At 65.7% G+C, this 56,321-nt stretch carries 55 protein-coding genes and 2 tRNA genes (1 of these 57 running past the window's edge); 13 read left to right on the top strand and 44 right to left on the bottom strand.

The window, feature by feature from the left end; genetic code table 11:
- Window positions 1–1,266, top strand: partial view of an ATP-binding protein gene (locus AC3A35_RS19550; protein ID WP_487437952.1) — the final stretch only. 1,929 nt of this gene lie to the left of the window's left edge; 1,266 of the gene's 3,195 nt are visible here — the last part of the coding sequence; the start codon falls outside the window, past its left edge; it ends in the stop codon at window positions 1,264–1,266.
- Between the two features lie 48 nt (window positions 1,267–1,314).
- On the opposite strand, the gene AC3A35_RS19545 is transcribed toward AC3A35_RS19550, so the two are convergent.
- The 13 genes from AC3A35_RS19545 to AC3A35_RS19485 form a co-directional block, all read right to left on the bottom strand.
- Window positions 1,315–1,854: a MarR family winged helix-turn-helix transcriptional regulator gene (locus AC3A35_RS19545; RefSeq protein ID WP_487437951.1), complete on the bottom strand. Its 540-nt coding sequence runs from the start codon at window positions 1,852–1,854 to the stop codon at window positions 1,315–1,317.
- Between the two features lie 108 nt (window positions 1,855–1,962).
- Window positions 1,963–2,826 (bottom strand): amidohydrolase family protein, encoded by an 864-nt coding sequence (locus AC3A35_RS19540; RefSeq protein WP_487437949.1) that lies wholly within the window; start codon window positions 2,824–2,826, stop codon window positions 1,963–1,965.
- 95 nt (window positions 2,827–2,921) lie between these two features.
- Entirely contained in the window at window positions 2,922–3,689 is a 768-nt protein-coding gene (locus AC3A35_RS19535; protein ID WP_487437948.1) for a 3-hydroxyacyl-CoA dehydrogenase, read from the bottom strand.
- Window positions 3,690–3,705: 16 nt separating this feature from the next.
- Entirely contained in the window at window positions 3,706–4,476 is a 771-nt protein-coding gene (locus AC3A35_RS19530) for a crotonase/enoyl-CoA hydratase family protein (RefSeq protein WP_487437947.1), read from the bottom strand.
- On the bottom strand, window positions 4,473–6,359 hold the full coding sequence (locus AC3A35_RS19525; protein WP_487437946.1) for a feruloyl-CoA synthase: 1,887 nt from the start codon (window positions 6,357–6,359) through the stop codon (window positions 4,473–4,475). Before AC3A35_RS19525 ends, AC3A35_RS19530 begins: the two co-directional genes overlap by 4 nt.
- 650 nt (window positions 6,360–7,009) lie before the next feature.
- Entirely contained in the window at window positions 7,010–8,113 is a 1,104-nt protein-coding gene (locus AC3A35_RS19520; RefSeq protein WP_487437945.1) for an NAD(P)-dependent alcohol dehydrogenase, read from the bottom strand.
- 75 nt (window positions 8,114–8,188) lie between these two features.
- Entirely contained in the window at window positions 8,189–9,190 is a 1,002-nt protein-coding gene (locus AC3A35_RS19515; RefSeq protein ID WP_487437944.1) for a zinc-dependent alcohol dehydrogenase family protein, read from the bottom strand.
- Window positions 9,187–10,146: an alpha/beta hydrolase gene (locus AC3A35_RS19510; RefSeq protein WP_487437943.1), complete on the bottom strand. Its 960-nt coding sequence runs from the start codon at window positions 10,144–10,146 to the stop codon at window positions 9,187–9,189. Before AC3A35_RS19510 ends, AC3A35_RS19515 begins: the two co-directional genes overlap by 4 nt.
- Complete coding sequence (locus AC3A35_RS19505; protein ID WP_487437942.1) at window positions 10,115–12,640, bottom strand: efflux RND transporter permease subunit; 2,526 nt, start codon at window positions 12,638–12,640, stop codon at window positions 10,115–10,117. Before AC3A35_RS19505 ends, AC3A35_RS19510 begins: the two co-directional genes overlap by 32 nt.
- 57 nt (window positions 12,641–12,697) lie before the next feature.
- Window positions 12,698–13,690, bottom strand: a complete 993-nt coding sequence (locus AC3A35_RS19500) for a WD40/YVTN/BNR-like repeat-containing protein (RefSeq protein ID WP_487437940.1) — start codon at window positions 13,688–13,690, stop codon at window positions 12,698–12,700.
- A gap of 445 nt (window positions 13,691–14,135) precedes the next feature.
- A complete protein-coding gene (locus AC3A35_RS19495; protein ID WP_487437938.1) occupies window positions 14,136–15,494 on the bottom strand; it encodes a DUF1329 domain-containing protein in 1,359 nt (452 codons plus the stop codon).
- Between the two features lie 15 nt (window positions 15,495–15,509).
- A complete protein-coding gene (locus AC3A35_RS19490) occupies window positions 15,510–17,135 on the bottom strand; it encodes a DUF1302 domain-containing protein (RefSeq protein ID WP_487437937.1) in 1,626 nt (541 codons plus the stop codon).
- 91 nt (window positions 17,136–17,226) lie between these two features.
- Window positions 17,227–18,702, bottom strand: coding sequence for a benzaldehyde dehydrogenase (locus AC3A35_RS19485; protein ID WP_487437935.1), 1,476 nt, complete (start codon window positions 18,700–18,702; stop codon window positions 17,227–17,229).
- Between the two features lie 295 nt (window positions 18,703–18,997).
- Between AC3A35_RS19485 and AC3A35_RS19480 the strand changes: the two genes are divergently transcribed.
- Window positions 18,998–20,800, top strand: a complete 1,803-nt coding sequence (locus AC3A35_RS19480) for a sigma 54-interacting transcriptional regulator (RefSeq protein WP_487437933.1) — start codon at window positions 18,998–19,000, stop codon at window positions 20,798–20,800.
- Between the two features lie 231 nt (window positions 20,801–21,031).
- Here AC3A35_RS19480 and AC3A35_RS19475 read toward each other — a convergent pair whose 3' ends face one another.
- Together AC3A35_RS19475 and AC3A35_RS19470 are read right to left on the bottom strand one after the other, a co-directional pair.
- Window positions 21,032–21,493 (bottom strand): DUF4124 domain-containing protein, encoded by a 462-nt coding sequence (locus AC3A35_RS19475; RefSeq protein WP_487437931.1) that lies wholly within the window; start codon window positions 21,491–21,493, stop codon window positions 21,032–21,034.
- Between the two features lie 62 nt (window positions 21,494–21,555).
- Window positions 21,556–21,960, bottom strand: coding sequence for a hypothetical protein (locus tag AC3A35_RS19470; protein WP_487437929.1), 405 nt, complete (start codon window positions 21,958–21,960; stop codon window positions 21,556–21,558).
- Between the two features lie 266 nt (window positions 21,961–22,226).
- Between AC3A35_RS19470 and AC3A35_RS19465 the strand changes: the two genes are divergently transcribed.
- Window positions 22,227–22,793, top strand: a complete 567-nt coding sequence (locus AC3A35_RS19465; RefSeq protein WP_487437927.1) for a GIY-YIG nuclease family protein — start codon at window positions 22,227–22,229, stop codon at window positions 22,791–22,793.
- A gap of 380 nt (window positions 22,794–23,173) precedes the next feature.
- Here the strand turns inward: AC3A35_RS19465 and AC3A35_RS19460 are convergent.
- Window positions 23,174–23,250: transfer RNA gene (locus tag AC3A35_RS19460), tRNA-Arg, on the bottom strand.
- 290 nt (window positions 23,251–23,540) lie between these two features.
- On the opposite strand from AC3A35_RS19460, the gene AC3A35_RS19455 reads away from it, so the two are divergent.
- Window positions 23,541–24,080: a gamma carbonic anhydrase family protein gene (locus AC3A35_RS19455; protein ID WP_487437925.1), complete on the top strand. Its 540-nt coding sequence runs from the start codon at window positions 23,541–23,543 to the stop codon at window positions 24,078–24,080.
- On the opposite strand, the gene AC3A35_RS19450 is transcribed toward AC3A35_RS19455, so the two are convergent.
- Window positions 24,035–24,970, bottom strand: coding sequence for a DMT family transporter (locus AC3A35_RS19450; protein ID WP_487437923.1), 936 nt, complete (start codon window positions 24,968–24,970; stop codon window positions 24,035–24,037). The two genes, AC3A35_RS19455 and AC3A35_RS19450, sit on opposite strands and share 46 nt — an antisense overlap.
- Before the next feature lie 182 nt (window positions 24,971–25,152).
- On the opposite strand from AC3A35_RS19450, the gene AC3A35_RS19445 reads away from it, so the two are divergent.
- From AC3A35_RS19445 to AC3A35_RS19435, 3 genes are all read left to right on the top strand, one after another.
- Window positions 25,153–25,848 carry an SIMPL domain-containing protein gene (locus tag AC3A35_RS19445; protein ID WP_487437921.1) on the top strand — a complete coding sequence of 232 codons (696 nt, stop codon included), beginning with the start codon at window positions 25,153–25,155 and terminating at the stop codon, window positions 25,846–25,848.
- 119 nt (window positions 25,849–25,967) lie between these two features.
- Window positions 25,968–26,582, top strand: coding sequence for a C40 family peptidase (locus AC3A35_RS19440; protein WP_487437919.1), 615 nt, complete (start codon window positions 25,968–25,970; stop codon window positions 26,580–26,582).
- Between the two features lie 95 nt (window positions 26,583–26,677).
- Entirely contained in the window at window positions 26,678–27,109 is a 432-nt protein-coding gene (locus AC3A35_RS19435) for a CBS domain-containing protein (RefSeq protein ID WP_487437917.1), read from the top strand.
- Window positions 27,110–27,144: 35 nt separating this feature from the next.
- Here the strand turns inward: AC3A35_RS19435 and ftsB are convergent, their stop codons facing one another.
- From ftsB to pyrG, 4 genes are all read right to left on the bottom strand, one after another.
- Window positions 27,145–27,420: a cell division protein FtsB gene (gene ftsB / locus AC3A35_RS19430; RefSeq protein WP_487437915.1), complete on the bottom strand. Its 276-nt coding sequence runs from the start codon at window positions 27,418–27,420 to the stop codon at window positions 27,145–27,147.
- Between the two features lie 117 nt (window positions 27,421–27,537).
- Window positions 27,538–28,821, bottom strand: a complete 1,284-nt coding sequence (gene eno / locus AC3A35_RS19425; RefSeq protein WP_487437913.1) for a phosphopyruvate hydratase — start codon at window positions 28,819–28,821, stop codon at window positions 27,538–27,540.
- A 52-nt stretch (window positions 28,822–28,873) separates the two neighbouring features.
- Entirely contained in the window at window positions 28,874–29,713 is an 840-nt protein-coding gene (gene kdsA / locus AC3A35_RS19420) for a 3-deoxy-8-phosphooctulonate synthase (protein WP_487437912.1), read from the bottom strand.
- Between the two features lie 11 nt (window positions 29,714–29,724).
- A complete protein-coding gene (pyrG, locus tag AC3A35_RS19415; RefSeq protein ID WP_487437911.1) occupies window positions 29,725–31,362 on the bottom strand; it encodes a CTP synthase in 1,638 nt (545 codons plus the stop codon).
- A gap of 172 nt (window positions 31,363–31,534) precedes the next feature.
- On the opposite strand from pyrG, the gene AC3A35_RS19410 reads away from it, so the two are divergent.
- Window positions 31,535–32,188, top strand: coding sequence for a DsbA family oxidoreductase (locus AC3A35_RS19410; RefSeq protein WP_487437909.1), 654 nt, complete (start codon window positions 31,535–31,537; stop codon window positions 32,186–32,188).
- A gap of 1 nt (window position 32,189) precedes the next feature.
- Here the strand turns inward: AC3A35_RS19410 and AC3A35_RS19405 are convergent, their stop codons facing one another.
- Window positions 32,190–32,576, bottom strand: a complete 387-nt coding sequence (locus AC3A35_RS19405) for a DUF2237 family protein (protein WP_487437907.1) — start codon at window positions 32,574–32,576, stop codon at window positions 32,190–32,192.
- A gap of 467 nt (window positions 32,577–33,043) precedes the next feature.
- Between AC3A35_RS19405 and AC3A35_RS19400 the strand changes: the two genes are divergently transcribed.
- Window positions 33,044–33,700, top strand: coding sequence for an excisionase family DNA-binding protein (locus AC3A35_RS19400; RefSeq protein WP_487437906.1), 657 nt, complete (start codon window positions 33,044–33,046; stop codon window positions 33,698–33,700).
- 120 nt (window positions 33,701–33,820) lie between these two features.
- The gene (locus AC3A35_RS19395) at window positions 33,821–34,129 is read left to right on the top strand and encodes an Hpt domain-containing protein (protein ID WP_487437904.1); all 309 of its coding nucleotides are present in this window, start codon (window positions 33,821–33,823) and stop codon (window positions 34,127–34,129) included.
- Here the strand turns inward: AC3A35_RS19395 and AC3A35_RS19390 are convergent, their stop codons facing one another.
- On the bottom strand, window positions 34,130–35,392 hold the full coding sequence (locus AC3A35_RS19390; protein WP_487437902.1) for an HD-GYP domain-containing protein: 1,263 nt from the start codon (window positions 35,390–35,392) through the stop codon (window positions 34,130–34,132).
- 207 nt (window positions 35,393–35,599) lie between these two features.
- Between AC3A35_RS19390 and AC3A35_RS19385 the strand changes: the two genes are divergently transcribed.
- A tRNA-Ser gene (locus AC3A35_RS19385) sits at window positions 35,600–35,690 on the top strand.
- A 168-nt stretch (window positions 35,691–35,858) separates the two neighbouring features.
- Here the strand turns inward: AC3A35_RS19385 and AC3A35_RS19380 are convergent.
- The gene (locus AC3A35_RS19380; protein ID WP_487437900.1) at window positions 35,859–36,161 is read right to left on the bottom strand and encodes a hypothetical protein; all 303 of its coding nucleotides are present in this window, start codon (window positions 36,159–36,161) and stop codon (window positions 35,859–35,861) included.
- Window positions 36,162–36,368: 207 nt separating this feature from the next.
- Between AC3A35_RS19380 and AC3A35_RS19375 the strand changes: the two genes are divergently transcribed.
- A complete protein-coding gene (locus AC3A35_RS19375) occupies window positions 36,369–37,391 on the top strand; it encodes an amidohydrolase family protein (protein WP_487437898.1) in 1,023 nt (340 codons plus the stop codon).
- A 214-nt stretch (window positions 37,392–37,605) separates the two neighbouring features.
- Here the strand turns inward: AC3A35_RS19375 and AC3A35_RS19370 are convergent, their stop codons facing one another.
- Window positions 37,606–38,559, bottom strand: coding sequence for a PDR/VanB family oxidoreductase (locus tag AC3A35_RS19370; protein WP_487437896.1), 954 nt, complete (start codon window positions 38,557–38,559; stop codon window positions 37,606–37,608).
- Complete coding sequence (locus tag AC3A35_RS19365; RefSeq protein WP_487437894.1) at window positions 38,556–39,581, bottom strand: aromatic ring-hydroxylating dioxygenase subunit alpha; 1,026 nt, start codon at window positions 39,579–39,581, stop codon at window positions 38,556–38,558. The genes AC3A35_RS19370 and AC3A35_RS19365 overlap by 4 nt, the downstream gene beginning before the upstream one ends.
- A gap of 330 nt (window positions 39,582–39,911) precedes the next feature.
- Between AC3A35_RS19365 and AC3A35_RS19360 the strand changes: the two genes are divergently transcribed.
- Complete coding sequence (locus tag AC3A35_RS19360; RefSeq protein ID WP_487437893.1) at window positions 39,912–41,024, top strand: alcohol dehydrogenase catalytic domain-containing protein; 1,113 nt, start codon at window positions 39,912–39,914, stop codon at window positions 41,022–41,024.
- A 98-nt stretch (window positions 41,025–41,122) separates the two neighbouring features.
- Here AC3A35_RS19360 and AC3A35_RS19355 read toward each other — a convergent pair whose 3' ends face one another.
- From AC3A35_RS19355 to AC3A35_RS19270, 18 genes are all read right to left on the bottom strand, one after another.
- Complete coding sequence (locus AC3A35_RS19355) at window positions 41,123–41,683, bottom strand: cupin domain-containing protein (RefSeq protein WP_487437892.1); 561 nt, start codon at window positions 41,681–41,683, stop codon at window positions 41,123–41,125.
- Window positions 41,676–42,347 (bottom strand): 4-carboxy-4-hydroxy-2-oxoadipate aldolase/oxaloacetate decarboxylase, encoded by a 672-nt coding sequence (locus AC3A35_RS19350; RefSeq protein WP_487437891.1) that lies wholly within the window; start codon window positions 42,345–42,347, stop codon window positions 41,676–41,678. The genes AC3A35_RS19355 and AC3A35_RS19350 overlap by 8 nt, the downstream gene beginning before the upstream one ends.
- 204 nt (window positions 42,348–42,551) lie before the next feature.
- Window positions 42,552–43,094 carry a YceI family protein gene (locus AC3A35_RS19345; RefSeq protein ID WP_487437890.1) on the bottom strand — a complete coding sequence of 181 codons (543 nt, stop codon included), beginning with the start codon at window positions 43,092–43,094 and terminating at the stop codon, window positions 42,552–42,554.
- Between the two features lie 151 nt (window positions 43,095–43,245).
- Window positions 43,246–43,827, bottom strand: coding sequence for a YceI family protein (locus AC3A35_RS19340; RefSeq protein ID WP_487437888.1), 582 nt, complete (start codon window positions 43,825–43,827; stop codon window positions 43,246–43,248).
- 45 nt (window positions 43,828–43,872) lie between these two features.
- Complete coding sequence (locus AC3A35_RS19335) at window positions 43,873–44,694, bottom strand: hypothetical protein (protein ID WP_487437887.1); 822 nt, start codon at window positions 44,692–44,694, stop codon at window positions 43,873–43,875.
- 335 nt (window positions 44,695–45,029) lie between these two features.
- On the bottom strand, window positions 45,030–45,344 hold the full coding sequence (locus AC3A35_RS19330; RefSeq protein ID WP_487437886.1) for a DUF3861 domain-containing protein: 315 nt from the start codon (window positions 45,342–45,344) through the stop codon (window positions 45,030–45,032).
- Between the two features lie 116 nt (window positions 45,345–45,460).
- Entirely contained in the window at window positions 45,461–46,672 is a 1,212-nt protein-coding gene (locus AC3A35_RS19325) for an ABC transporter substrate-binding protein (protein WP_487437975.1), read from the bottom strand.
- Between the two features lie 32 nt (window positions 46,673–46,704).
- A complete protein-coding gene (locus AC3A35_RS19320; protein WP_487437885.1) occupies window positions 46,705–47,727 on the bottom strand; it encodes a branched-chain amino acid ABC transporter permease in 1,023 nt (340 codons plus the stop codon).
- The gene (locus AC3A35_RS19315) at window positions 47,724–48,605 is read right to left on the bottom strand and encodes a branched-chain amino acid ABC transporter permease (RefSeq protein WP_487437884.1); all 882 of its coding nucleotides are present in this window, start codon (window positions 48,603–48,605) and stop codon (window positions 47,724–47,726) included. Before AC3A35_RS19315 ends, AC3A35_RS19320 begins: the two co-directional genes overlap by 4 nt.
- Before the next feature lies 1 nt (window position 48,606).
- A complete protein-coding gene (locus AC3A35_RS19310; RefSeq protein WP_487437883.1) occupies window positions 48,607–49,317 on the bottom strand; it encodes an ABC transporter ATP-binding protein in 711 nt (236 codons plus the stop codon).
- The gene (locus tag AC3A35_RS19305) at window positions 49,314–50,117 is read right to left on the bottom strand and encodes an ABC transporter ATP-binding protein (RefSeq protein WP_487437882.1); all 804 of its coding nucleotides are present in this window, start codon (window positions 50,115–50,117) and stop codon (window positions 49,314–49,316) included. Before AC3A35_RS19305 ends, AC3A35_RS19310 begins: the two co-directional genes overlap by 4 nt.
- Before the next feature lie 686 nt (window positions 50,118–50,803).
- On the bottom strand, window positions 50,804–51,460 hold the full coding sequence (locus tag AC3A35_RS19300) for a TetR/AcrR family transcriptional regulator (RefSeq protein ID WP_487437881.1): 657 nt from the start codon (window positions 51,458–51,460) through the stop codon (window positions 50,804–50,806).
- Window positions 51,461–51,691: 231 nt separating this feature from the next.
- Complete coding sequence (locus AC3A35_RS19295; RefSeq protein ID WP_487437880.1) at window positions 51,692–52,051, bottom strand: DoxX family protein; 360 nt, start codon at window positions 52,049–52,051, stop codon at window positions 51,692–51,694.
- Between the two features lie 12 nt (window positions 52,052–52,063).
- Complete coding sequence (locus tag AC3A35_RS19290; protein ID WP_487437879.1) at window positions 52,064–53,008, bottom strand: ABC transporter substrate-binding protein; 945 nt, start codon at window positions 53,006–53,008, stop codon at window positions 52,064–52,066.
- A 548-nt stretch (window positions 53,009–53,556) separates the two neighbouring features.
- Entirely contained in the window at window positions 53,557–54,099 is a 543-nt protein-coding gene (locus tag AC3A35_RS19285; RefSeq protein WP_487437878.1) for a VOC family protein, read from the bottom strand.
- Between the two features lie 44 nt (window positions 54,100–54,143).
- Window positions 54,144–54,686, bottom strand: coding sequence for a cupin domain-containing protein (locus AC3A35_RS19280; RefSeq protein WP_487437876.1), 543 nt, complete (start codon window positions 54,684–54,686; stop codon window positions 54,144–54,146).
- 55 nt (window positions 54,687–54,741) lie between these two features.
- Complete coding sequence (locus AC3A35_RS19275) at window positions 54,742–55,323, bottom strand: amino acid synthesis family protein (RefSeq protein WP_487437875.1); 582 nt, start codon at window positions 55,321–55,323, stop codon at window positions 54,742–54,744.
- A gap of 389 nt (window positions 55,324–55,712) precedes the next feature.
- On the bottom strand, window positions 55,713–56,321 hold a 609-nt coding region (locus AC3A35_RS19270; protein WP_487437873.1), incomplete at its 5' end, for an MMPL family transporter.

Raw genomic sequence — 56,321 nt, 5'->3', positions numbered from 1 at the left:
CAGATCGAGGGCGTGAAGGTGATCCAGCAGTGCGGCGAACACCTGCTCGCGCTGATCAACGACATCCTCGACCTCGCCAGGCTCGAGGCCGGCAGGCTCGACCTCTACCCCGGCGATCTCGCGCTGAGACCCTTCCTTCTCGTTATCGGCGACATCGTCCGGGTCAAGGCGGAAGAAAAGGAACTCGCCTTCCACTGCACCCTGGCGCCCGACCTGCCCGAGCGGGTGATGGCCGACGAGAAGCGCCTGCGCCAGGTGTTGCTCAACCTGTTGTCGAACGCGATCAAATTCACCGACCACGGCGAGGTGTGCCTCGCCGTGTCCCTCGTCGCCCCCTCCCGTCTGCGCTTCGAGGTCCGGGACACCGGGATCGGCGTTGCCGAGGAGCAGTGGGAGACGATCTTCCAGCCGTTCGAACAGGCCGGCGACACCCGGCAACGCATCGGCGGTGCCGGCCTGGGGCTGGCGATCAGCCGCCAGTTCGTCCGGCGGATGGGCGGCGAGATCCGCATCAATAGCCGCGTCGGCGAAGGCAGCACGTTCTGGTTCGAGCTCGAGTTGCCGATCGCGCAGGCGGATGCGCTGGCCGCACCTGCGGACGCGGTCGTCAGCGGCTACACCGGACCGCGCAAGACGGTGCTGGTGGTCGACGACCTGACGGAGAACCGCCGCATGATGCACGACATGCTGGCCCCGCTCGGCTTCATCGTGCTCGAGGCCGCCGACGGCCGCGAAGCACTCGAGAAAGCCGCCTCGGCGCACCCGGACCTCATCGTCATGGACACGGTGATGCCCGGAATGGACGGGCTCGAGGCCACCCGCCGCCTGCGCGGCGCGGGCGGGGCGATGCACCTGCCGGTCATCGCAGTATCGGCCAGCGCCTCGGGCAGCGACGCACAGGGCAGTCTGGCGGCCGGGGCCGATGCCTTCCTGCCCAAACCCATACACCTGGAGCGCTTGCTGAGCCATGTCGGAGCCCTCCTGAAGCTGCAGTGGATCTACAACACGCCGCCCACACCTTCGGCACCGGAGGCACCGCCCCCGGGCCCGCTGGTTCCGCCGCCGTTGGCGGAACTGACGGCCCTGCACGAACTCGCGCTGCAGGGCAACATGCGCGCGATCCGGCTGGAGGCCGAACGCATCGCGGGGCTCGACCCGCGCTACCACGCCTTTGCCGAGCGTCTTCGCCGGCTTGCCGAGCGCTATCAGTCCAAGGCGCTGCTGAGGCTGGTGGAGCAGTACCTCGAGGCACGGCCCGCGCCGTGATCGCATAGCCTTGTCCGCCCACCGCGGCCGATGCCGCAAGGCGCCGAATCAGCCGCCGCCGGACCGTCCGACCCGATGCAGCAGCTCGAGCAGGATGGCGCGCTCGGCTGCGCTCAGTGCGCACAGCGCCTCGTCCTCCATCGTCAGCGACAGCTCGCGGGCACGCGTGGCGAGTTCGCGCCCGGCCGCGGTGAGGCACACCAGCTGCGCACGGCGGTCCTGCTCGCTGCGCACGCGCGCGACCAGACCGCGTTCGACCAAGCGATCCACCAGCGTCGTCAGGTTGGGCGCCGACATCGCCAGCGCCTGGGTGAGCCGGGTCTGGGTCACATCCTCGTTGCTCAGCAACAGCACCAGCAGCGAGAACTCGACCGGGCGCAACTGCAGCGGCTCGCCGATGCAGGCCTGGAACGCGGGCCGCACTTGGACGTCGGCGCGTGCCATCGCATAGCCGAGCAGATGGCCGAGGGCGGCATGGTCGATCGCGTCGGCCACCGGGCGGGGGCCACGCGCGGGGCCCGTCCTGGCGTCCGGGTGCGGACGCGCGGAGGCTTTCGGGGCCGGTGCTTTCAGCTTTGGAGAGTTCATGGCGTGCGGGAGTATGCCAGCAATGAAGGCGCCCGGCCCCGCCGGCGCGAAGCCGTCGGGGCCGGGCGCCGCGGACCGGTCACGATCGGGACGATGGGTGTCGGCCGCTCAGGCGAGCCCGAGCAGGCGCTTGGCGTTTTCCTTCAGGATCAGCGGATGGACCTCGGGCTTGAAGCCGGCCTTCTCGAAATCCTTGAGCCAGCGATCGGGCGAGATCAGCGGGAAGTCCGAGCCGAACAGCATCCGGTCCTTCAACAGGGTGTTGGCGTACTGCACCAGTTGCGGCGGGAAATAGCGCGGCGACCAGCCCGACAGGTCGATCCACATATTGGGCTTGTGCAGGCACAGCGACAGTGCCTCGTCCTGCCACGGCCAGCTCGGATGGGCCATGACGATCTGCATGTCGGAGAAGTCGATCGCGACGTCCTCGAGCAGCATCGGATTGGAGCGCCCCACCTTCAGTCCGCCGCCGCGCGGCATGCCGCTGCCGATGCCCGAATGCCCGGTGTGGAAGATCGCAGGTAGCTTGTACTCGGCGATCACCTCGTAGATCGGCCACGCAAAGCGGTCGTAGGGATCGAAGCCCTGCACCGTGGGATGGAACTTGAAGCCGCGTACGCCGAACTCCTCGATCAGGCGGCGGGCCTCGCGCGCGCCCATCTTGCCCTTGTGCGGGTCGATGCTGCCGAACGCGATCATCATGTCGCTGTTCTCGCGTGCGGCCTCGGCGATTTCCTCGTTGGGAATGCGGCGGCGGCCGATCTGGGTCTCGGAGTCCACCGTGAACATCACCAGGCCGATCTTGCGCTCGCGGTAGTAGGCCACGGTCTCGGCGATGGTCGGACGGTGATTGGAGCCGAAGTACTTGTCGGCCGCACGGTCGAACTCCTCGCCGAAGTGGTCGTGGGACTGGCAGCAGGAGACTTCGGCGTGGGTGTGGATGTCGATTGCGATCAGCTCATCTGTCTTCATGGTGGTCCTCAGGCTCTCAGTCCTTGTCGTCGTGGAGGTGGCCGCAGCACAGTGCGCATTCGGCGCATTCGGTGCCGGGCCGTGGATGTTCCGGTTCAGCGCGGCGCAAGCCGGATCGCGCCATCGAGGCGGATAGTCTCGCCGTTGAGCATGATGCTGTCGACGATGGAGCACACCAGTTTGGCGAACTCCGCCGGCTGGCCGAGGCGCTGCGGGAAAGGCACCGATTCGGCCAGCGACTGCTGCACCTCGGGCGGGAGCGTATGCATCATCGGGGTCAGGAACAGGCCCGGCGCGATGGTCATGACCCGGATGCCCGAGCGCGCCAGTTCGCGTGCGATCGGCAGGGTCATGGCCACGATGCCGCCCTTCGAAGCCGAGTACGCGGCCTGGCCGATCTGACCGTCGTAGGCCGCGACCGAGGCGGTGTTGACGATCACGCCGCGCTCGCCGTCGGCCTGGGGCTCGCCTTTCGCCATCGCCTCGGACGCGAGCCGGATCATGTTGAAGGTGCCGACGAGGTTCACCTGGATGGTGCGAGCAAAACTATCGAGGGCCATCGGCCCTTCCTTGCCCAGCACTTTGCCGACGGTGCCGATGCCGGCGCAATTGACCAGCCCGTGCAGGCCGGCGAAGCGCGCCAGCGCCAGGTCGACCACCGCCTTCGCGTCGGCTTCGTCGGCGACGTTGGTGCGGTTGAACGCGGCGCGTGTGCCGAGTTCGGCGGCGAGCGCGGCGCCGAGCTCCACATTGAGGTCGGCGATCACCACGTTGGCGCCCGCGGCGTGCAGCGCGCGCACCGTGGCCTCGCCGAGGCCCGAAGCGCCACCGGTGACGATGAAGGTGTTGTGGTCGAATTTCATGCTTGCTCCCGATGCGTCATGTCTGCGGCCCCTTGCCCTTGCGCTCGAGAAAGCTCCCGATGCGCTCGGCGACCTCGGGGCTGGTCTGGGTCAGTGCGGCAGTCAGCGACTCGACGAAGAAGCCGTCGTCGGTGGCCATGTTGTCGATGCGCGAGATCGCCGACACCATCGCCCAGTTGGAGATCGGTGCGTTCTCGGCGATGCGGCGTGCCAGTTGCTGGGCCTTGGCCAGCGCTTCGCCGGGGCCGACCAGGTAGTGGGCGAGGCCCAGGCGCAGGCCCTCATCGGCATCGAGAATGCGCCCGGTCAGCATCATTTCGCACATGCGGCCGGGGCCGATGATCCTGGCCACTCGCACCGAGGCGCCGCCGCCGACGAAGATGCCGTGACGGCCTTCGGGCAGCTGGTAGATCGTGTTCGGTTCGGACACCCGCACATGGGTCGCGGTGGCCAGTTCGAGCCCACCACCGATCACCGCGCCCTGCAGCGCGGCGATCACCGGGATGCCGCCGTTCTGGATGCGGTCGAAGATGCGGTGCCAGCCGCGCGAGTGCTGCATCACCCCGAAGGGTTCGCGGTGCTGGTGCTCGGCGAGGTCGAGCCCGGCGCAGAAGTGCTCGCCCTCGCCCGCCAGCACGATCGCCCGCGTGCCTTCCGGAGTGGCGATCAGCGCCGCTTCGAGCGCTGCCAGCAGGCGGTCGCTGACCGCGTTGCGCTTTTCCGGGCGCGCCAGGGTGATGGTGTAGATGCCGTCGTCGATCGAGGTCTTGACCAGTTGTTCGCTCATGCTGCGTTTCCTTGTTGGGCCGTCTCGCGGCGCGGCAGCAGCAGATACGGATCCTGCGCGCGGCCTTCGTACATCGCCTCGACCAGCGCCGCGCGATGCATCAGCACCGCGCGCTGGTTGATCGAGCCCTTGTCGGTGATCTCGCCCTTGTCGATCGACGGCGGCTCGACCAGCACGTGGCCGCGTGCGACGCGGTTGGCGCTGCCGGTGCCCTCGCGCCACAGCCGGTCGACCAGTTCCTGGAAGAACGCGCGCACCGGTGCGGCATGCAACACCTCGGTCAGCGCGGCGTCGGCAGCCAGTCCGGCGAGCCTGCGACACTCATCGACGCGCGGTAGCAGCATCACGCCGATGTCGTCGCGGTTCATGCCCGCCACCACGACGTCCTGCACGTAAGGCGCGCCGGCGGCGATGATCCGAGCCCGCATCGGCCCGACGCTGACGAAGGTGCCGGTGGACAGCTTGAAGTCCTCGGCGATACGCCCGTCGAACATCAGCCCGCGATTGGGTTCGGCCGGGTCGATGAACTTCACCGCGTCGCCGGTGCAATAGAAGCCTTCTTCATCGAAGGCCTCGGCGGTGAGCTGCGGTGCGCGCCAGTAGCCCGGCATCACGTTCGGGCCGCGGAAGCGGACTTCGGTCTTGCCCTCGAGGGGCACGAGCTTGACCGCGACGCCGGGGATCGGCAGGCCGATATGCCCCGAGCACAGATCGGTGCCGACCGCGAACATCGACGACGGTGCGGTCTCGGTCATCCCCAGCCCGGTGATCATGCGGATGCGCTCGCCCACGGTGCGCTCGGCCAGGCGGTCGAGCTGGTCCCACACCACCTGCGACAGACCGGCACCGGCGAAGAAGAAGGCACGCAGCGAGCGGAACAGGGTTTCACGCAGCGCGTCGTCGCCCTCCATGGCCGCGGCGATTTCCTCGAAGCCCTTGGGCACGTTGAAGTACACCGTCGGCGAGATCTCGCGCAGATTGCGCAGCGTCTCGGCGATGCCCTGCGGCGTGGGCTTGCCGTCGTCGATGTAGAGCGTGCCGCCGTTGTACAGCGCGATGCCGACGTTGTGGTTGCCGCCGAAAGTGTGGTTCCACGGCAGCCAATCGACCAGCACCGGCGGCTCCTCGGCGACGAAGGCGAGGCACTGGCGGATCATCTGCTGGTTGGCGCACAGCATGCGGTGGGTGTTGATCACGCCCTTGGGCAGCTTGGTCGAGCCCGAGGTGAACAGGAACTTGACGATGGTGTCGGGCGTGAGTCGCGATCGCACCGCATCGATCGCGGCACTTGGCGCGGTCGCCAGCAGTGCGGCGAAGGGTGTGACCGCACGCTCGGACAGCGTCCCCTCGCCCAGCACGACCTCGACATCGGCGCCGACGGTGGCGGCGATCGCCTTGCCGTAGGCCGGACTGGAGACGAACACCAGCCCCGGCGTGGTCTCGCCGATGATATGGCGCAGCTTGCCGTAGTCCTGCGACACCAGCGCATAGGCGGGCGAGATCGACGCATACGGAATGCCGGCGAACATGGCGCCGAAAGCCAGCGCCAGGTGTTCGAGACTGTTCTCGGCCAGGATCAGCACCGGCCGGTCGACCGACAGCGGCCGTGCGAGCAGGGCTTCGCCAACGGCGCGCGCACGCGCCAGCATCTGCGCATAGGAGATCCGCAGCCAGTCGCCGCCCTTGTCGCGGCGGGCGACGAAGGTCCGCTCGGGCGCAACCTGCGCCCATTCCGCCAGACAATCATTCAGGACCTCGGGAAAGGGCTTGAGTGCCTCGGTCGAGGTGAGCAGGGTCGTGCCGTCGGTACGCCTTTCGAGTTGCGCGTCGACGCATCCGCCGACCGCGACGGCCCGATAGCGGGGGTGGGCAAAGGCGTTCATCGACATTCCTCCCGCAACGCGCCAGGCGCAAAGACTGCGAAGCGGCAGCGGCGAGCGCCGTCCGTGGTGCGGGACCTCAACGGCCCTCCGTTGTGAAGAGCGTGATTCATGGAATTCCTTGTCTCCTGAAGATGAGTACGTCGTCCGGGACCGTGAGAGAAGCCTTCCCAACCGCTGTCACGCCCCACGACCAGCTTCACATTTCGTTATGTTTTATAAACATTAGACGAATTGAGCGAAAAGGTAAACACGCATTCGCAGTCCACTGCAATTCTGTTTTCGTAAAGGACATGTAGCGCCACGAAGCAGTCCACAAGAAGTCCTGACGCGGCTCTGTTTAACGTAATTTCACTTATCCAATGAAACCTATTTACCGTCCCCGCGATCACCATCCGGGGTGCCGGCCCGGCGACGCCCTCGGCGCTCGAAGACAGCAAAAAAATGTCCGCCGCCCGGCAGATCGGGGCGACGGACATGAAACCGGCGGGCAAGAGGGACGAAGAGGAGGGAGCCCACCGGCGAAAGAAACAATGCAGTCCACTCGGGTTACGCCGCGCCCGCCGACTCCGCTTGCCCCGGACCGGGGCCATTGACGACCCGGCACGGTGTCGCCTTGCCCCCTGGGACGAAGCGGTCCGGCACCGGCCTGATCACGCCGCCATCCTCACGATCGGCTTGATCGCACGCCCCTCCTCGGAGTCGGCAATGGCCTCGTTGATGTGCTCCAGCGGGTAGAACCTCACCATCTTGTCGAACGGGAAGCGCCCCTGCCGATACAGCCCGATCAGCATCGGGATGAAGGTTTCCGGCGTCGACTCGCCCTCGACGATGCCCATCAGCCGGCGCCCGCCGCTCATGAAGTGCACCTCGTCCAGGTTGATTTCGCTGCCCGGCCCCGAGGCGCCGAGGATGCCGCAGGTCCCCCGCGGCGCGAGACTGCCCACCGCACTGCGGATCACCGGAGCGAGGCCGGTGGTATCGAGGGCGAAGTCGACGCCGTAGCCGCTGATGCGCAAGATCTCGGCGGCCGCATCCGTGTTCTTCGGGTTGATCGCATGGGTGGCCCCGACTTCGCGGGCGAAGGCGAGCCGGTCTTCATTCAGGTCCACTGCGATGATCGTGGTCGCCCCGACCACGCGTGCGGCCATCACCGCCGACAATCCGACCGAACCCGCGCCGAACACCGCGAAGGATCTGCCCGGACCGACCTCGAGCGCGTTCATCACCGCGCCCGCACCGGTCTGAACGCCGCAGGCGAGCGGGCCGAGCAGTTCGAGCGGCACGTCCTTCGGCACCTTGACCACGTTGCGCTCGTGGCACAGCGCATGGGTGGCGAACGACGACTGGCCGAAGAAGTTGCCGTGGATGCGCTCGCCCTCCTTCGACAGCGCGGTACTGCCATCGGCGCGGGTGGCGAAGAAATTGCGCGGAAAGAACTCGTGGCAGTAGCTCGCGGCGTGGTCGAAGCAACTCGGGCAGGTGCCGCACGAGTTGAAGCTCATGACCACGTGGTCGCCCGGTGCGACCTTGCTCACCGCCCGCCCCACCCGCTCCACCACGCCGGCGCCTTCATGGCCCAACACCACCGGCAGCGGCGTGGGCAGCATGCCGTCGCGCACCACCATGTCGGTATGGCATACGCCGGTCGCCACGACGCGGACGAGGATCTCGGTGTCGCGCGGCTCCTCCAGCTCCAGGGTTTCGAGCGACAGCGGGGCGGACGGGGTACGGGCAACTGCAGCACGGATCTTCATGTTGTCTCCTTGATTCTGGTTCTGGTTTTGGTCCGGGATCAGGCGGGCCGGATCAGCGGTGCGATCGGGGCGGAATCATCGTGTGACCTCGACCACCACCTTGCCGACCTGCGCGTTCGATTCGAGATGGCGGTGGGCGGCGACGATCTGCTCGAAGGGGAAGACCCGGTCGATCACCGGGCGAAGGGCACCGGCGCTCACGCCGGCCTCGATGAAGCTGCGCGCGGCCCGCATCCGTGCCGCGTCGCGCAGCAGTTCGAACACCAGGTAGCCCCGCACCGACAGGCCCCGGCCGACCGCGGCGTTGAAGGGAAATGGCGTCTGTGCCCCCTGCCCGCTGAGGTTGCCGTAGATCACCAGGGTGCCGCCGGCGCCGAGCGCCTCGGCCAGCGTCAGCACCTCGGGGCCGGCGACCGGATCGAACGCCAGCCGCGCGCCCTTGCCGTCGGTGATCCGCGCCACCTCGGCCGCGAGGCCGTCGCCGGGCGCGAGGACATGGGCCGCGCCATGGGTGCGCAAAGCCCCGGCCTTTGCGGTGCTGCGCGTCACGGCGATCGGTATTGCACCCAGCATGCGCGCGATCTGGATCGCGGCCAGCCCGACACTGCTCGAGGCCGCGGGGATCAGCACCGCCTCCCCGGCCGCGATCCGGGCGATCTCGACCAGCGCGCCATAGGCGGTGAGGCTGGCCATCCACAGTGCCGCAGCATCGGTCGCGGCCAGCCCCGCCGGCGCGGGAATGAGGGCGTTCGCCGGCATGATCGCGTGCTCGGCATAGGTGCCGTAGCGGTTCATCGAGAAGGCCGGCAGCACGCACACCGTGTCGCCCACGGCCACACCGGAAACGCCGGGGCCGATCGCCTCGACCACCGCGCAGGCCTCGTAGCCCAGGCCCGACGGCAGCTGCGGCGTCTCGATGTAGCGGCCGGCGCGATAGGCCGCTTCCGCCCGGTTCAGACCGATCGCGAGCACGCGCACCCGGACCTCGCTGGCGGCGGGATCGCCGACTTCGAGGTCTTCGATCTCCAGCACGTCGGGGTCGCCGACACGATGGAAGCGGACCGTGCGCGCCTTCATGCGCACTCGCTCGTGGTCGCCGCCAGTGCCCGGCGCAAGGCGCTGGCGACCTGGTCCACCGCGATCCGCGCCGCGTCGAGCGCAGCCCCCATGCTGATGAAGCCGTGCGCGAGGCCGGCGTACTCGACCAGGGTCACCTGAGTCCCGGCCGCGGCGAGCTTGTCCGCGTAGGCGATGCCCTCGTCGCGCAGCGGGTCGTAGCCGGCCACCAGGACCAGCGCCGGAGGCAGGCCGCCGAGCTCGTCGGCGAACAGCGGCGCCAGACGCGCGTCCGTCAGCGCGCCGCCTCCACCGAGGTAGAGTTCGACGAAGTAGCGCATCGACCGGGTCGTCAGCGTGTAGCCCTCGCCGCAACGGCGGTGCGATTCGAACCGCCCGGGCTCGGGCTCGGGCACGGTGACCGGGTAGATCAGGGTCTGCTGCACCAGCGCCGGCCCGCCCCGATCCCGCGCCAGGATCGCGCACACGGTGGCGAGGTTGGCCCCCGCGCTGTCGCCGGCGATGGCGATGCGCGCCGGGTCGACGCCGAGTTCGCCGGCGTGCGCAGCCAGCCACACCAGCGCGGCATAGCTGTCATCCACCGCGGCCGGGAACGGGTGCTCCGGCGCCAGACGGTAGTCGACCTGCACCAGCACGCAGTCTGCCTGCGCGCACAGCACGCTCGCCACGCCGTCGTAGTCCTGCGGCCGACCGACGACGAAGCCGCCGCCGTGCAGATAAAGCACCGCGCCACGCACACCGCCCGCCCCGCGTGGCCGATAGATGCGCAGCACCAGCGCGCTGCCCGGACCGTCGATGCGGCGCTCCTCGATGTCCACGTCGGCGACGGGCAGGTCGCCGCTGGTGAGGATCTGGCTGTACAGCCCGCGCGCCGCCACCGGGGGCAGGTCGGCAAAGTCTGGAGCGCCGGCGGCGCGCATTCCGTCAAGCAGATTCTGCAGCTGGATGTCGAGCATCGCATGTTCTCCGGATAAAGGATGGGTCCGCATCGTGCGGGGTTTCGGTGTCGGCCGACAGGGCACTGTCGGGTGCCGGCTCGGCCACCGCCAACGCTGCCGGCTGCGCGGCGGCGACCGGCTTCAGCAGGAAGTACGCCAGTGCCGGCAGCAGGATCAGCGCGCCGAGCATGTTGAGCAGGAACATGAAAGCCAGCAGGATGCCCATGTCGGCCTGGAACTTGATCGGCGAGAAGGCCCAGGTCGCCACCGCCACCGCGAGCGTCGCCCCGGTGAGCAGCACCACCCGACCGGTGAAGCGCAGCGCGAGCTGGTAGGCCTCGCCCAGGCTGGCGCCGGCGCGCATGCCGGCGAGCAGCACCGACAGCACGTAGAGCGCGTAATCCACGCCGATGCCGACGCCGAGTGCGATCACCGGCAGGGTCGCGACCTTGACCCCCATGCCCAGCGCCACCATCAGCGCCTCGGACAAGACCGAGGTGAGCATCAGCGGCAGCACCGCGACCAGCACCGCGCGCCACGAGCGGAAAGTGATCCAGCACAGCACGATCACCGCGGCGTACACCAGGTAGAGCATCTCGCGCATCGCCTTCTCGACCACGATGTTGGTCGCGGCCTCGATGCCGGCGCTGCCGGCCGCGAGCAGGAAACGGGTGTCATCATCGTTGTTGGCGGCGGCGAAGGTCTCGACCGCCGCGACCACGCGCTCGAGGGTCTCGGCCTTGTGGTCCTGCAGATAGACATAGACCGACAGCAGGTTGCAGCCCTGGTTGAACAGCTCGCGCGGCGCGCGGGTCTGCACCGCGCCCAGTGCGGCATCGTTGGGAATCAGGTCGAGCCACTTGAAGTTGCCCTCGTTGTAGCCCACGGTGGCGTAGCGTGACAGCTTGGCCATCGAGTTGGTCGCCTCCACCCCCGGCAGCTGTTCGAGCTGCCAGGTCAGGTCGCGCACCCGCGACAACACCTTGTAGCGCGTGCAACCGTCTTCCGGGGTGCGCACCATGACCACGAAGATGTCGGCGCTGGCCGCATAGTTGGCGACCATGAACGCGGAATCGCGGTTGTAGCGCGAGTCGGCACGCAGCTCGGGCGCGCCCGGATCGAGGTCGCCGATCTGCAGGCGCTGCCCCGCCACCACGCCGACCACCGCGAGCAGCACGCTGGCGGCGATCGCGGCGAGCGCCCACGGGCGCCGGGTGAACAGGCCGAGGAAATGCCACACGGCATCCATCGGTTGGCGCTGCACCGTGCCCGCGGTGTCGGCCTGCACCCCGCGTGCGGCCGCGGCCGGGCTCACTCCGGTATAGGACAGCAGCACCGGCAGCAGGATCAGATTGGTGAAGATCAGCACCCCGACGCCGAGGCTCGCGGTCAGTGCGAGTTCGCGGATCACGCCGATGTCGATCACCAGCAGCACCGCGAAGCCGACCGCGTCGGTGATCAGCGCGGCCATGCCGGTGCGGAACAGACGGCGGAAGGTGTAGCGTGCGGCCACGTACTTGTGGGTGCCGCGGCCCACGTCCTGCATGATGCCGTTCATCTTCTGCGCGCCGTGGCTGATGCCGATCGCAAACACCAGGAAGGGCACCAGCACCGAATACGGATCGAGCGCGAAACCGAGCGCGGACAACAGGCCCAGCTGCCACAGCACACCGATCAGCGAGCAGCCGGTCACCAGCAGGGTGCTGCGTATGCAGCGGGTGTAGGCGAACAGCACGCCACCGGCAATGAGCACCGCGATCACGAAGAACACCAGCACCTGGCGCAGGCCGTCGATCAGGTCGCCGACGATCTTGGCGAAGCCGGTGATGTGGATCTTGATGCGCTCGGTCTGGTAGCGGGCCCGGATGTCCTCGATGCGGCGCGAGAAGTCGGCGTAGTCCATCGCCTGGCCGGTGCGCGGATCCTTGTCGAGCAGCGGCACGTAGATCACGCTGGAGCGGAAGTTCTCCGCCACCAGTTGACCGATCTCGCCCGAGCGCTGAACGTTCACGCGCACCGCGCTCAGAGTGTCGGCCGAACCGTCGTAGTCCTCGGGGATCACGGTGCCGCCGTCCAGGCCCTCCTCGGTCACCGCCACCCAGCGTGTGGCCGGGGTCCACAGCGACTTCATGTACGGCCGGTCCACGCCCGGCAGCAGATAGATCTCGTCGTTGATGCGCGCCAGGGTGTCGAGGTAGTCCTTGTCGAAGATGTCGCCATCGTCGACCGCCACCGCGATCCGCAACGAATTGCCCAGCCCCGCCAGATCGGCCTTGTGGGCGAGGAAGTTGGCGATGAAAGGATGCCCGGTGGGAATCATCTTCTCGAAGCTCGCGTTGAGCTGCAGGCGCGCCGCCTGCCAGCCCAGCACCAGGGTGGCGAGCAGGCACAGCAGCAGGATGAGCGGGCGCTTGTTGAAGATGAGGCGTTCGCCGAAGGATCCCGAGCGGGGGTCGAAATCGCCGCTCGTCGGCGCCACCGTGGCGGTGGCGTTGGTACTGTCGGTGGTCAAAGTCTGCTCCTTGGGTTGGGGGCGCATTTGTTGTGGTGTCTGCCGCGGTCCATGCGCCTACGGCCGGCCCAGGCGGTGCGCACCCATCAGGCTGGCACCGACGACTCCGCCGTCCGCGGCCTGGACCAGTCCGGCGAGCGGCAATACCGCGAGATCTGGCACCGGCACGAAGCTGCGCCCGGCATCGCGGCTCACCAGCATCGCGCCGGCCTGGCTGACCAGCGCGGGACTGCCGTCCGCGAGCACGGTGCCCGCGCTCAGGGACTCCGACTGGCCGGTGTCGACCCGCTGCCAGCTGTCGCCGCGGTCGCCCGAGCGGAACGCGTTGCCGCGCAGGCCGAAGGCGATGAAGGCCCCGCCCGGCTCGCTGATCACGCCGAAGAAGCTGCCCGCATAGGGCGACTCGAGGGCCTCGAAATGCTCGCCGCCGTCTACCGAGCGCAGCAGCGTGCCCTGCTCGCCGACCACGATCAGCACGCCCTGCGCCTCACTGATGCCGTACAGGTGAAAGCCGTCCGGATTGGGGACGCGCTCATGCCACGGCCGCCAGCTCAGGCCGCCGTCATCGGTCCGGAAGACCTGGTTGTAGGCGCCGAGTACATAGCCGGTTCGGGTATCGGCGAAATGGACATCGAGGAAGGGTTTGTCCGGCCCCTCGTCCACCAGCCGGCGGGCATTGCGCACAGCCCGCTCGGCCGCTTCGCGCTCGCCTTTGGTGGCGTCGTGTGCGCGCCGCTCGGCCTGTTTCAGCACCAGTTGTGCGGCGGCCAGGCCGTCGAGCTGCTTGACCCAGGTCTCGCCCCCGTCACCGCTGTGCAGGACCGTTCCCAGGTGGCCGACCGCCCAGCCGTGGCGCGCGTCGACAAAACGTACTGCGGTGAGCGACACCGACACCGGCGTCGTCGCCTGGCGCCAGTTGGCACCGTGATCGTCACTGAGCAGCACGATGCCCTGCTCGCCCACCGCAACCAGGCGCGCGCCGGCCCGGGTGACCGCAAGCAGCGCCTGATGGTTCGCCTTTGCCGAGACCAGTGCCGGCTGCTCAAGCACGGCAAAGCCGGGGCTGGCAGGTAAAGGCGCCGACCACGCAAAGCCTGCAAAGAGGAGAGGTGCGCAGACCGGCAAGAGGAAACGCGTGGCCGGCAAAAATCGATTTGTAAGACGGTTCATGGTCATCATTGGCTACACCGGGGTAGTGGCCCGCCGCAAGGCGGTGCCGGGCAAGGCCGGCAATACATTGGGCGAAATCGGGTGGTGTGAGGCGCGGCTCCTCCCTCCCCTTCAAGGGGAGGGCTGGGGTGGGGATGGGTTTAGCAGGCGTTGCAGTAACCCATCCCCCTCCTAACCGGTAGTCTCGGCGAAGCCTCGCCGCTATACCGGCAGCGAGCAGTGCTCGCTGAAACCCCGGTTCCGCCCCCCTTGAAGGGGGAGGGACAAGGTGCCGACACTGACTTCACGTCCTTAATTGCCGGGCGATTGCCCGCCCAGCCCGCGCTCAGCGCGCGCCCTGGTTGGCGAGCTCTTCCGGACTCCAGATGTTCTCGGACTTCGGCGCGTCGACCTTGTAGTGCGTCGTCGCTTCGTTCATCGCCGCGTTCAGGTAGTAGGCTCCGGTCTGCAGGTCGTAGCCGCCCCACATCACGTTGGTCACCAGCGCCGGCAGCTCGGGCACGAGGTAGGTCAGCGAGTAGTTGGAGCGCCACAGGTCACCCTTCGCGTCCCAGCCGTCGAACAGCACGATCTGCCACGAGTCCTCGTCGATGTAGTACTTGCGCTTGGGCACGGTGTGGCGCTTGCCGGCCTTGAGCGTGGCCTCCACTTCCCACACCCGGTGCAGCTCCCACCGGACGTGATCGGGATTGAGGAAGTGGGTGCCCACCAGCTCGTCGACTTTCTTCAAGGCCGCACGGTTGTTGTTGTAGGGAATGAACACTTCCTTCTTGCCGATCAGCTTGTACTCATGGCGGTCGATCGGGCCGAACATCATGAAGGCCTCGTCGAACAGGCCGACCCCGGATGTCACGAAGTCGGGCGTGTCGTAGGCCACCGACGGCGCCTTGCGCACGCGCCGCTGCCCCACCAGGTATTGCCAGATGTCGCGCGGCTTGCCCGCCTGCGACGAGTCGTGCGCGAGGATCGCCTCGCCCGCCTTGGATCCCGGCCCGGACACGATGAAGCGGCCGAGCGCGTAGGTTCCGCGGTAGGTGTCGAGCTTGCCGTCCTGGTAGTAGTAGGGCCACTGCTGCATCTCGTCGCCCTCGCTGGCGAGCGCACGGCGTCCGTCGGCGGTGACGATGAAGGTGCGCAGGGCGTACTGGACGGATTGCCCGAACCAGCTCAGGCGGTGGTTCCACATGATCTCTTCACCGTTGGCCGGGACCGGGAAGGGAATGCCGCCAAAGGCACCGCTGACCGAGGTGGAATCGTCCGCGAGCTTGGCCCGGGTCGCGTTGGCAAAGGTGTTGTCATAGACCCACTGCGGCGCTGCGGCGGTGCGCCGGGTCGGGTAGACGTCGATGCGAAAGTCCGGGTAGCGCGCGAACAGGGCCTTCACCCCGTCGCTCAGCTTGTCGGCATGCTCGGCGGCGTTGGCCGCGGTGATCGCGAACAGCGGCTTGTCGGCGGCGAACGGATCGGGGCGCGGGGTGCCGTTCTGATAGCCGTTCGGAACCTTGCTGTAGCCGCCGTCCCACGCCGGAATCGAGCCGTCCTTGTTGCCCGCCTTCTCGGCGCCGAACGGGGTCAGGCTGGTCTTGAGCTTCGCCGCTTCGTCGGCGGTGACGGCAGCGACGGCCGCGTGCGTGCCCAGCGCGAGGGCAAGGGCGGCGGCGAGGGTGCGTAGTGCGCTATTCATGTTCTGTGGTCTCCGTTAGAAGGTGCGCTGAATGTTGAAGGAGATGAAATCCCGGTCCTTCAGCGTCTGTTTGAACGAGAGCATCGGCGTGGCCGAGTTCTGCGGGGTGACGAAGCTGAACTCGTCGCCGAAGAAGCGCACGTAGTTCATGCCGAACTTCCACACGTTCTGATAGGTGCCGTTGACGCCGAGCGAGAAGTCGCCGCCGTGCGAACTGCCGCCGTTGAAGTTGGCCACCGCGCCGGAACGGCCGTCGAAGTTGTAGCCGACGCCGATCGGCACCTCGAGGTCGAGGCCGGGCAGGACCTGAAAGTAGGCCGGCGAGAAGATCATCCGCATCGCCCAGGCGTCGCGGGTGGTATTGGGGTCGAGCGCCGCCCGGTTCTTGGTTACCGAGAGCACGCGGTTCCACGCCAGCTCGGCCAATACCGAACCGCCGCCCCACAGCGCCGAGGGCTGCAGCACGTAGATGCCGGACAGGTTGGCGTGCGCGGTCTTGCCCACCGGATAGAGGATGTTGCTGCGGTTGTCGCCGGCCTGGAACAGCGAGATCTGCGGATCGCCGTTGAGCGGCGCGTTGTGCCGCACCGAGGCCTCGGCCGCCAGGTTCAGCTGGCCGATCGAGGTGGTGGCACTGGCGCCGTAGGTGCGGATGCCTTCGGCATAGACGGTGCGGATGGTGCCGCCGATCGGATCGAAATAGAAGCTGGACGGGGTCTTGGCGTGATAGCGGGCGAAGTACAGGCCGTACTCGAAGTCGCTGCCCTCGGGCGCGAACCGCAGCTGCAGGCCGCCCTGCCCCGAATCGCGCGGCTCGAGGTTGGAGATCTGGTTCCACGCCACCCCGGGACCGACGATCAGCGACTCCGAACCGTCGCCTGCCCAGTCGATGTTGGACAGGTAGCTGCCCACCGCCGGAATCTTGGTTTCGTCCCAGCGGAACTGGTAGTAGGCCCCAAGCGACAGCCCCGGCACGATCTGCAGCGTGCCCGAGATCTGCTCCACCGGACGCAGCACTTCCTTGAACTGCGAGCTGGGCACGGTCAGCAGCTTGACCAGGTCGATCGGCCCCTGCGCGTCGGCGATGCCGTTGGCACCGAAGAACAGGGTCTCGCCATAGACCAGCGAGTGCCGCCCCAGGCGCAGATTGGTGCGCATGCTTCCGACATCGAAGTTGCCGTACACGAAGGCATCGAGCAGTTCGGCACGGCGCCCGTGCAGGTCCCGCGTGTCGTCGGTGAACTCGTCGTAGGGGACGCTGGTGGCGTTGTTGGTGAAGGGCGAATCGTTGTCGTTCTTGCGGTTGTAGACGTCGTCGTACCAGGCCGCCGCGCTGACCCGGAAACCGACGTTCCTGTAGCGCCCGTCGAGTTCGGTGAGCCAGTCGATCCGGTTGGAGATCAGGCCCTTGTCGAAATTGCGGTCGCCGTCGTCGTAGTTCACGTCATTGACCAGCGTGTCCGAGCGGTCCTTGAGCCGGAACGCCGCGCTGTACTTGAAGGTGTTGTCCCAGCGCAGGGCGAAGTCCGGATTGCCGGTGTTGAACTGGAAGGCGCCGGCCTCGGGTAGCCACAGTGCCGCTGCCACGGCCGCTGCGAGCACCAGTGGCCGATGAGGCAGGTTCTTGCGTGAACGCTTCATTGTTATCTCCTTGGTTATGGATCGGCCCCGCTGCACCGGCAGGGCCTCATTCGCCGAATCCGGCCGGAGAGCGAGCGCTCTCCGGCCAGGCTCAGAACGGGTATGCGGGCGGCGTGTCCTTCACCGTCACCCATTGCCACTGGCTGAATTCGTCGCGATCGGCCGGGCCGCCGATGCCGCCGCCGTTGCCCGACGCACCGCAGCCACCGAAGGGGTTGGTGCACTCGTCGTTCACGGTCTGGTCGTTGATGTGCAACATGCCGGAGTGGAGGCGGTCGCCGATCGCCATCGCACGCCCCAGCGCGGGCGAGATCACCGCCGCCGACAGCCCGTACTCGGTGTCGTTGGCCAGATGCACGGCCTCGTCGTCGGAGGCGAAAGAAATGACGCTGGCCACCGGCCCGAAGAACTCTTCGTCATAGGCACGCATGCCCGGACGCACCCCCGACAGCACGGTCGGGTGGTAGAACGGACCCTCGCTCGTGCCCCCCGCCTCCAGCCGCGCGCCGGCGCGCACGCTGTCGTGCACGATGCCGTCCACGCGCTTGAGCTGGGCGGCGTTGATCAGCGGCCCGATCGCCACCGGAGCGCTGGCCGGGTTGCCCACCGGCAGGTGCCGCGCCTTCTCCACCAGGCGCGCGACGAGCGCCGGCGCAATCGATTCGTGCACCAGGATGCGGCCCGAGGCCATGCAGATCTGGCCCTGGTGCATCCAGGCGCCGAACGCCGCGTTGCTTGCCGCCAGATCGAGATCGGCATCGTCGAGCACGATCAGCGGGCTCTTGCCGCCGAGTTCGAGGGCAACCTTCTTCAGGTGCCGCCCGGCGAGTTCGCCCACGCGCCGCCCGGCCGCGGTCGATCCGGTGAAGGCGATCATGCGGATGTGGGGGTCGGTGCACAGGGCCTCGCCCGCGTCGGCGCCACCCGGGATCACCTGCAGCAGGCCGGCCGGTAGCCCGGCTTCCTCGAAGGCGCGGGCGATGATGAAGCCGCCGGTCACCGGGGTGCGCGGATCGGGCTTGAGCACGACGCCGTTGCCGGCGGCCAGTGCCGGCGCGACGGCGCGCAGCGACAGGATCAGCGGGACGTTGAACGGCGAGATCACCCCCACCACGCCGTGCGGCACCCGCCGGGCGTAGGAGAGGCGTCCGGACACCGAGGGAAGGATCACGCCCTGATCGGGATCGAGCACCATCGCCGCGGCGCGGCGCAGGATGACCACCGCCTCGCGCACCTCGAGCTGTGCCTTGGGCACGATGCTGCCGGTCTCGCGGACGATCCATTGCGCAAGCGCCTCGGCATCGCGCTGGAGCCGCTCCGCAGCGCGGTGGAAGATCTCGGCACGTTCGCGCGGTGGCATCCGCACCCAGTTCCGCTGCGCCTCGGCCGCGGCACGTGCGGCGATGGCGATGTCCGCGGCATTGCCGGTGCCGACCCGGGTCAGCGTTTCGCCGGTGGCCGGTTCGGTCACCGGCGCGCTGCCGCCACTTGCTTCCACCCAGGCGCCGTTGAAGATATGCCCGCTCCAGCGCGAGTCGCTCAGCAGGCTGCCGTTTTCAGATTGCACGTCCTTCTCCTCCGTCGGGGTTGATGGATCTGCCGGGGTCCGGTTGCGAACACGGCACTGATCTCTCGTTGCCTCCTATATCGCAAGGCGTATGCCAAGCAACCGACGGACGTCGCGTACTGCATGACAGCATCGACCACGAAGCGTGGCCTTGCTGGAGCGGAGATCGAAGGTCGGATCCAGCTTCGCTGCATCGCACAAGGTCATCGACCGCGCGTCGACATCACAAAGTTGTTAAGTGCGGCCGAAGCACCTCATAATTTTGCGCACAACACCGATAGCGGAAGAGACCACGATGCCCCCCTCCCCACGCGTTTCCCTGGCCGACGTGTCGCGCGCCACCGGCGCGATGCTGGCGCCCGGCGACAGCAAGACGCTCAGCGACTCGGCCTCCCCCACCTTCCACGATTTGAGCGAATGCCTGTTCTTTTCACCGGGCGACGGGCGCATCTGGCTCAACGATCAGCGCATGGTGCTGATGCACAACAGCGCGCTCGGCAGCCTGCGGCGCGAGCTGATCGAACGCCTCGGACTGGAGCGCGCCCGCGGCCTGCTGACGCGCTCCGGATACACCTCCGGGGTACGCGATGCCCAGTTGGTACGGGAGCGCTGGCCCGACGCCAAGCCCGAGGCCATTTTCTTCGCCGGCACCCGGCTGCATTCGCTGGAGGGCGTGGTAAAGGTCGAAACCGTCCACTTCGAGTTCGATCAGCGGAAAGGAACCTACAACGGCGAATTTCTGTGGCATCACTCGAGCGAGGACGACGAACACATCGCGGCCTACGGCATCGGCACCGAACCCGCGTGCTGGATGCAGCTCGGCTACGCCATGGGCTACGTCACCACCCTGCTCGGGCGGCTGACCGTCTTCCGCGAGGTGGAATGCCGGTCGATGGGCCATTCGGTGTGCCGGGTGCTGGGCAAGACCGTGGAGCAGTGGGGCGACGTCGAGGAAGATCTGCGCTACCTCAACGCCGAGGATTTCATCACCCGCGACAACTACCGTCCCATTCCGCGCGAGCAGGCCCGACTGCCCGGCGCACACAGCGAACTGCCGCTTCTCGGCGACCGCCAGCTGGTCGGCGTGTCGTCCGCCTTCAACGCGGTGTGCCACATGCTGCGCCGCGTCGCCACCACGCGGGCCACGGTGCTGTTCACCGGTGAGTCCGGCGTGGGCAAGGAGCTCTTCGCGCAGATGCTGCACCAGATCAGTCCACGCCACGACAAGGACTTCGTCTCGATCAACTGCGCCGCCATTCCCGAGAACCTGGTCGAGTCGGAGCTCTTCGGCGTGGAGCGTGGCGCCTATACCGGGGCCACCACCTCGCGCCCCGGTCGCTTCGAGCGCGCCCACGGCGGCACCCTGTTCCTCGACGAGATCGGCACCCTGAGCCTCACCTCCCAGGGCAAGCTGCTGCGTGCCCTGCAGGAGGGCGTGGTGGAGCGCGTCGGCGGCACCAAGACCCTGCGCGTGGACGTGCGCGTGGTGGCGGCCACCAATGTGGATCTGCGCGCCGCGGTGCGTCAGGGCCAGTTCCGCGAGGATCTGTTCTTCCGCCTCAACGTGTTTCCGATCCAGCTTCCTCCACTGCGCGAGCGACGTGACGATATTCCGCTGCTGCTGAGCCATTTCCTGCAGCACTACAATACCTTGCACGGGCGCCAGGTGACCGGCTTCACCTCGAAGGCGGTGCGCACCCTGCTCAACTACGGCTTCCCAGGCAACGTGCGCGAACTGCAGAACCTGGTCGAGCGCGGCGTGATCGCCGCCGAGGACGGCGCGCCGATCGACCTGCCGCACCTCTTTCGCGACGAGGAGACCACCCGCAACCTGTTGTTCTCGGTCGGAGCGGCCGGCGCCCTGGCGAGCGACGACGCACCGCCGGACGGCTCGGCCCTCGAACACTTCAGACGCTTCGCCCCCGCCGCCGGATCGAGCGGCCCTTCCCTCGACGACCTCGAGGCACGCCTGGTGCGCGAAGCGGTGACCCAGTGCGACGGCAATCTCACCGCCGCCGCGCGCCTGCTCGGTCTCACCCGTTCACGGCTCGCCTACCGGATGAAGAAACTCGGTGCCGACGAGACGCCTCACGAATGAAAGTCGACAGCAAAAGGGCCAGTCTTTCGACTGGCCCTTTTGCTTGAATCTGTGGCGCGCCCGAGCGACGAAGCTGGACACTGGATCGAAAAGGCAGCGCTTCGTGCCCTTCATGAACTACAGAAAAAAACGATGGCCTCCTGAGCCACAAGAGAACCGAGGCACTCACCTGATGGGCGCTGCAGGAAATCCGCCCCCGCGGGCTTGGGGGCACACTCGACGGCCACGGAACTACCGGCAATAGACCGTGCCGTTGTGGGAGGTAATCTCGTCGGTGATTTTGAACGAGGTTCCACGAGAAATGCACGTTCGTGGGCGATTTGCACGGCGCTCCTCCGCCAACAGCTTCTTCGCCTCCATCTCGGCCGCCTTCGCCGACCTGACCATGCTCCAGTGGTCTTCTGACACGGCGAGGCCCTCGGCCTTTCGATAATCCCCGCTGGCAAGCGCAGACGCAATGAGTGCGCGTAGTGGCCTATCGTAAGAGTTGCCCCCAGAAGTCGTTCCGCCATATGAAGAGGAGGACGACATAGCCGGATCTGTCCTGATAACCTGGACTGGCTCAGAAACCGCACCGCACGGAGTGCCGGAATACTCTAGCTGTCCGTTTGCTGACTTGCACTTATAGACCTGCCCGACCGCCGGCGTGGCGACGAAGAATGCTGTAAGCAGTGCAAGTGCTGAGCGGATCACGATACGCCTCGTGCTTTAGATTGATTCAGTCTTGGACGAGCGGGTACTGCGGCACGCTTGGGTCAGTTTCCGTACAGGACCCGGCATGCCCTTCGAATGCTTTGTGCCGCAATCGCACTTCCCGTCTGGGCGCCATGTTTACGGAAGCACTTATCTGGAGTGCTCCGCGCGAACAAGCTTGTTTCCCGCTGATCTTGGGGGCTATCCGCAGTGGGGTGTTCCTCGGTGCACATACGCACGACGCTCTGTGCAGCAGCGTCATTCATTACCCGCGCGAGGTTTTCCAGTAGACACCGATAACGGGCTTTGGGCACGTAACGCTCCGCTTCGATCGCAGCGGCAAAGTCAAGCCGCTGCAGGTGCTGGAAATACATTTCGTCCTGCTCTGTCCATGCCCCTGCAGATGATGTAAAGCTCATACAGCCTACTGCGAGCACAGCAAACACCACTCTTTTCTGGCGCTTCACCAGTCGATCCCTCTGCCCATTTGGTCTAGTCGCTCTCATGATAGCCCGGTATGGTCCCAGCATGACCTGTTAACTGTTTAGCACACGGAGTTTTCAGCGGGAGGCGATGGAACTCCTGTTGGAGACGTGCGGCGCGCTGGCGGACGCCCGGGGCGATTCAGTAACGAAGAATGGGGCGATCGGTGTAGGCCTTTTAGCTACAAGATCGTCATAGATCGGTATGCTGCACAGTACGTTGTCCCACGACGATTCATAGGGGGTTTCAAATGGCACGCTTAACGCAGGACGAACTGGTGTTTCTGAAGTCTCAGCACATCTCGCCATCGCTGTTATTCGATGCATCCGGTCTTTCGGCGGACGAAAGGAAGCAGCAGATGAAGCTCTTGGACAAACCGTTTTTCTACGGCGGGGCGAAATGCAAGGCCGCTGGGCATTCCCTGCGTGCCCGGTCCGGCCATTGCCTCCAATGCAACACCGCAGTAATTGCTTATCAGCTCAGACATTCAGCGTCCGGCTATGTCTACCTGGCTTTCTCACCAAGCACCCGGTACGTGAAGGTCGGATACAGCGCACACCACCCTCAAGAGAGGGCAGAACTCCTTCGTAACATTGCTTACGGGAATATTCGTGACTGGGACGTGAAACGCGTCGTGCCACTGAGCAGCAACGCGGGAAAGACTGAGTTCGCTGTCCATGCCGCCCTTGAAAGCTACCAGCAACCGATCACTTACTTGCGAGGGAGCGATCGAATTGAGTGCCGCGAGATATTCGCATGTAGCTTAGAGGAAGCGTTGCGAACCTTCGATATGGTGGTAGGTGGTTCAAGAACGTGAAGCATTATGCCATCCGCTACACCCCCAAGGTTTTCAGGGGGTCTTGGCGTGAGAGCACAGGGTAGACACCCACCGGCACCCCACCCCTTGGCCCACCCCCCGGGGGCGCCCCCTCCCCTAGTTGCGAGGCGTCAAGGCACGCTCGATCCGCCACGGCGACGCGCACTGCTCTGACTGCGGGATGCGGCGGCGGAGACCTGCGCCGCCTGATCGGCGGCACGGCGCGAAGGGTGACAGGAGACCCAGGGCAACCCGGCCTTTTCGTTTGTGCGCAGGCCGATCCCAGCGGGCACCGCGCCCGTACTGCTCCCCCGATCGTTCCCCCAGCGCTAGAAAAGCAAAAAGCCAACCCCGAAGGATTGGCTAAGTGCTTGAATCTGTGGCGCGCCCGGAAGGATTCGAACCTCCTACCCCTTGGTTCGTAGCCAAGTACTCTATCCAGATGAGCTACGGGCGCTTCGTGCTGCAAAGAAGCGACATTCTAGAAGATTATTTCTGTTTGTCAACTTCACCTGCGTTTCTCGAAATATTGCTACTTCGCCTTCGGCAAATCTGCCTCATGTCCAACGCAGGGCGCGAATTATGCCTTCGGATGTTGCACCGCGCAAGCCCGGCGGTCGCATTTTTCCGCTTTTTTTAGTACATATATCGAGCAGCCGATCAAGTCCCCCCGCTTTGCCCGGTCACTTGCTATGATCAGCGCCCCCCGAAGCGGTTCGCAACCACCACAAGACAGAGAGAACTGGAATGAGTATCTACGCCCTGGGCGATCGCACGCCCCGCCTAGGTGACGGCACCTGGGTTGCGCACAACGCCACCGTGATCGGCTCGGTAGAGACCGGGCGCAACGTCAACATCTGGTACAACGTGGTGATTCGCGGCGACAACGACCCGATCGTCATCGGCGACAACAGCAACATCCAGGATGGCTCCATCCTGCACAACGACGACGGTGTTCCACTGACCATCGGCGCAGACGTCACCATTGGCCACATGGTGATGCTGCACGGCTGCACCATCGGCGATGGCAGCCTGATCGGCATCAACGCCGTGGTCCTCAATCACGCCGTGGTCGGCAAGAATTGCATCATCGGCGCCAACGCGCTGATTCCGGAAGGCAAGGTGATCCCGGACCGCTCACTGGTGGTCGGCTCGCCCGGCCGCGTGATCAGGGAGCTTACCGACGCCGATATCGCCGGACTCCAGGCCAATGCGCGCCACTATGTCGACAACGCCCGTCTTTACGAAGCGGAGTTGCGTCCGTTGGCGCCCGACACGACCGCCTGATCACCCGTCGTCGCCCCTGCCGCCTCGGGGAGCGGACTCGTACGGGTGAGCCAGACCACGGCCCCAAGGATGATGGCGCCGCCGACGAGCTGATTTGGCTGTAGCGGCTCGCCCAGAAAGATCGCCGCAAGCACGAAGGTGACGACCGGTTCGAGGGTCGACAACGTGGCTGCGTCTGCCGCGCCGAGTCGTTGCATGCCAGCGAAGAAGGCAACCATCGCAACCACCGTCGAGATCAGCGCAATCGCGGTGACCGCGAGCCAGCCCGCCATGTTCGCCGGCCACGCCGGCCCGCTCACCCCTGCAATGGCGCCGAACACCATGGCCGCGGAAATGATGACCACGGTCGCCGCGGCCAGCGGATCTTCGTTGTCGACCACCTGACTGCCGGCGAGGATATAAATCGAATAGATCAGCGCCGCGGCAATCCCGAGGGTGATGCCGAGCGGCTCGCCGGCCACGCCGCCGCCCAGCGTGATCGCGGTCCCGGCCAGCGCTACCAGCACCGCGCACACCCGCCCGGCAGTAAGCCGCCGGCGATAGAGCAACGCACCCAGCACGGTGACCAGGAAGGGGTAGAGGTAGAGCAGCAGCGCGACCAGGCCGGCCGACGCGTAGTTCAGCGCGGTAAAGTACGCGTACGACTGGCCCACGTAGCCGAGCCCGCCCATCAGCGCCAGAACGAGCAGATTGCGTCCTCGCGGCCAGCGCCGATGACCCGCGAGCATCACCGCAGCCATCACCAGCCCGGCAAGCAGGAAGCGCAGGAAGAGCACCGCAACGACCTCGGCCCCGCCGACCTGGGCGTAGCGCGCGAAGATCGCCATTGCACCGAAACCGGTTGCAGACAGGGTGACGTACAGGGCACCGACGAGGCGATCGCGATTCATGGCCGAGAGCGTATCCGGAAGAGCGCGCAGCATGCCGTTCGCAAGCGCGCGGGTCAAGGGATGGAGCGGCAGCGTTCGCGCCCCTCAAGGCGCACGATTCACAGATCATTACACCCGCGACGCGACGCGATTGCGGGCGATACGGTATATAAGGAGGCTCACGCCACTGCCCGGGAGCCCCGATGATGACCTGCCGTCCGCTGATTGCCATGCTGCTTGCCCTGACCCTGTGCGGCGCCCACGCCGAGGATGACCAGCAGCTCCGGATCCGCACCGCCGAACTCTCGGCGGAAGCGAGTCGCCCGGCCCCCAACGACCTCGCGATCGCGCAGCTCTATGCCGAGCAGTCGGGGTCCGATCCGGCCACGGTTGCGAAACAGGTCAACCGCAGCATTGCCGCCGCCATCGAAACTGCCCGCAGCTATCCTGACATCAAGCTGCAGTCGGCCGGAACATCGACGTGGCCGGTGTATTCCAAAGGGGGCGGCAAGATCGAAGCCTGGCGGATGCGCTCGGAACTGCGGCTCGAAACGCGCAATACGGCCGCATTGTCCGAACTCGTGGGCAAACTCCAGAGCAGCCTCGCGGTGTCGAGCATCGCCATGCAACCCGCTGCGGAAACGCGACGGAAGGCCGCCGACGACGCCACCGTCGATGCCATCCATGCCTTCGAGAAGCGCGCCACCCTGATCGCCTCCACGCTGGGCAAGAACCACCGGATACACCGCCTGAACATCTCCGAGTCGGGCTCCCGTCCGCCTATCTATGCCAAGATGCGAAGCGCAGGGATGATAGCGGATGCCGAGTCGGCACCGATGGAGGGCGGCGAAAGCGATGTGTCGGTCACCGTCAGCGGCAGCATCGAGCTGCTCGACTGAAGGCTGGAGCGGAAAATGCCGGAATCGGCCGGGCGCCCGGTTTCGTACCCGGCCCGCGGAAGCGCCCAAGACGGCCCGCGGGCTGGACGCCTCCACGCCGATCGCCTATCGTTCGCCGCATGCCGACTTCCTGCCGCCCGTTCAGCGCCGATCGAGCTCGCGCTTTCGACCACCGTCAGCGCGGGACACCGTTTCACCGGGTGGCCGGCGGCCTGCGCCTGCTGACGTTCGCTGCCGGACTCGCCCTGTTCGCCGCCTGCAGCACCACGCCTGCGCCCCGTTTTGGCGGGGCTCCCGGGCACACGCTGCCGCAAACCCCGGTCCGCGACTATTTCGCCCTTGAAGCGCCCGCGCAGACGCAGGAGATGGTGTTGTTCGCGTTCGGCCTGCTCGACACCGGCTACCGTTTCGGCGGGCGCAACCCCGAAGCCGGACTCGACTGCAGCGGCATGGTCAGCTACATCGTCGAGCAGATCAGCGGCCTCCGGCTGCCGCACAATGCGGCGCAGATCGCGGAAGCCACCCGCCCGATCGAGCGCTCGGAGCTTCGTCCCGGCGACCTCGTATTCTTCAATACCCAGAAACGCAGGCATTCCCACATGGGCATCTATCTGGGCGATGGCAAGTTCATCCATGCCCCCTCCAGCCGTGGCGTGGTGCGGGTCGAAAGGCTCGACAACACCTACTTTGCCCCCCGTATCGACGGGATGCGTACCTTGCTGGCACGTAACTAGATTCCGGGCCCGCACCGTGCGGTTTGTCCTTGCATGTCGCACCACCGAAATCTAGGCTGACGATGCTGAAGTGTCCCACCGGAGGAGGAAATGCAATGCCAACAAGAAAGATAGGGGAAGTGGTAAACGGTCAGACCATAGTCACGGCCGACAAGACCTTGAGCGTGCTTGAAGCCTCCCGGAGAATGGCGGCGGCCCACGTCGGAGCGATCATGGTGGTCGAAAACGAACAGTTGATCGGACTCTTTACCGAACGCGACGCGCTGAACCGGGTGCTGGCCGCGGGACTCGACCCGGCCACGACCTCGCTGGCCGACGTGATGACCGCCAACCTGCAGACCATCCAGCCAGACCGGCCGCTTGGTCATGCGATGCATCTGATGTTCGATGGGGGTTTCCGGCATGTACCGGTGGTCGACAACGGTCGTGCGATCGGGATGATTTCCGCCCGTGACGCTCTCGGCATGGAGATGGTGGCGTTCGAGGCGGAACTCGAGAAGCGCTCCTCGATTGCCGAAATCCTGTAACTGCTCACCGCTCAGCTGGACCGGCCGCGGCCGGTTCAGTTCTTGCCGGGAATCTGAACGAAAATTTCCCCCGGGCGGGTCAGACCGAGTTCGTAGCGCGCACGCTCCTCGATCGCATCGTTGCCCGACTTCAGATCCCGCACCTCCGCCTCCAGGCTCGCGTTACGCTGCTCCAGCCTCAGGTTGTCGTCGCGCTGAGCCTCGAGCTGCCGATCGACGTCCCATACCTTCAGCCACCCGCCCTTGCCCAGCCAGAGCGGGTACTGCAGCACGACCACCAGTACGGCAAGAATGATCACGGGCCAACGCATGTCGAAACCGGAGCCCCCGCAGGAATGTGAGAACGGTGGAAAAAATGAACGAAAGGCCGCCGGATTATCCGTCGGCCTTTCCGCTTGATCAATGCGACTTCATTTCCGCAGACCCGCTCAGCGCAGGTTGTAGAACGCGCGCGTGCCCGGATAGACGGCGGTATTGCCGAGATCTTCCTCGATCCGCAGCAACTGGTTGTACTTGGAGATCCGGTCGGAACGCGACAACGAGCCGGTCTTGATCTGCATTGCACGCAGGCCAACCGCGATATCGGCGATGGTCGAGTCGTCGGTTTCACCCGAGCGATGCGAGATCACCGCGGTGTAGCCGGCGAGCTTGGCCATTTCGACCGCGGCAAAGGTTTCGGTGAGCGTGCCGATCTGGTTGATCTTGATCAGAATCGAGTTGGCCACGCCCTGCGCAATACCCTGCTCGAGGATCTTGGTGTTGGTCACGAAAAGGTCGTCGCCGACCAGCTGGATCTTCTTGCCCAGGCGCTCGGTCAGGTGCTTCCAGCCCGCCCAGTCGCCCTCGGCCATGGCGTCCTCGATCGACACGATCGGGAACTTGTCGGCCAGCGTGGCCAGGTAGTCGGTGAAGCCTTCGGCGCTCAGGCTCAGGCCCTCGCCCTTCAGTTCGTACTTGCCGTTCTTGTAGAACTCGGACGCGGCGCAGTCGAGCGCCAGCAGTACATCGCGGCCCGGCTCGTAGCCGGCGGCCGAAATCGCTTCCTGGATCAGGTTGAGCGCTTCCTCGGTGCCCGACACGTTCGGTGCGAAACCGCCTTCATCGCCCACGGTGGTGGGGTAGCCCTTCTTGTCGGTGATCTTCTTCAGATGATGGAAAATCTCCGCACCGCAGCGCAGCGCCTCGCGGAAGCTGGTCATGCTGACCGGCATGATCATGCATTCCTGGATGTCGAGGCTATTGTTGGCGTGCTCGCCACCGTTGATCACGTTCATCATCGGCACCGGCATCACCATCGGACTGGCACCGCCAAAATAACGGTACAGCGGCAGGCCGGCCTCTTCGGCCGCGGCCTTGGCCACCGCCATCGACACCGCCAGCATCGCGTTGGCGCCGAGTCGCCCCTTGTTGTCGGTACCGTCGAGTTCGATCAGGGTCTGGTCGATGAAAGCCTGCTCTTCGGCGTCGAGGCCGATGATGGCTTCGGAGATTTCGGTGTTCACGTTCTCGACCGCGCGCAGCACGCCCTTGCCGAGGTAGCGCGCGGCGTCGCCGTCACGCAGCTCGATCGCTTCGCGCGAGCCGGTGGACGCGCCGGACGGCACCGCCGCACGGCCCATGACGCCGGACTCGAGCAGCACGTCGGCTTCGACGGTGGGATTGCCACGGGAGTCCAGAATTTCGCGGGCGATCACATCAACGATTGCACTCATCTTTTTTCCTGTTTCAGTTACGGATTTGAATTTGGTCGGGCGATGGTCGCGCTCACAGCGTCTGCTCGAGCAAGGGGCCGGACTTCACCAGCGCATCGATCTGCTTGAGCGTGGCGAGCAGCGCCTTCATTTTGGCCAGCGGCCAGGCGTTAGGACCGTCGGACAATGCCTTCGCCGGATCGGGGTGGCTTTCCATGAACAGCCCCGAGATCCCCACCGCCACCGCCGCACGCGCCAGCACCGGCACGAATTCGCGCTGCCCGCCCGAGGCGGTGCCCTGCCCGCCGGGGAGCTGCACCGAGTGGGTGGCATCGAACACCACCGGGCAGTTGGTTTCACGCATGATCGCCAGCGAACGCATGTCGGACACGAGATTGTTGTAGCCGAACGAGACCCCACGCTCGCAGACCATGATGGTGTCGGCGCCGTTGTTTGCCTCTTTCGCCTTGTCGACCACGTTCTTCATGTCGCCGGGGGCGAGGAACTGGCCCTTCTTGATATTCACCGGCTTGCCCGACGCCGCCACCGCGTGGATGAAATCGGTCTGGCGGCACAGGAAAGCGGGGGTCTGCAACACGTCGACCACCGCCGCGACCGCGGCGATCTCCTCGATCGCGTGCACATCGGTCAGCACCGGCACGCCGAGTTGCTTTTTGACATCGGCGAGAATTTCCAGCCCCTTGTCCATGCCCGTTCCACGATAGGACTTGCCCGAACTGCGGTTGGCCTTGTCGTAGGACGATTTGTAGATGAAGGGGATACCCAGCTCCGCACAGATTTCCTTGAGCGCGCCGGCGGTATCGAACGCCATGTCGCGCGATTCGATCACGCACGGACCGGCGATCAGAAAGAAAGGCCGGTCGAGACCGACTTCGAATCCGCAAAGCTGCATGTGCTGCTCCTTCAGGCCTTGGTGACCTTCCGTTCGATCGCTGCCCTGACGTAGGCCGTAAACAGCGGATGACCCTTGCGCGGGTTGGACGTGAACTCGGGGTGAAACTGGCAGCCGACGAACCACGGATGGACGTCCGCGGGCAGTTCGACCATTTCACACAGATCGGTGACCGGCGCACGGCCGGAAACGATCAGCCCCTTTTCTTCCAGACCGGCGAGCAGGGTGTTGTTCACCTCGTAGCGGTGGCGATGGCGCTCCATGATCTCGGCGTGACCGTAGATCTGGCGCGCCAGCGAGCCCTCGCCCAGCTGACACACCTGCCCCCCGAGGCGCATCGTGCCGCCAAGATCGGAGTCTTCGCTGCGCTTCTCGAACTTGCCGGAACGGTCCTTCCACTCGGTGATCAGGCCGATGACCGGGTACTTGGTGTCGCGGTCAAACTCGGTGGAGTGCGCCCCGGCCATACCGGCAACGTCGCGCGCGAACTCGATCACGGCGAGCTGCATGCCCAGACAAATGCCCAGATACGGCACCTTGTGTTCGCGTGCATAACGGATCGCGGCAATCTTGCCCTCGGTGCCGCGCTTGCCGAAACCGCCCGGAACCAGGATCGCATCCATGGTCTCGAGGACGCCGCAGCCGTCACGCTCGATATCCTCGGAGTCGATGTAATGGATCGTCACCTTCGATTCGGTGTGCATCCCGGCGTGGTTCAGGGCCTCGATCAGCGACTTGTAGGATTCGGTCAGGTCGACGTATTTGCCGACGAACGCAACATCCACGGTCTGCTTCGGGTTCTCCAGCGCGCGGATCAGGTTCTCCCACACGGTGAGGTCCGCAGCGCGGGCCAGGATGTCCAGCTTGTGACAGACGATTTCGTCGAGCATCTGGTCGTGCAGCATGCCCGGGATCTTGTAGATCGAGTCGGCATCGAGGCACTCGATGACCGCTTCCGGCATCACGTTGCAGAACAGCGCAATCTTGCGCCGCTCGTCGGCCGGGATCGAGCGATCGGCACGGCACAGCAGGATGTCGGGCTGGATGCCGATCTCGCGCAGCTCCTTGACCGAATGCTGGGTCGGCTTGGTCTTGAGTTCGCCCGCGGTCGGGATATAAGGCAGCAGCGTAAGGTGGATGAAGCAGGTGCGCTGGCGCCCCTCTTCGAAGCCCATCTGGCGGATCGCCTCGAGGAAGGGCAACGACTCGATATCGCCCACCGTACCGCCGACCTCGATGATCGCCACGTCGGCGCCTTCGGCACCGCGCTTGATGCAGACCTTGATCTCGTCGGTAATGTGCGGAATCACCTGTACCGTCTTGCCCAGGTATTCGCCGCGGCGCTCCTTCTTGATCACCGCCTCGTAGATCTGGCCGGTGGTGAAGTTGTTGCGCCGGCCCATCTTGGCGCTGGTGAAGCGCTCGTAGTGGCCGAGATCGAGGTCGGTTTCGGCACCGTCTTCGGTAACGAAGACCTCGCCGTGCTGGAACGGGCTCATCGTGCCCGGATCCACGTTGATGTAGGGGTCGAGCTTGAGGTGGGTAACCTTGATGCCGCGGGACTCGAGAATGGCGCCTAGCGAGGCTGCCGCGATGCCCTTGCCCAGGGAGGACACGACACCGCCGGTAACGAAGACGTATTTAGTCATGAGAAGTGTGCTGCGGGAAAGCGCGATGATAACCGATCCCCCTCCCCCTAGTCAGCACCCGACACGGTTAAATCATGTTGCAGGTGCCGCCGCTGCAGTATCCGTACCGCCGGAGGCCACACGTGTGCTAGCGTGGGTGCTCTGCCCTCCTGCGCCCGACCGGGCACCGCAAATGCCGCTCAATATCGACCTGATCTCCGACTTCGTCTGCCCTTGGTGCTATATCGGCAAGGTACGCCTCACCAATGCCATCGAGAGTCTGCGTACCGAACAACCCGCACTCGACGTCCGCATCAACTGGCTGCCCTATTTTCTGAACCCGAACACGCCAACGGCTGGAGAACCCTACCGCGCGTTTCTCGAAGCCAAGTTTGGCGGGCCACGTGAAGTCGATGCCCTGCACGCGCGCGTCGCCGAAGCTGGTGCACCCGACGGCGTCCGATTTGCCTTCGAACGCATCGCGGTTCGCCCGAACACGATGGCGGCGCACCGCCTGACCTACCGGCTGCAGGCGCAGGGCGCGCGTCCCGAGCGCATCCGCGCACTGACCGATGCGCTGTTCGAGGCGCACTTTCAGCAAGGGAAGAATATCGGCGACCCGGAAGTTCTCGCCGACATCGCCGCGGCCTGCGGAGAAAACCGCGAAACCACCCTGGCCTGGCTCGAAACCGACGAAGACGCCGCGGCGGTGCGGCGGATGGCGAATCAGGTGCAGAAGCAAGGCATCAGCGGCGTGCCCTTCTTCATCATCAACCGCAGGCTTGCGGTATCGGGCGCCCAATCTTCGAGCGCGCTCGGTGCTGCGATCCTCCAGGCATCGAGCTGATTCAGCCCGCAGAGCCTGTGTTGGCGCCATAGGCATGCGCCCTGAGCACATCCAGCTCGACCAGTTCCAGCACGGCCTCGTTGGTGGCTTCCAGCACCACCGGCGGCGCGACCCCGGCATCGAGCGCCTCGAGCCAGCGCAAGGCGCACAGACACCATCGATCGCCCGGCTTCAGTCCGGCAAAACGGTATTCCGGCTTTGGCGTCGACAGATCATTGCCGGCCTGACGGGAAAAATGAAGAAATTCGCTGGTAACCCGGGTACAGACGAGATGAAGTCCGCGGTCATCCGGCCCGGTTTCACAACACCCGGTCCGATAAAACCCGGTCAATGGAGCGTAGCTGCAGGCCAGAAGCGCACCACCCAGCACATTGCGTGAAGAAGACATGATCGAGGGTCCGGCAGAGGTTACGTGAGCGACTAATTTCCACCAAAATCGGGCTGCCGACAAGCCGTCCGGGAAGCAATGATCCGACGCCGACCGGGGCGCGCGCCGGATGCGTTCGACGGACAGCCGCAAAAATCACGCGCGCGGTTCCACAGGTACGCAGCGGCGCCACCATCTGCAGTTTGCGCCAGAATCGTGCGGCTGAACCGGTTTATCTCAAGACGCGACGGCACGGAGAACGGCGCACGGGGAGAGAGGATGGGAAATGAGGCATGGCCCGTTCGCAGGGGCCATGCCATTCGACCCAATGAGCATTCGCTGCCGGGCACGCGACTCAAACTTTCGGTCCACGAGAGTGATGTCCACGCCCGCAGCGGGAAACCGGTGCTGCATTTCAACCCATCGATTTGGCGCTGTCGCCACTTTGCTGTTATTTTCACAGCGAAACTCCCTCTTTCGAGATGACGATGACTTCAAGCGCAACACCCCAGGAATTCATCAGCACTGCCCAGGCCGCTCGCCAGCTCGGCCTTTCCCTGGGTGCGGTACAGCAGATGGTGGAAAGCGGCAAGCTGGTTGCCTGGAAAACGGCGGGCGGTCACCGCCGCATCCGCCAGGACTCGGTGGATGCGCTGCTCGCCCACGCCCAGCCACAGGCCGGCCATCCCACCCAGGCGGCTCGACCCGACGCCGATGCGCTGCGGGTGATCGTGGTCGAAGACGACAAGCTGCTGCAGGAGGTCTATCTCGAGACCCTTGCGCAGTGGGATCTCCCACTCGACATACAGGTCTTCGACCAGGGAATCGACGCCCTGCTCGAGGTTGGACGCTGCGCACCCGATCTGCTGATCAGCGACCTGCGCATGAGCGGGCTGGACGGCTTCGGCATGATTCGCCGCTTGCGCGAGAACCCGATGGCAGGCGAGATCGCCATTGTCGTGGTTTCGGTGCTGACCCCGGACGAGATCGCCGCGGAAGGCGGACTGCCTGACGACATCACCGTCTATCGCAAGCCGGTCCCCTTTCGGGAGCTGCATGGCTATGTGCAGGCCCTGATATCCCGCATTCGCCGCAACCGCAACCTGCACGCGCCCGGCATCAAACCTCATGGCCGAGCCGCCTGAACGCCCTCACCGCAGCCCGGGGGCATTGCGCCGATCGCAGCATCACGCTGGAGTGACCCTATGGCGTCGAAGCCGACTTGCTTCAAACACTTCGATCCCGACGCGATGCGTGAGGACCTCATGGACGACCCACAGATCGTCGGTAGCGTGCTGAAGCATTTCCTGCGCTGGCAAACCGACGTGACAGGTGAGATCCGTCGTGCGATCGAGGCCGACAATCTCGAACACATGAGGCGTGTGGGGCACTCGTTGCGGGGCACCCTCGCCCAGCTTCACGCCACGACCGGCGCCAGTCTCGCCGCCGCACTTGAACTCACCTGCGCACAGCGCAACCCGATCCCGGCCGGGCTGCCGACCGACCTGCTGGCCGAACTCGAGGCGATTGCCAGCGAAGTCAGCCGCTATCTGGAGACGGCGACGCCGGCCTGATCACCCCTCGACGCGCTCCTGCAGCGGAAACTCCGCCGATGCCAGCCGTACGCACGCATCGCGCTCGCGGATCAGCGTTGCCACCACCCCGGCGTCGAGACGTCCTTCACGGACCAGCATCTCGAGGCGCCCGATGACGTCGTCGCCGCCCAGTCGTGGGCGATACGGGCGATCCTGGAGCAGCGCCTGAAAGATGTCCGCCACCGAAACGATCCGGCTCTCGAGATCGATCTCGTCGGCGCTGGATCGAAACGGATAACCCAGGCCGAGCAGATTCTCATGATGCGATCCGGCCCAGCGCGGAATCGGCGTATCGGGAAAGATCCGCATCAGGATGCGGTAGGTATCGTAACTGTGGCGCGCGATGTAGGCGCGCTCGTCACGCGTCAACACCCCCGGTTTCTCGATGATCTCGTCAGGCACCCGCAACTTGCCCATGTCGTGCAGCAGGCCGGCCAGTTCGATCATCACCAGCGCCTCCCCCTGGCGCCCCATTGCCGCGGCCAAATGACGGCAGATCGCGGCAACACGGCGCGAGTGATCGTCGGTGTAGTGGCTCTTGGCATCGACGACGCGCGAGAACAGCACTGCCAGATCACGCATCTCGCAGGCACTGAGCGCAACCGGCGGCACGCCCTTGCCAAGCGCGTCCAGTTCCTCGTTGAGGTAGAGCGGATCCATCGACAACCAGAACGCATCGGAAGCGGCAGTGCGGGCAAACGCGTCAACCAGTTCCGGCGCAAACAGATTCCCCGCCAATGCCTGCAAGAGAGCCACGATCGCCTCGTGCTCCCAGATGACTTCGTGGTGCAGATGCCCGCCGGTCAGATAGGGCACCAACAGCACATCGGCGCGATCCACGAGATACACCAGGTTGGCGTCCAGGCGCGTCTCGGCGGTCAGGGTCTCAACGGCCGACAGCTCATCCCAACGGGTATGGTGATAGCGAACGATATCCGCAAAGCGTGACAGAACCGGGCACGCAGCCAGATAGTTCGCCCCCCGGATACAGTGCTCCTCGGCGCCGTCCCACTCCAGGGTTGCGGTAAGAAGTTTGTGCTCCCGCACCTGGGACACCCCGCAATCGTGGAGCATCCCGGCGTGCAGCAAGGTCCAGCAACGCGCTTCCGACCACCCAAGCGCCTGCCCGACAGCACGGGCCATGTGACCGACCCGTTTGCCATGCTGAATCTCATCGACACCGACGAAATCGAGCGAGGTCGTCAGGGCGACAATCGCGTCGTGGAGATTGAGACTGATCATCTGAAGACCTTTGGGGGAGTCCGTTCCCGCTCGTCAAGAGACCGGCAGCAAGCGACGTTGTAGCCTCATGCCAGCAGCCACGACTACCATCCAGGCCACCGATGGGGTAGTCGATCTACCGGGCCATGGCACAATTCCGGCGCGACAGAAAAGCTTACAAAGCGCTTCCACTGCACTACCGAAACCGCTAGAATGCGCGGCTTCCACGGAGAGGTGGATGAGTGGTTTAAGTCGCACGCCTGGAAAGCGTGTTTGGGATAATATCCCAACGCGGGTTCGAATCCCGCCCTCTCCGCCAGTAACACCAGCAAGCCCGCAGCCGGCTTGGTGATTGGGGAAACCGGATACACGGTTCCTGCCTTTGGTGTTACAAATGGGCGTACAGGTCATGCCGGCAGCTATCTCGGACTTTGGAGAAGCTGCATGAGCTACGCTACCTGACGTTCCACCATAGTTCGCACTACGTTCAGATCCGTATCCCGGCCCCGCTCGTCGAACGCCGTGGCGCCGCCGCCAACCGTGCGCTCAGCCCCCCCGGCGCCAAGTGCTCGAACACAGCATCCACGATTTCCAGGTTCACGCCGTCGTCGCGCAATGCGAACTCCTGGCGCCCGGCCAAGTCATCCTTGACGGTCATGCCGTGCGGAGACAGGACCCGATCCGGGGTATCAACACGGCGGTTCGCATATGTACTGATTTCAGCCGGCCTCGCCAAGGGGCGTACCTTGGCCGGCGATCCTGCGACCACCTCCGCCGGCAGATCCAACACTCAAACTCGGTCTCGCTACCAGATACGTGAGCCCGCTGATCGGTCCCCACTGGCGCATCTGGTCCCCCCCGCGCACACCGACAACAAGCGCACGTATTGACAGCAATGCCTGCGCTACAGATACTATATAGTATCCAAACACCTATTGGCATTTAAGACCCGCCCGCACTCGGTGCCCCGACCCCCTCCCACTACTGTGCCACCAGCATGATTATCGACTGCCACTGCCACTACACTACCGAACCGCCCGCGCATCATCTTTTCCGTGAAGCCCAGGTGGCCCATGTCCAGTGCGGAGCGGGTGCGCCGCCCTTCTACCCCGAGATCGGCGACGACGAGATCCGCAGCGCGATCGAGGCCAACCAGTTGCGCCTGCTCGACGAGCGCGGTATCGACATGACGGTGTTCTCGCCACGCGCCGCCGGCATGGGCCATCATGTGGGCAACGAACAGACCAGCCAGACGTGGACGAAGGCGTGCAACGACCTGGTCGCCCGCGTGGTGCGGATGTTCCCGCAGCGCTTCGTCGGTGTATGCCAGCTGCCGCAGTCACCGGGAGTCCCCATCGCCAACGCCCTCCGGGAACTGGAGCGCTGCGTGCTCGAATTGGGATTCGTCGGCTGCAACCTCAACCCGGATCCGTCGGGCGGGCACTGGACCGCCCCGCCACTGACCGACCGCGCCTGGTACCCCCTGTACGAGAAGATGGTCGAGCTGGACGTGCCGGCAATGATCCACGTTTCCGGATCGTGCAACGCCTGCTTCCATACCACCGGGGCGCACTACATCAACGCCGACACCACCGCGTTCATGCAGCTGCTGCAGGCCGACCTGTTCAGGGATTTCCCGCAGCTGCGCTTCATCATTCCGCACGGCGGCGGCGCCGTGCCCTACCACTGGGGGCGCTATCGCGGCCTGGCCGACATGCTGAAGAAGCCGGCGCTGCGCGAGCACCTGATGAACAACGTGTTCTTCGACACCTGCGTCTACCACCAGCCGGGGATCGACCTGCTGTTCGAGGTCATCAGTGTCGATAACATCCTGTTCGGGTCCGAGATGATCGGCGCGGTGCGCGGGATCGACCCCGAGACCGGGCATCCGTTCGACGACACCCGCCGCTACATCGACTCGCTCGACGTCCCGGCGCAACACAAGCACCAGGTGTTCGAGGCCAACGCGCGCCGCGTCTATCCGCGACTGGATGCCGTGCTGAAGGCGCGCGGGCTGTAGGCGGCGCGCAGAGGCTTGATCGGGTCGCGGATTTCTCTCCCGGCCCGATCAAGAGACCCCACCCCCAAAGTCAGTGGAGCACGGAACCAACCGCAACCGTGTGGTCCGCACCTATGCGGAAACAGTCGGCCTGATCACTCCCGCTCGATCAGGACCGGTTCGTTCTTCGGCTGGCGACGAACTCGACCCATGCCGGCGCCGAGTCCCCCCATAACTACAGATCCAGCACCAGTCGTTCCGATCGCGAACGCGAACAGCACGGGGTGAAGCAGTCGTTCGCGGCACGCTCCTGGTCGGTCAGGAAGACGTCACGGTGTTCCGGCGTTCCATCCAGCACCCGTGTCAGGCAGGTACCGCAGACCCCCTGCTCGCACGAGACCGGAATCTCGATGCCCTGGTCCGCGAGCACCTCCACCACGCTGCGGCCCGCCGGCACGGCGTGGACCGCACCGCCACGACCGATCTGCACTTCGAACGGCTCGTCCCCGGCTGTCGTCGGCTGGGCGGGCGCCGAGAAGTACTCCTTGTGCAGTTGCGCCTCCGGCCAGCCGCGCGCACGCGCCCCGGACAGCACCCAGTCCATGAAACCGCCCGGCCCGCAGACGTAGACATGGTTTCCGTCCTGCGGCGCCCCGAGCGCGGCATCGAGATCGAGCTTCTGCTCCGCCGCGCCATCGTCGGCGTGAAACGAGGCACGACCACCGACCAATCCGGAGCGGATCCGCTGCGCAAACGCCATGCGTGCGGCAGTACGGGCACAGTAGTGCAGCACGAAGTCGTGCCCGGACGCCGCCAGGTGCTCGGCCATCGCCAGCAGCGGGGTGATGCCGATGCCGCCGGCAAACAGCAGTTGCCGCCGCGCGTTCCCGACCAGCGGAAAATGATTGCGCGGCGCGCTGATGTGCAGCCGCTGGCCGGCCTGCAACGCGTGCATCGCCACCGAGCCGCCGCGCGAGGCCGGCTCGCGCAGCACGCCGATCAGGTAGCGCCCGCGCTGGTCGGGCCCGGGGCACAGCGAGTACTGGCGGATCAGCCCCCCATCCAGGTGCACATCGATGTGGGCGCCGGGCTCGAACGCCGGCAGCGCCGATCCGTCGGCCGCGGCCAGCTCGAAGCTGCAGATGCCTTCCGCCTCGTCGTGGCGGTGCGCGACAATGACTTCGATCATGCGCCATCCTCACGATCGATCAATTGCTGCAGCACCCGGCGTGCGCGCAAGGAAGCGGAGTCGGTCGTGAGCAGCACCGGCTTGAGTGCCTCGAGCGGCTGCCCCGCCATGTAGCGCGACTGGGCCTCGATCATCGGCCCGTCCTCAGTCTCGAACGCCTTCTGCAGCGTCGCCTGCAATCGGGTGGAGAATGCCTCGTCCTCCAGCTTGAAGTCGCGCGCCCACTTCCAGAAGTAGTGGCAGCTGTGCTCGGTCTCGGGCGTGATCAGGTGCGCCTGCTGCGAGCGCGGGCCGTCCTCGGGCGCTTGCCCCACGCGCGTCACCCCGATCTCCAGCCGCAAGGTCGAGGGCGGCTGCCAACGCACGATCGACAGGTGATCGACATTGGTCGGCGCGCCTTCGCCATAGGCCATCGCGAACAGCTGGCTGATCGGTTCGCTGGGTCGCCAGTTCCGCGCGATCACGGTATTGCCGTCCTGCTCCATCGAATACTGCGTACGCCGGTTGAAACCCTCGGTGGCGAGGTAGGGGTGGAGGAACTCGGCATGGCTGAGATCCAGCAGATTGTCGGCGACGAGCTGGTAATTGCCCTGCACCGTGATGTAACCGTGCACGCATGTATAGCGGGTGCTGTCCTCGAACTCGCTCCAGCGCCGGATCTTCGACTCGTCGGCCGGCTGATCCCCCCACCACAGCCACACGATGCCGTCACGCTCGGCAAGCGGATAGCTGCGGACGCAGGCCGCCTTGGGAATCTTGCCCTCGCCGATCGGATTGTGGACGCAGGTCCCGCCGGCATCGAAGCGCAGGCCGTGGTAGGGGCAACGGAGGTCGTCACCCAGCACCTTACCCTTGTGCAGCGGCGCGAAGCGGTGCGGACAGCGGTCGTGCAAGGCCGCCGCCTGCCCGGACTCGCCGCGAAACAGGACCACCGGCTCCTCCAGCACGGTCCGCATCATCGGTTCGGTGCTCAGTTCGTCGCTGAAAGCGACGGCATACCACTGGTTCTTCAGGTATTTCATGCAGTTGTCTCCTGTCATGCAATGAATGAGTCTTGTGGGTTGAATCGAAGGTTCAGCCGGCGGTGAACGTCGACCCGCCGCGTCCCACCCGAAGGGACGGCATAGCGGAGGCCAGAGGCTCGAGACGCTGTGCCCATGAGGCCTCCTTGCGTGAACCGATGCCACCGCTCCTGCATCGAGATCACCGCATCTGCCACCTGAACGCAAGGTCACTGACCTTGCTTCCTGTTAAGATACCGTTTAGTATCTACAAACCACAGAGAATGTCAATAACGGAACCGTCGTGCTGTTCCAAGCCTCACCTTCCAGAATCCAAAAAGGAGACATCGCATGTCCAGAATGATGCGCGCCGCCCGCATGCACGCGGCCGGCCAACCAATGACGATCGACACGGTGCCAATGCCCGTTCCTCGCGCCACCGATGTTCTGGTGCGGGTCAAGGCCTGCGGCATGGTGCCCAATCTTGGCAACGTGCTCGCCAACTGGCCTACCTGGTGCCCGCATCTGCCACTGCCGCGGTTGCCGGCGATCTTCGGCCTCGATCCTGCCGGCGTCGTGGAGGAAGTGGGCGAGCACGTGGTGGGGATTCGTCCGGGCGACCGTGTCTACGTGAGCCCCGTTCGCTCCTGCGGCGTCTGCCCGGCGTGTCTGTCGGATAATCGCGTTGCCTGCGAGTACTTCGTGTTCAACGGCTACTTCGGCTTCGACAAGGACAAATCGCAAACCATGTACGACCTGTATCCGCACGGCGGATTCGGCGAGTACATGGCCGCGCCCCAGTACGCCATCGTCAAGCTGGCGGACAACATCCCGTTCGAGGAGGCCGCACGTCTGGGCTATCTCGGTACCGCCTACGCCGCGTTGCGAAAGCTCGGTCATCTGGCCGGCAAGTCGCTGATCATCAATGGCATCTCGGGCACGCTGGGCCTCGGCGCCACGCTGTTCGCGCTCGCCACCGGCGCGAGCCGGATTCTGGGCACCGGACGCAACCACGCACTGCTCCAGCGGGTGAAGGCACTCGCTCCCGATCGCATCGAAGTCTTCTCGACCGAGGACGGCTCGATCGCCGAGTGGGTGCGCAGCCGCACCGACGGACACGGAGCCAACTTCATGGTCGACACGCTCGGCGCGGCCGTTTCTCTGGATGTCTTCGATGACGCGATGCACGGGGTGGCCCGTGGCGGCACCATCGTCAACATCGGCGGCACGGTCGGCAAGCTGCCGATCGACATGAAGTGGCTGATGGACAACTCGATGACCATCATCGGTTCGGCGTGGTTCACTGCGGCCGAGGGCTACGAGATGGTCGAAATGCTGCGCTCGAAGGCGGTCGACCTGTCCATCCTCGAACACGAGATCGCCCGACTGGAGGATATCAACACCGCCATCTCCGGCCTCGCCAGCCGTCACGGCGGCTTCAGCAACTACGTGATCGTGCCCTGACCATAAACGGGAAACGGCGTCGCAAGGACGCCGTTTCTCCGTTGAAGCACCGTCGGCATGGCCGCTGCCGGCGCCCGATTTTCCGTCGGGCGCCGAACTCAGGTCCTGCGCGCACCGACCAGCACAAACGCCATCGTTGCCGACTGCGTGCCCTTGTTGCGCCAGGCGTGGCGCGTGCCACACTGAACCACGACGTCGCCCTGCCGCAGATGCACCACGGCGCCGTCGTCGAGTTCGAGCCAGATCTCGCCGTCGAGCACGATGTCGTAGTCCACCGAGTCGGTGGTGTGCATGCCGGGGTGGGCGGCCTCGAAGCGCTCGGCCAGGCCGGGAAGGTGGTGCGCCTGTTCCTGCGCAGCCTTCACCGGATCGAAGTCGGGGCTGGTCATCGCCGTGTCGGGCGGAAAGGTAACCAGCAACAGCCGGGTCTCGCCCGGCGGTGGCGTGATCAGCGTTCCGGCGGGCACGCCCTCCGCCTCGCCGACTGGCAACTGCGGCACCGCTGCGGTTGCCCAGCATGTCGAACTCATGAAACCCGGGATCGAGTCGAAGGCGTGGGTGTTCGGCACCGGGCCGTCGCTGACGAACACCGACTTGCCGCCGTGCACACCCGTCACCACCCGTCGCGGCACCCTGGGCAGCGAAATTTCATCAGACATACTTCAGCCCCTTCTGCGCCAGGCGCGCACGCATGTTGTTCACATCGAGGCTGATCTCTCCTCCGGCATAGCGCAGCCGCTTCTCGGTTTCGTCCTCCTCGCGCGCCCTTGCGGCGGCGAGCACGCTGGCCGCCTGCAGTCGCGGCACCACGCAGACCCCGTCATCGTCGGCGACGATCACGTCGCCGGGATGAATCAAGGTCCCGGCGCAGACCAGCGGAACCTGCACATTCCCCAGGGTCTCCTTGACCGTGCCCTGGGCGAAGATACTCTTCGACCACACCGGGAACCCCATCTCGGTGAGCGTTGCGACGTCGCGCACGCCGGCGTCGATGATCAGCCCCCTTACCCCGCGTGCCATCAGCGACGTGGCGAGAAGGTCACCGAAGTAGCCGTCCTCGCACGGCGAGGTCGGTGCGACGACGAGGATGTCGCCCGGCTGGGCCTGCTCGGCCGCAACGTGGATCGTCCAGTTATCACCCGGCGCGACCTCGCAGGTCAGGGCTGTGCCCACAATCTTCGCCGGACGATAGATCGGACGCAGGTAGGACGCCAGCAAGCCCTTACGCCCCTGCGCCTCATGCACCGTCGCCACGCCGAACTCGGCGAGCCCGCGTAGCAGCACCTCGTCGGTACGCTCGACATTCGTCACCACAATCGCCATCTCAATTCTCCCGTGTATGCAGGTCGAGCAACGCCTTGCGCGGCGCAACGAGTCTTCCTAGGCCGTCCAGGCGCTCGACACCGCCGTTTAATATACCAAATAGTATCTAAACACCAACAAGTCTTCAAGTACCGAAATTCATGTGCTCGCGGTTCGCCCCCGACCGCGTTCCGGTGGGGCAGCTCCCTCCCGCTCCAGCGTCGGTCAGATCGGGGCCGTTTCCGTCAGCACGAGCTTGAATCGGATGTGCACGTCGTTGCCGACCATCGCCACATCCTTCCACTCGCCATCGCCGATGCCGAAGTCGAGGCGCTTGATGACGAATGCGCCGGTCGCGGTGGTGCCGGCGGCCGTGGTCGCCGTGGTGACGGGCACGACCACGTCGCGGACCTGCCCCTTGATGGTCAGCTTGCCGGCGACCTCGAGCCTGCCCTCGCCGAGCGGCTTCACGGCCACGCTCCGAAACGTCGCCTGCGGAAAGCGCCTGGTATCGAACCAGACCGGCTTGGCGAGCTCGGCCGCCATTTCGGCGGCATCGAGCGAGACGCTGCCCAGCTCGATGGTGAATGCGATCCGGCTGCTGTCGACGCGCTTCGAATCCAACGCGACGTCGGCACCGAAGTCGGCAAATTTCCCGTGCATGGGCACGCCCATCTGTGTGCTGGTGAACGTGATCTCGCTGTGCGCAGGGACCAGACTTTGCTGCCCGGCGCTCGCCGCCGCAGCAAGGGCAACGAGGCCGAGCATCGCGCCATGAAGAAAGCTTTTCATCAGGATCTCTCCGTTAAATAGAATTACGCCAATTTCAAAGATGACGGCGGGGCCGCGAACTGCCGCGCGCGCTCACCGCACGGAGGTGTGGCGAGCGCGCCGACACCGCAGCCCCTCCCCTACCCGATCACGGCTTGCGGAGCAGCTCGAGCGCGATCTTCAGTTCGACCTCGTCGGCGATCACTGCCGGATACTGGGTCATGCCGAAATCGCTGCGCTTGATCCTGGCCTGGCCCACGAAGCCCACCATCGGCACCTTCAGAAAGGGGTTCACGGCGCGGTCGGTCAGCACCGTATCGAAGTCCACCGGCAGCGTCTTGCCCCGAATGGACAAATCGCCGGAGATTACGAAGCGCTTGTCGTCGACCCGACGGACAGCGGTCGAGACGAAGGTGATGTGCGGATTCCGCTCCGCATCGAGCCAGTCGGCGCCACGCAGGTCGGCGTCGCGCTGACTGTGCACGGTGTCGATCGACGCGGTGTCGATGGTGAGCGCGACGCTCGATGCTTCGGGCTTGCCGTCATCGAAACTGACCTGACCTTGCACCTTGCGGAAGATGCCCGGCGTGTGGGTCAGTCCGAGGTGACCGACTTGAAAGCTGACGTGCGTGTGGGAAGGGTCGATCTCCCAGCCGGCGGCGGCCTCGCCTGCAATGAGGGCGCACAGCATGGACAGGAAAACGGTGAATCGAATCGAAGGTTTCATCATTGACACCAATCTTTGGGTTGGAAAGAGGGCGCTGCGACGCCACGCTCAGAAGTGATATTCCATGACCAGCATCGGCGCATCCTGGTTGGCGCCGGAGATCAATTTGTGATCCGCGCCGTACTTGTTGCGCCACAGCTCGTAGGCGACACCGACCTTGACCCCACTCTGGCCCACGTCCACCAGCACCTCGGTGTACAGCCGGGTCTCGACCTTGGTGTCGTTACCGAAACCGTCCTTGCCCTTCGCTCCGACCACATTCAGTCCGCCCCGCCATTCGAACGGGAAACCGACATTGAGCGGGATCGCCCAGTTGGTGTCGAAACGGTAGGTGGTGTCAAAATCGACCGACTTGCCGACGATGCCGTTGTGATTCTTCTCGTCGTAGGCGTAGAGCGTCGATTCGACGAAGCCCTTGGACACCGCCCAGTCAACCGCGACACCCAACATGCGCTTGCGCGCCGCCGCGGCAAAGGCAATGTTTTTGGTGCCCCGATCGAAGCGGGCAGCCAGCGAGACGTCCTTGATCGGACCGAAGGCCATGGACCGCCCGCTCAGCTTCGACAGCGACAAGGTGCGCCGGTAGAAGCCGAAAAACTCCTGCGCGCCGCTCCCACCGCCGGCTGCCGGGTCGCTGCGGTCCGATTGGAACACCTGTCCGACCACCAGGTTCTTGCCCAGCTTGTCGCCGCTGATATGGACGAACTCGTAGATGGTCTTTTGAAAGGGGTCGTCGATACCCGGATCGGTGAACTGCTCGCCGTACTTCACTCCGATGGAGTTGTCACTCCACTCGAGCGCATGCGCGGACGCGGAGCACGCGAGCAGGGTGAGCGCGGCAAGAAATTTGAACGACGGCGTGGATTGCATGGTTGTCTCCTTGATTTGTTTGATTCGCCGAATGGGTACCCTGGAGTACCCACGAAAACCCCCTGCCCGCTCGCCGAAATGAGCGGAGGCGTCCAGGCGCCAGGGAAAGCGAAGCCCGGTCGGCCCGGGATCCGAGCGGCCGGATACCGAACAACCTTGGCGTACCGATTGGTATGAATCAGCCCGTGACCGGTCCCCGCGCACGGTCTTCAGTGCGCGGCACGACACCTCGCGCCGGTGGCGCAGGGCGAACGCGGGCGCTCGGGTCCGCGCGTGCGACCGATCGAGGGGAGGTCAGGTTTCGGCGCCGCAGGCGCCGATCAGGGGCTGCGGACTCAGCGACCGGTGCCGTGGGTCGAGCGCGACTTCAAGCTCTGGATGAACTCGCGGATGGGGTCGCGCAGGACGTCGAACAGCGGATTGCCGCGCTGTTTCAGCATGACCTCGGCCAGCAGCTTCAAGCCCACGGCCATCGCCGCGGCCGCATCGGGATCCAGGCCCGAGGTCTGACGTGCCCGTTCGACGATGAGCTTGAGGTCGTCGTGATTCTCGTGCATGAACACGAGGGGATCCGCTGCCTCGGGCGAGGCGGAAGGATCGTTCCCCACCGGCGTGAGCGTGATCCGGTAGTGGTGCGCTCTGTTGCTCATCGTCTGCAGCTCCATTTTGATCGTCGTGCGCCAGCCATTCGGCGCGGCACGAGGTGATGACGTTCAGATCGGCATCAGCGTGGGCCGTCCCCGGTGGACGGCCCAGATCGATCCGGTCAATGCCTGGGGGTGCTGCCTTCGAAGGAGATCAGGCCGTCCAGAGGCTGATACTTCTCGCCGTCGAAGCGAAACAGCTGCAAAGTTTCGATCGGATAGATGTCGCCCTCCCCTTTGGTGCTCAGCGTGATGCCCGGCAGCAGCAGTCCGACCTGGACCTTGTTCAGGCTGCGCGCGGCTTCCATCATGGCCTGTCGGGTCGGCTGCTTCATCGACTCGAGTACGCGGATCAGCGCCTCGCCAGTGAGGTAACCGACCTGCCCCATCGAGTCGCCTTTGCCGAAACGCGCCTGTCCGGCGTCGTGGTCGGCCAGGTACTTGCGCACCGCGGCGTCATCGGCATAGCGCGGGGTGTCGATCGGCTTCATGAACTGGCTCGTGATCACGCCCTTCGCGTTCGCCAGACCGGCCGGGCGCAGCGACGCGACCGAGGACGCGATATAGGACACCATCGTGGTCGGATTCCAGCCGCTTTCCGCTGCGAAACGAACCGCCTGCGCGCCCTGCTTCGGTGCGGCGATGACGACGAAGGTGTCGGCGCCGGACGCCTTCAGCGTCGACAACTGGGTGTCGATGGTCGGGTCGGCCGAGGTGACCGGCTGGGCGGCGACGATCTGCACCTTCGAGCCGTTGAGCGCGGCGCGCAGGCCGGCCTGGAAGCTCTGTCCCGTTTCGGTGTTCACGTACAGCACCGCGATCTTCGCCTCCGGCTTATTCGCTTTCAGGTACTCGGCAAACGCGGCCGCTTCGGTGGTGAAGGACGGCACCAGGCCGATCATCCACGCGCTGCCGTCGCGCATCTCGTGCACGCCGGAATACATGAAGAGGTTGGGCAGCGCGCGCTGGTCGAGATAGCGGCCGATGACCTGGTTATTGGGGGTGCCGGAGGTGCCCACGAGGGCGAACACCTCGGTTTGCTCCACCATCTTGCGCACATTGGTCAGGGTGCGCTGCGGATCCAGCGCGTCGTCCTGGATCACCAACTCGACGGTCCGCGTCTTGCCGTCGGCCATTTTCACCCCGCCCGCGGCATTGGCCGCCGCGATCCGCACCCTGATCCCTTCGGCAACCGCACCCACTGCCGCAACCGGGCCGGTGAGGGGCGCGGAAATGCCGATCCTGATCGCCGCATCCGTTATGCCGGGATCCGCCGCTGCGGCAGCATGGGCCGTGCCGCTACAGATCCATGCTGCCGCGAGGACGGCTCGCATCAAAACCGTGCGGCTGTTTTTGTTCGCCTTCATCATTTTGTCTCCTGGTGGGTGGCCGCGCGCATTACGCGCAACCGTTGAAAAAGCGTGCGGATGCGGCCGGGCCTGAGCTGCCGGAACCCCTTGAGCGCGAGGCCGACCAGACCTTCGCGGGCGACCAGCATCATCGCGATCAGGCACAGGCCATAGACGAGTCCGCCGACGCCCGGACTGATCTCGGCCGTCCATTCGGGAACGAAGACGACGAAGAGCGCACCGAGAAAGGCGCCCCCGACCGTCGCCACACCGCCGACGATGGAACCGATCAGGATCTCGATCGATTTCGCCGCGAGAAAGGACTGCGGGCTGACATACGCGTTGAGGATGGCGTAGAGCGCACCCGCCAGCCCGGCGAAGCAGGAACTGACGGCGAACACCATCAGCCGCGCCCGGGTCAGGTTTACACCCAGCGACTCGGCGATCAGGGGGTTGTCGCGCAGCGCACGCAGCGCGCGCCCGGTGTCGCCCCGCAGGATCCGCAGCATCACCACCACGCACGCCGCCGCCGCGGCCAGGCACAGGAAGTAAAGCCAGGTCTCCTGGCCGCCGGGAAACCAGCGCGGGGGCACGGGTTGATCGATGCTCAGGCCGGTCACCCCGTTGGTGTAGCGGTCGAGCTTGAGGATGAGCTGCGGCACCACCATGGCGATGCCAAAGGTCACGATCGCCAGCTGCAGTCCGCCGAGTCTCAGCGCCGGCAGGCCGATGACGACACCGACGAGCCCGGTCGCGGCGGTCGCGAACGGCAGGGTCAGCAGCGGATCGAGACCATAGCGCGACGCCAGGATCGCAGTCGTGTAGGCGCCGCAGGCGAAGAAGGCCCCCTGCGCCAGGCACACCTGCCCGCTGAAGCCCAGCAGCAGGTTGAGCCCGAGCATGGCCATGGCGTAGGTGAGCACCAGGCTGAACTGCAGGATCACGTACTGCGGCACGAGCGCCGGCAGTGTGGCAAGGGCGGCCAGCAACAGCAGCGCGGCCAGCAGGATCAGCTTGTTCTTGCGCATGATGTCAGTCATACCCGCACCACCAGGTGGCGACCGAACAGTCCGGCCGGACGAATGAAGAGAACGACGAGGGTCACGACGATCGGGGTCGCCAGCCGCAGCTCGGCCCCGACGAAGGTCAGGAAGGTGGCGCCGACGCTCTCCACCACGCCGACCAGCAGGCCGCCGACGATGGCGCCGACCGGGCTGTCCCAGCCCCCCAGCGTCGCCGCCGCCAGCGCATAGATCAGCACCGGCGCCATCATCAGCGGGCTCAGGAACAGCCGCGGCCCGACCAGCATCGCGGCCACGAAACCAACCACGGCCGCGAGCCCCCAGCCGAGCATCAGCATGTTCTCCACCCGGATGCCGACGAGCACACTCTTGTCCCGCTCGGCGGCCGAGGCCCGCATCGCCAGGCCGAGGCGGGTGAAGCGAAACAGCAGACCGAGCACGCTCGCGAGCACGCACAGCACTACCAGGGTGCCCAGGGCACTGGCGGTCAGCCGCACACCGCCGACGGTCCAGCCCTGGTCCGGGAAGACGCTGGGGAAGGCACGCTGGTCCGACCCCCATAGCCACAGGCTGAGCGCCTCGAACACGAGGAACAGGCCGAGGGTGATCACGACCACGGTCTCGACCGGTGCGCGCGCCACCGGGCGCACCACCGCACGGAACACCACCACGCCGAGCAGGAACGCGAATGCGGCCGCGGCCAAAAACGCGATCCACACCGGCACCCCCCATTCGCACAGTTGCCACGCCACATAGGCGGAGAAGGTCGCCATCTCGCCCTGGCCGAAATTGACGATGTGGGTGGCCCGGTAGATCAGCACCAACGCGAGCGCCAGCGCACCGTAGATCGCGCCTGCCGCAAGGCCATCGACGATCTGTTGCAGAAGCAGTTGCATGTCAGCCTCCCAGGTAGGAACGCTGGATGGATTCGGAGGCCAGCAACTCGGCGCCCGAACCCTCCAGGGTGATTTCACCGACTTCCATGACGTAGGCCTTGTGCGCGATGCGCAAGCTCAGGTCAGCGTTCTGTTCGACGATGAGCAGCGTGGTGCCGTGCTCGGCATTGAGGCGGTGGAAGATCGCGAACATCTCCTGGGTGATGGCCGGGGCGAGGCCGAGTGAGGGCTCGTCGCACATCAGCAGGCGCGGGCGCGACATCAACGCCCGCGCAATCGCCAGCATCTGCTGCTCGCCACCGCTGAGCGTGCCGGCCGGCTGGCGGCGGCGCTCGCGCAGACGGGGGAACAGCTCGTACCAGCGCTCCATGTCGGCGGCGATCTGCTTGCGCGAGGCGATGGTGTAGGCGCCGAGGGCGAGGTTCTCCTCGACCGAGAAGTCGGCGAAGGTGCCGCGCCCCTGGGGCACGTGAGCCAGACCGAGCTCGACCCTCCGGGCCGGGTGGAGATCGACCAGGTCGACTCCGCCGAACAGGATCTGCCCGCGCGCCGGAATCACCCCGGACAGTGCGCGCAGCGTGGTCGTCTTGCCGGCGCCGTTGGCGCCGAGCAGCGCGACGATGGTGCCGGGCGCCACCGCGAGGTCGAGCTTGCGCAGGACCCGGGTCGAGCCGTAGCCCGCCTCGAGGGCTTGAACCGTGAGCAAGCTCATGCGGCTTCCCTCCCCAGGTACGCACCGATCACGGCGGGGTTGGACTGGATCTCGGCCGGGGTGCCGCGCGCCAGATTGTTGCCCAGGTGCAGCACCTCGAGGCGATCGCACAGCTTCATCACCAGCCCCATGTGGTGCTCGACGAGGACGATGCTCAGGTCGTAGGTGTCGCGGATGCGCTCGACGACCTCGCCGAACTCGTCCACCTCGCCATGGGTCAGGCCACCGGCCGGCTCGTCGAGCAGCAGCAAGCGCGGCCGCGCCGCCAGTGCGCGGGCGATCTCGACCCGCTTGAGCGTCGCATAGGGCACCGCATCGGCGCGCTGATGCGCCACCCCCTCGAGTCCCAGATCGCGCAGGATGGAGCGCGCCGAGTCGGTCAGCGCGCGCTCCATCCGGTCGCTCTGCCGGGGCCGCAGGCACTTGCTCGACAAGCACTGGCGCGACAGGTGGTGCGCACCCAGCATGACGTTCTCGAGCACGGTCATTCTGGAAAACAGACCGAGGTTCTGGAAGGTACGCGCGACGCCGGCTGCGATGACATCGCGAACCGGAATCGAATCCAGACGCGCGCCGCCGAGCCGAATCTCTCCCGAGGCAATGCCGTACAGCCGCGTGATGCAGTTGAACAGCGTGGTCTTCCCGGCGCCGTTCGGGCCGATGAGGCCACAGATTTCTCGCGGACGCACACTCAGGGTGACGCCGCTCAATGCCTGAATGCCGCCGAAACGTACCGAAACGTTCTCGACTTCGAGCAAAGGCTGCTCGGCGGCACCGTATGTATTTTTACGGTACTCCATTGGGGTCTCCACCACGGCTTCATGTTGGCTTTCATCCCGTCCGTCGGACGGTGCGGCACTTTCGGGGTTTAAAATCCCGAGCGCCATTTTGATACTGAACAGTATCTGAACACCAATACGGATGTCAACTATGAAGATGAGCGTGAGCCGCTTGACGAAGCGCGTCGGGGCGCGGGTAGCCCCGCGGGCGGCCGCGGACCGTCCGGCGCCGGCTTACGAGCAGGCAGTAGACTCATGCATGAAGAGTTTCTTTGCCGCGGGCGGCAATCCGATCGGCCGCGCCCAGCCCTCCCGCGCCGAGAACCTATGTCGGATTGCGCCGGACGGCGCCGATCGGGGTCATGACGGGCATGGCTGCAGAGGATCTCGAAATAGCGGGGGCGATCCCCCGGAACGGCGCGTCCGTGGCGATCGGGCCGAGTTCCGCCGATCGGGGCGAATCATGGTTCGGGAATACCGACGTCTATCGGTTGGGAAAACCGCACATACCGCACTTCGGCCCCGGCCGGCGCTTGCAGCGCTGCGGCGGTAACGCGCCATTCGCCCCGAGACCGACCACCCTTGCGGCCACCTGCTAACTTGCGTGGCCCCGCTCGGGCTCGCGGCGGCGGCCAGGCACAAGGTAGTCGACGGGAACGCGCGGTGGACCGCCCGCGCGTGGGTGCAAGCTTGAAAGCCCGGGGCCTTTAGCTGGATGTCGCCTTCGGGGTCGCTCGTTTTGCTTTGGTGGTGACAGCAGCCTTGCTCGCTTCCGGGGGCTTGCCATAGGCGCGGTACAGGGCAGTCAGCACCAGGCGGACCAGGTCGCCGGCGGTCGGACCGGCCTTGAAGCTCGACGCTGCGCCATAGGTCAGCTCGAAGACGACGCCACCCAGTGCCTCGGCATCGGCGGGGGCCGCGCCCTCCGGGAACAGCTGGAACAGGATCTCGCCGAGCCCCCGCCACTGGGCGCGGAAGAGATTGGAATGGCGCTCGCCGAAGGTCGCATCGCGCCGCGCGCGGCGGAAGAGTTCGAGCGCCAGCAGACCCCAGTTCGGATCAGTCGATCGGGCCAGCGACCAGTCGCAGATGATGGAGATCATTTGCTCGGGATCCTTGACGTCGCCGAGCAGTGCGGCAATTTCGCCCACGTCCTGCAGCGAATGGGTCTCCAGCAGCTCGAGGATGATCTCCTCCTTGCTGTTGAAGTTGGAGTAGAACGCCCCCTTGCTGAATCCCGCCTCTTCGGCGATGCGATCGACGGATGCGTTCTCGTAACCTTCGCGGGCCACCACCTCGCGGGCGGAGGCCAGTAGTTTCGCACGTGTCAACGCACGGCTTTCTTCTCGGGTCAGGCGGGTCACTCGATTGCTCCTTGGGTTTGCGGCCGCTGGCGACGCCCTCATCGCACCGGGTACAGCGGCTGGCAAAAAAGAAGAATGTTAGCAGGCTGAAGCAAGAGCCGGGCTTCGCCTCTACGTTGTCATGATCCCCCTCCCGCTCTTCACCGGGCGCAAGATGCCGGCCGCGCCGAAAAGCGTTACGGCCCAAGCCCCTCACGGGGCCCGGGCCGCCGCGGCAGGCTGCAGCCCCGCTCAAGCCTGGACCGCGACCACGCAAGCCATCGCCCAGAACAGCATGTACTCCGGCCCCTGCTTCTGCCAGCGCCAGTGGAAGCCGTTGATCTTCAGCACCGCATAGCTGGCTCCGGCAAGGACCGCGACCGCGAGCGCCGCTGCCAGTTGCGGCAGGATTCCGAGCACCAGGCCGAGACCCGCGAGCACCTCGGCGATGATGGTGATGATGACCAGCGCACGCGCCGGCCTGAGTCCCGCCTTGGCGAAGGTCTGTGAGGCACGCTCGATGTGGAGCATCTTGCCGATGCAATGCGGCAGGAACCACACCCCGCAGATCACCCGCAAGGCCACCAGGGGTTCGACCGAGAAGTTCTCCATTGCCTTCCCCCTTCAGCGCGCGTTCGATGCCTGGGTGGCAAGCTCCAGCCACCGTCCGTCGACCACCGCCCGAGCGCCATCGCGTGCGGCCGAATCGAGGAGATTGGCCTTGATCATCAGCTCCAGGGTCGTGTCGAGGGCGCCAACGGGAATCTCCAGCGTCCGCGCAAAGGCCTCCTTCGCGCGCATATAGTCCAGCGAACGGCGTGCGTACGGCAGGTCCGACTGGGTGATCTCGGCCATGATCGGGACGATCTCTTCGTCATGCTCGCTGCCATAGACCAGGTCGGTCGCTTCCCGCAGCGCGCGCAGCAGCGCGACGACCTTGTCCCCGTTCGCCAGCGCCCAGGACTGGTCGGCGATCACCGCGGTGAATGCGATCTCGGGGATGTAGTCGCTGACCTCGCCGAGATCGCTGTAGCCGGCGTCGATCGCAATGAAATTGAACGGTGGCGGCTGGACCGCCGCGTCGATCGTCCCCTCCTGCATCGCCTTCCAGCGTGCCGGGTGCACCCCTACCACCGAGAACTCATAGTCGGTGTGGTAGACCAGACCGTGACGTGAAAGCATCTCGCGGGTGTAGATGGCGGTCCCTTCGGTCATCGACGAGGTCCCCAGCACCGCCCCCTTGAGGTCCTCGACCTGCTTGTATCGCGGATGCGAGACGAGGGTCAGCGGCAGGCGGTTCGCATTGCCGGCCAAGACCCGCAACCGGCCACCGGCCACGGTGTCGGCCACCGCCCCCTCGGGCGGGGTGATGGCCAGATCGGCCTCGCCCACGCGCACCGCGGTGGTGGCCTTGTCCACGCTGCCCATCCGCTTTAGTTCCACGTCGAGGCCGTGACGTTCGAACACGCCAAGCTTCTGGGCGACGAACACCGGCAACCAGTTGAAGCCGAGCGCTCCACCGGCGAGGACGATGTGGTCGAGGGATGTCCGGGGTGAGTCGTTGCTCATGTGCGATCTCCTGATTATTGCTCGCCGGTCCGGCTTGCAGGTTGTTTTGATACCGTTAAGTATCCGTACACCAGAAAGAATGTCAATACTCAATCGGCTAGATGCGCAAGCCGGCTCCGCCGACCAACGCCGCGACATCTGCCTACTGCAGCACGCGCCCACCTGATCGCCGACGATCCGCACTTGAGCGAGACCACCGACTCCGCGAAGGCGATCTCCCCGGCTCGACGAGCTCATTGGGCGTCAATGGTGACGCCGCACCGAGGAACGACGCCGTGCGGTAATGGCAAAAAAAAGACCCGCATGCGCGGGTCGAACTCAGTCCGAATCACACATGCGAGTGACTCGACACCATTCACATGGGAGAGGAGGAATCCCGGACCGAGGAGACAGCTTCAACGGCAGATCACAGCAGGGGTAAGCGAGGCGGCGAAGCTCGCGATCGCGATCACCGATCGCCGTCGCCGCACCTCCCACCTGGCAGGCGCACGGCGGCTGGGCACGCAGTCGGAGGTAGCGACGCCGGGATCTGCCGTACGGAAATCCCGTTACGCCAGGGAAGCCACGAACTGCCGCTCCCATTCGGCGCGCGGCAGGCAGGTCGGGTCGGCCAGGCAGACCACGTCGGTCTCGCGCCAGATCTCCTCGTCCGACTTCTCGAGATCGAGCGGATCCCCGTGCGGTTGCGCCACATGATAAGGGGTGTCGAGATAGACCTCGATCGTGTTGCCTTCCGGGTCGGAGAAGTAGATCGACAGCGCGTTGCCGTGATTGAGACCGCGCATCTCGCTGGCGCCGAGCTCGAGGGCCGCGGCCCGGATGCGGCGCAGATCGTCGAGGTACTCGACCTTGAACGAAAGCTGCATCACGGTGCTGAAGGTCGCCTCCGGCGGGCGTCCCGAGGCGATCACGAGCTGGTGGTGCTGTTCCGGGCGGGCGCTCAGGAAAACCAGGGTATGGCGAAAGTTCTTGCCGACGCCGCGGTCGGTGATCTTCAGGCCGAAGACCGTGGTGTAGAACGTCACCATGCGCTCGACGTCATGGGCAAACAGGCCGAAGTGGGACAGCATCGGAAGGCTGGTGGAGGGCATATCGGTGTTCTCCTGCAGGCGGACGGTTCCGGCCGCACATCGGTTCAAGGCTTGCGCTGCGCGCCGATCAGCACGAACAGCATGGTTGCGGGCTTGTCGCTGTGGTTGCGCCACGCGTGCCGGTTGCCATGCTGCACGGCCACCTCATGACGCGTGAGCACGACCTGCCGCCCTTCGTCGAGTTCGAGCGTGATTTCACCGTCCAGCACCACGTCGTAGTCGATGCTGTCGGTCGTGTGCATCCCCGGGTGATCGACCTCGAAACGCTCGGCGAGCCCGGGGGAGGTCTGCTGAAACTCGCGGCCGAACGCGATGGGATCGAAATCGGGCCGCGCCATCGTCGAATCGGGCGGAAAGGTGACCATCAGGAGCCGGGTCTCACCCGGCGCCGGTACCAGGGAGCTGACCCCCAGCGTGGGGTCGTCGCCCCCGCCCCTGCCAACTTGCGGGCTGGCAGCGGTGCTCCACAGCAGGGTCGACGAGAAGCCGGGCAGACTCAGGAAGTCATCGGTCCGCGGCGCCGCTTCGTCGGCAAGCACGACCGCCTTGCCATCCGGCCCGGAGCCGGCGATTACGCGTCTGATCATCAATTTCTGTCTCCTTTTCCAATAACCGCCCTTTCAGCGCGGGGCGCCGGAATGCTCAGCGCAGTCCGTCTTCGCCCTTGACCTCCGACGCGGCGAGCCCGCCGATCCGCGCATGCACCCGTCCGCCGGTGGCCATCACCAGGCCGAACACGATCTCGTTGCGACGCGGGCCGTCCCACACCGTCATCTCCGCGGTGCCGAAATGGCTGCGTACGTAAGCCGCCTGGGTGTGGCCGAGCGGCACCATCAGGCGGGTACCGAGACCACCGACCGTCTTCGCCGCCGGCACGATGGCCTTGCGCTCGCCCAGGACCTGGCGCATCGCCCAACCGCCGGCCTCGTGCCAGATCGCACCGTGCTCGAGCTCGCCGTCCTCGCCGACGATCGCCGCCTTGCCGTAGGCTTCGACCCGGTCCGCACCGCCGAGCGCTGCCGCCAGCCGCTCGGAGAGTTCGCGCCCGAGTTCGCGCAGATCGGCCATGAACGGCATCAGGTCCGGCTCGTAGCGACCCGCGTACGGATTGGCGACGACGGCGAGCACGGTACCGACCAGCAGCGGCGGATCCACCCGGCTGCCACCTTCGTGAAAGACCTCTTCAATGCTTAGCTGGATTTTACGGACGGCGACGAGAGACATCTGGGACTCCGGAGCAAGATTGAGCAACTACAGGTTACCCGCAAAGGGCGGACGTTGTTTCGTGCATATTTTTGATTATTATGCACAAAAGACTGGGCAGATGCAAGTACGCCATGCGGCCGTCACCGACACGCCCGGGCACCGTATTGGAGCCGATTGACCCCAGGGGCCGCTTACGAACACGAATCCCCCGACCATCGGCGAGCCACGCCAGCGACACCGTCTGCACCCAGGTCCCGAGGATCGCGATCGCCTGGCCGACGAAGTCGATGCGGAAGTTGCGGTGAGCACGCGCGCAGACGGGGCGTTCCAGGGCACGTGCGTCGCTTCCGCACGGACGCTTTGTACGGGCACGTCCGCCTGCGCTGATGCTGAGCCCCGAAGGCCGGCTAGGCCGCCGCAGCCGCCGCGGCCTGGGGTCGGCCGTTCGAATCCGTCCCCGGGCTCGACTCCGCGGTCGCCGCTACCGCCTCATCGGCCGGCGCGTGGGCCGCCGTCGTCGAGTGACTCTCGCCCAGCAGGAAATGCGCCAGGGCCGGAATCAGGATCAGCGCGCCGAGCATGTTCCACAGGAACATGAAGGCCAGCAGGATGCCCATGTCGGCCTGGAACTTGATGTCCGAGAACGCCCACGTCATCACCCCGACGGCGAGCGTCAGGCCAGTGAGCAGCACCACCCGCCCGGTGAACAGCAGCCCCTTGTAGTAAGAGACGGACAGGTTGCGCCCGAGCTTCATTTCGGTGAGGGTCACGCTCAGGATGTACAGCGCGTAGTCCACGCCGATGCCGACGCCGAGCGCGATGACCGGCAGGGTGGCGACCTTGACGCCCATCCCGAGGCCCACCATCAGGGCTTCGGCGAGCAGCGAGGTCAGCATCAGCGGCAGCACGGCGACCAGCACCGCACGCCAGGAGCGGAAGGTGATGAAGCACAGGATCGTCACCGCGGCATAGACCAGCAGCAGCATCTCCGTCCACGCGCGCTTGACCACGATGTT

The organism is Azoarcus sp. Soil_N_20, assembly GCF_057656155.1.
This window is presented reverse-complemented; position numbering and strand designations above follow the sequence as displayed.

Coding starts and splice junctions, on each gene's coding strand:
- AC3A35_RS19490 (WP_487437937.1), bottom strand. CDS start 17,135: ATGAAGCGTTCACGCAAGAACCTGCCTCATCGGCCACTGGTGCTCGCA.
- AC3A35_RS19350 (WP_487437891.1), bottom strand. CDS start 42,347: ATGGCGATTGTGGTGACGAATGTCGAGCGTACCGACGAGGTGCTGCTA.
- AC3A35_RS19290 (WP_487437879.1), bottom strand. CDS start 53,008: ATGAGCAACGACTCACCCCGGACATCCCTCGACCACATCGTCCTCGCC.
- AC3A35_RS19285 (WP_487437878.1), bottom strand. CDS start 54,099: ATGCCCTCCACCAGCCTTCCGATGCTGTCCCACTTCGGCCTGTTTGCC.
- AC3A35_RS19310 (WP_487437883.1), bottom strand. CDS start 49,317: ATGAGCTTGCTCACGGTTCAAGCCCTCGAGGCGGGCTACGGCTCGACC.
- AC3A35_RS19450 (WP_487437923.1), bottom strand. CDS start 24,970: ATGAATCGCGATCGCCTCGTCGGTGCCCTGTACGTCACCCTGTCTGCA.
- ftsB (WP_487437915.1), bottom strand. CDS start 27,420: ATGCGTTGGCCCGTGATCATTCTTGCCGTACTGGTGGTCGTGCTGCAG.
- AC3A35_RS19295 (WP_487437880.1), bottom strand. CDS start 52,051: ATGGAGAACTTCTCGGTCGAACCCCTGGTGGCCTTGCGGGTGATCTGC.
- AC3A35_RS19510 (WP_487437943.1), bottom strand. CDS start 10,146: ATGCTCGACATCCAGCTGCAGAATCTGCTTGACGGAATGCGCGCCGCC.
- eno (WP_487437913.1), bottom strand. CDS start 28,821: ATGAGTGCAATCGTTGATGTGATCGCCCGCGAAATTCTGGACTCCCGT.
- AC3A35_RS19370 (WP_487437896.1), bottom strand. CDS start 38,559: ATGATCGAAGTCATTGTCGCGCACCGCCACGACGAGGCGGAAGGCATC.
- AC3A35_RS19525 (WP_487437946.1), bottom strand. CDS start 6,359: ATGAACGCCTTTGCCCACCCCCGCTATCGGGCCGTCGCGGTCGGCGGA.
- AC3A35_RS19405 (WP_487437907.1), bottom strand. CDS start 32,576: ATGTCTTCTTCACGCAATGTGCTGGGTGGTGCGCTTCTGGCCTGCAGC.
- AC3A35_RS19305 (WP_487437882.1), bottom strand. CDS start 50,117: ATGGAGTACCGTAAAAATACATACGGTGCCGCCGAGCAGCCTTTGCTC.
- AC3A35_RS19535 (WP_487437948.1), bottom strand. CDS start 3,689: ATGAAATTCGACCACAACACCTTCATCGTCACCGGTGGCGCTTCGGGC.
- AC3A35_RS19390 (WP_487437902.1), bottom strand. CDS start 35,392: ATGATCAGTCTCAATCTCCACGACGCGATTGTCGCCCTGACGACCTCG.
- AC3A35_RS19445 (WP_487437921.1), top strand. CDS start 25,153: ATGATGACCTGCCGTCCGCTGATTGCCATGCTGCTTGCCCTGACCCTG.
- AC3A35_RS19315 (WP_487437884.1), bottom strand. CDS start 48,605: ATGCAACTGCTTCTGCAACAGATCGTCGATGGCCTTGCGGCAGGCGCG.
- AC3A35_RS19530 (WP_487437947.1), bottom strand. CDS start 4,476: ATGAGCGAACAACTGGTCAAGACCTCGATCGACGACGGCATCTACACC.
- AC3A35_RS19495 (WP_487437938.1), bottom strand. CDS start 15,494: ATGAATAGCGCACTACGCACCCTCGCCGCCGCCCTTGCCCTCGCGCTG.
- AC3A35_RS19540 (WP_487437949.1), bottom strand. CDS start 2,826: ATGAAGACAGATGAGCTGATCGCAATCGACATCCACACCCACGCCGAA.
- AC3A35_RS19395 (WP_487437904.1), top strand. CDS start 33,821: ATGGACGACCCACAGATCGTCGGTAGCGTGCTGAAGCATTTCCTGCGC.
- AC3A35_RS19410 (WP_487437909.1), top strand. CDS start 31,535: ATGCCGCTCAATATCGACCTGATCTCCGACTTCGTCTGCCCTTGGTGC.
- AC3A35_RS19515 (WP_487437944.1), bottom strand. CDS start 9,190: ATGAAGGCGCGCACGGTCCGCTTCCATCGTGTCGGCGACCCCGACGTG.
- kdsA (WP_487437912.1), bottom strand. CDS start 29,713: ATGCAGCTTTGCGGATTCGAAGTCGGTCTCGACCGGCCTTTCTTTCTG.
- AC3A35_RS19345 (WP_487437890.1), bottom strand. CDS start 43,094: ATGCTCGGCCTCGTTGCCCTTGCTGCGGCGGCGAGCGCCGGGCAGCAA.
- AC3A35_RS19435 (WP_487437917.1), top strand. CDS start 26,678: ATGCCAACAAGAAAGATAGGGGAAGTGGTAAACGGTCAGACCATAGTC.
- AC3A35_RS19280 (WP_487437876.1), bottom strand. CDS start 54,686: ATGATCAGACGCGTAATCGCCGGCTCCGGGCCGGATGGCAAGGCGGTC.
- AC3A35_RS19330 (WP_487437886.1), bottom strand. CDS start 45,344: ATGAGCAACAGAGCGCACCACTACCGGATCACGCTCACGCCGGTGGGG.
- AC3A35_RS19375 (WP_487437898.1), top strand. CDS start 36,369: ATGATTATCGACTGCCACTGCCACTACACTACCGAACCGCCCGCGCAT.
- AC3A35_RS19360 (WP_487437893.1), top strand. CDS start 39,912: ATGTCCAGAATGATGCGCGCCGCCCGCATGCACGCGGCCGGCCAACCA.
- AC3A35_RS19520 (WP_487437945.1), bottom strand. CDS start 8,113: ATGAAGATCCGTGCTGCAGTTGCCCGTACCCCGTCCGCCCCGCTGTCG.
- AC3A35_RS19545 (WP_487437951.1), bottom strand. CDS start 1,854: ATGAACTCTCCAAAGCTGAAAGCACCGGCCCCGAAAGCCTCCGCGCGT.
- AC3A35_RS19335 (WP_487437887.1), bottom strand. CDS start 44,694: ATGCAATCCACGCCGTCGTTCAAATTTCTTGCCGCGCTCACCCTGCTC.
- AC3A35_RS19340 (WP_487437888.1), bottom strand. CDS start 43,827: ATGATGAAACCTTCGATTCGATTCACCGTTTTCCTGTCCATGCTGTGC.
- AC3A35_RS19400 (WP_487437906.1), top strand. CDS start 33,044: ATGACTTCAAGCGCAACACCCCAGGAATTCATCAGCACTGCCCAGGCC.
- AC3A35_RS19465 (WP_487437927.1), top strand. CDS start 22,227: ATGGCACGCTTAACGCAGGACGAACTGGTGTTTCTGAAGTCTCAGCAC.
- AC3A35_RS19480 (WP_487437933.1), top strand. CDS start 18,998: ATGCCCCCCTCCCCACGCGTTTCCCTGGCCGACGTGTCGCGCGCCACC.
- AC3A35_RS19455 (WP_487437925.1), top strand. CDS start 23,541: ATGAGTATCTACGCCCTGGGCGATCGCACGCCCCGCCTAGGTGACGGC.
- AC3A35_RS19440 (WP_487437919.1), top strand. CDS start 25,968: ATGCCGACTTCCTGCCGCCCGTTCAGCGCCGATCGAGCTCGCGCTTTC.
- AC3A35_RS19355 (WP_487437892.1), bottom strand. CDS start 41,683: ATGTCTGATGAAATTTCGCTGCCCAGGGTGCCGCGACGGGTGGTGACG.
- pyrG (WP_487437911.1), bottom strand. CDS start 31,362: ATGACTAAATACGTCTTCGTTACCGGCGGTGTCGTGTCCTCCCTGGGC.
- AC3A35_RS19275 (WP_487437875.1), bottom strand. CDS start 55,323: ATGTCTCTCGTCGCCGTCCGTAAAATCCAGCTAAGCATTGAAGAGGTC.
- AC3A35_RS19320 (WP_487437885.1), bottom strand. CDS start 47,727: ATGACTGACATCATGCGCAAGAACAAGCTGATCCTGCTGGCCGCGCTG.
- AC3A35_RS19365 (WP_487437894.1), bottom strand. CDS start 39,581: ATGAAATACCTGAAGAACCAGTGGTATGCCGTCGCTTTCAGCGACGAA.
- AC3A35_RS19325 (WP_487437975.1), bottom strand. CDS start 46,672: ATGCGAGCCGTCCTCGCGGCAGCATGGATCTGTAGCGGCACGGCCCAT.